The sequence below is a fragment of the Loigolactobacillus iwatensis genome (assembly GCF_003950295.1).
GTDB classification, from domain to species: domain Bacteria; phylum Bacillota; class Bacilli; order Lactobacillales; family Lactobacillaceae; genus Loigolactobacillus; species Loigolactobacillus iwatensis.
The window spans coordinates 1-56,928 of record NZ_RHNP01000001.1 but is presented as its reverse complement, the minus strand read 5'-3'; the positions used below and the strand labels follow the sequence as shown (position 1 = coordinate 56,928).

General features: G+C 39.8%; 60 protein-coding genes, 1 riboswitch and 2 other annotated features (1 of these 63 only partly in view). Of the genes, 44 read left to right on the top strand and 16 right to left on the bottom strand.

Going from position 1 to position 56,928, the window contains the following annotated elements; all coding sequences use genetic code 11:
• The 5 genes from nagE to EKM98_RS00265 all read left to right on the top strand — a co-directional run.
• Window positions 1-279: the end of an N-acetylglucosamine-specific PTS transporter subunit IIBC gene (gene nagE / locus EKM98_RS00280; protein ID WP_068279612.1), read on the top strand. It extends 1,704 nt beyond the left edge of the window; only the last 279 of its 1,983 coding nucleotides appear in the window; its start codon lies beyond the left edge, outside the window; the stop codon is at window positions 277-279.
• A 214-nt stretch (window positions 280-493) separates the two neighbouring features.
• Window positions 494-637: a hypothetical protein gene (locus EKM98_RS12030; RefSeq protein WP_156520008.1), complete on the top strand. Its 144-nt coding sequence runs from the start codon at window positions 494-496 to the stop codon at window positions 635-637.
• Window positions 638-640: 3 nt separating this feature from the next.
• Window positions 641-1,483 carry a BglG family transcription antiterminator LicT gene (gene licT, locus EKM98_RS00275; RefSeq protein WP_068226068.1) on the top strand — a complete coding sequence of 281 codons (843 nt, stop codon included), beginning with the start codon at window positions 641-643 and terminating at the stop codon, window positions 1,481-1,483.
• Window positions 1,484-1,597: 114 nt separating this feature from the next.
• Window positions 1,598-3,502, top strand: coding sequence for a beta-glucoside-specific PTS transporter subunit IIABC (locus tag EKM98_RS00270; RefSeq protein ID WP_125979644.1), 1,905 nt, complete (start codon window positions 1,598-1,600; stop codon window positions 3,500-3,502).
• Window positions 3,495-4,958 carry a glycoside hydrolase family 1 protein gene (locus EKM98_RS00265; RefSeq protein WP_068226070.1) on the top strand — a complete coding sequence of 488 codons (1,464 nt, stop codon included), beginning with the start codon at window positions 3,495-3,497 and terminating at the stop codon, window positions 4,956-4,958. The genes EKM98_RS00270 and EKM98_RS00265 overlap by 8 nt, the downstream gene beginning before the upstream one ends.
• A gap of 257 nt (window positions 4,959-5,215) precedes the next feature.
• Here EKM98_RS00265 and EKM98_RS00260 read toward each other — a convergent pair whose 3' ends face one another.
• The 3 genes from EKM98_RS00260 to EKM98_RS00250 form a co-directional block, all read right to left on the bottom strand.
• Window positions 5,216-5,470, bottom strand: coding sequence for a hypothetical protein (locus EKM98_RS00260; protein WP_068226071.1), 255 nt, complete (start codon window positions 5,468-5,470; stop codon window positions 5,216-5,218).
• Window positions 5,471-5,710: 240 nt separating this feature from the next.
• Complete coding sequence (locus EKM98_RS00255) at window positions 5,711-6,373, bottom strand: MerR family transcriptional regulator (protein WP_125979642.1); 663 nt, start codon at window positions 6,371-6,373, stop codon at window positions 5,711-5,713.
• Between the two features lie 100 nt (window positions 6,374-6,473).
• Window positions 6,474-6,710: a hypothetical protein gene (locus EKM98_RS00250; protein ID WP_068226073.1), complete on the bottom strand. Its 237-nt coding sequence runs from the start codon at window positions 6,708-6,710 to the stop codon at window positions 6,474-6,476.
• Between the two features lie 306 nt (window positions 6,711-7,016).
• On the opposite strand from EKM98_RS00250, the gene EKM98_RS00245 reads away from it, so the two are divergent.
• A complete protein-coding gene (locus tag EKM98_RS00245; RefSeq protein ID WP_125979641.1) occupies window positions 7,017-7,835 on the top strand; it encodes a Cof-type HAD-IIB family hydrolase in 819 nt (272 codons plus the stop codon).
• Window positions 7,836-8,268: 433 nt separating this feature from the next.
• Here the strand turns inward: EKM98_RS00245 and EKM98_RS00240 are convergent, their stop codons facing one another.
• Complete coding sequence (locus tag EKM98_RS00240) at window positions 8,269-8,646, bottom strand: DUF1634 domain-containing protein (protein WP_125979639.1); 378 nt, start codon at window positions 8,644-8,646, stop codon at window positions 8,269-8,271.
• 2 nt (window positions 8,647-8,648) lie between these two features.
• On the bottom strand, window positions 8,649-9,494 hold the full coding sequence (locus tag EKM98_RS00235; RefSeq protein WP_068226076.1) for a sulfite exporter TauE/SafE family protein: 846 nt from the start codon (window positions 9,492-9,494) through the stop codon (window positions 8,649-8,651).
• 508 nt (window positions 9,495-10,002) lie between these two features.
• On the opposite strand from EKM98_RS00235, the gene EKM98_RS12025 reads away from it, so the two are divergent.
• Together EKM98_RS12025 and EKM98_RS00230 are read left to right on the top strand one after the other, a co-directional pair.
• On the top strand, window positions 10,003-10,173 hold the full coding sequence (locus EKM98_RS12025) for a hypothetical protein (RefSeq protein ID WP_156520010.1): 171 nt from the start codon (window positions 10,003-10,005) through the stop codon (window positions 10,171-10,173).
• Window positions 10,174-10,315: 142 nt separating this feature from the next.
• Window positions 10,316-10,999: a class A sortase gene (locus tag EKM98_RS00230; protein ID WP_125979638.1), complete on the top strand. Its 684-nt coding sequence runs from the start codon at window positions 10,316-10,318 to the stop codon at window positions 10,997-10,999.
• A gap of 210 nt (window positions 11,000-11,209) precedes the next feature.
• On the opposite strand, the gene EKM98_RS00225 is transcribed toward EKM98_RS00230, so the two are convergent.
• Complete coding sequence (locus EKM98_RS00225) at window positions 11,210-12,280, bottom strand: hypothetical protein (protein ID WP_125979636.1); 1,071 nt, start codon at window positions 12,278-12,280, stop codon at window positions 11,210-11,212.
• A 158-nt stretch (window positions 12,281-12,438) separates the two neighbouring features.
• Between EKM98_RS00225 and EKM98_RS00220 the strand changes: the two genes are divergently transcribed.
• Window positions 12,439-12,957 carry an O-acetyl-ADP-ribose deacetylase gene (locus EKM98_RS00220; RefSeq protein ID WP_263853832.1) on the top strand — a complete coding sequence of 173 codons (519 nt, stop codon included), beginning with the start codon at window positions 12,439-12,441 and terminating at the stop codon, window positions 12,955-12,957.
• 88 nt (window positions 12,958-13,045) lie between these two features.
• Window positions 13,046-13,237 (top strand): LBP_cg2779 family protein, encoded by a 192-nt coding sequence (locus EKM98_RS00215; RefSeq protein WP_068226080.1) that lies wholly within the window; start codon window positions 13,046-13,048, stop codon window positions 13,235-13,237.
• A gap of 330 nt (window positions 13,238-13,567) precedes the next feature.
• On the opposite strand, the gene EKM98_RS12020 is transcribed toward EKM98_RS00215, so the two are convergent.
• Window positions 13,568-13,726 (bottom strand): hypothetical protein, encoded by a 159-nt coding sequence (locus EKM98_RS12020; protein WP_164512637.1) that lies wholly within the window; start codon window positions 13,724-13,726, stop codon window positions 13,568-13,570.
• A 91-nt stretch (window positions 13,727-13,817) separates the two neighbouring features.
• A riboswitch (SAM riboswitch) is annotated at window positions 13,818-13,921 on the bottom strand.
• A 96-nt stretch (window positions 13,922-14,017) separates the two neighbouring features.
• Between EKM98_RS12020 and EKM98_RS00210 the strand changes: the two genes are divergently transcribed.
• Together EKM98_RS00210 and metE are read left to right on the top strand one after the other, a co-directional pair.
• Entirely contained in the window at window positions 14,018-14,827 is an 810-nt protein-coding gene (locus tag EKM98_RS00210) for a Cof-type HAD-IIB family hydrolase (RefSeq protein ID WP_125979633.1), read from the top strand.
• 187 nt (window positions 14,828-15,014) lie between these two features.
• Window positions 15,015-15,263 (top strand) — a binding site (T-box leader).
• Window positions 15,264-15,312: 49 nt separating this feature from the next.
• The gene (metE, locus tag EKM98_RS00205) at window positions 15,313-17,604 is read left to right on the top strand and encodes a 5-methyltetrahydropteroyltriglutamate--homocysteine S-methyltransferase (RefSeq protein WP_100070534.1); all 2,292 of its coding nucleotides are present in this window, start codon (window positions 15,313-15,315) and stop codon (window positions 17,602-17,604) included.
• A gap of 97 nt (window positions 17,605-17,701) precedes the next feature.
• Here the strand turns inward: metE and EKM98_RS00200 are convergent, their stop codons facing one another.
• A complete protein-coding gene (locus tag EKM98_RS00200; RefSeq protein WP_125979631.1) occupies window positions 17,702-18,754 on the bottom strand; it encodes a D-alanine--D-alanine ligase family protein in 1,053 nt (350 codons plus the stop codon).
• 117 nt (window positions 18,755-18,871) lie between these two features.
• On the bottom strand, window positions 18,872-20,098 hold the full coding sequence (locus EKM98_RS00195) for an aminotransferase-like domain-containing protein (RefSeq protein WP_125979825.1): 1,227 nt from the start codon (window positions 20,096-20,098) through the stop codon (window positions 18,872-18,874).
• A gap of 1,194 nt (window positions 20,099-21,292) precedes the next feature.
• On the opposite strand from EKM98_RS00195, the gene EKM98_RS00190 reads away from it, so the two are divergent.
• From EKM98_RS00190 to hisC, 13 genes are all read left to right on the top strand, one after another.
• Entirely contained in the window at window positions 21,293-22,186 is an 894-nt protein-coding gene (locus EKM98_RS00190) for a LysR family transcriptional regulator (protein ID WP_100070532.1), read from the top strand.
• Window positions 22,187-22,288: 102 nt separating this feature from the next.
• Window positions 22,289-22,834: a signal peptidase I gene (lepB, locus tag EKM98_RS00185; RefSeq protein ID WP_125979629.1), complete on the top strand. Its 546-nt coding sequence runs from the start codon at window positions 22,289-22,291 to the stop codon at window positions 22,832-22,834.
• A 405-nt stretch (window positions 22,835-23,239) separates the two neighbouring features.
• Window positions 23,240-24,079, top strand: a complete 840-nt coding sequence (gene hisJ / locus EKM98_RS00180) for a histidinol-phosphatase HisJ (RefSeq protein WP_125979628.1) — start codon at window positions 23,240-23,242, stop codon at window positions 24,077-24,079.
• Between the two features lie 60 nt (window positions 24,080-24,139).
• Window positions 24,140-24,401: a binding site (T-box leader), on the top strand.
• A 56-nt stretch (window positions 24,402-24,457) separates the two neighbouring features.
• Window positions 24,458-25,606, top strand: a complete 1,149-nt coding sequence (locus EKM98_RS00175; protein ID WP_125979626.1) for an ATP phosphoribosyltransferase regulatory subunit — start codon at window positions 24,458-24,460, stop codon at window positions 25,604-25,606.
• Entirely contained in the window at window positions 25,603-26,226 is a 624-nt protein-coding gene (gene hisG, locus EKM98_RS00170) for an ATP phosphoribosyltransferase (protein ID WP_068226090.1), read from the top strand. Before EKM98_RS00175 ends, hisG begins: the two co-directional genes overlap by 4 nt.
• A gap of 13 nt (window positions 26,227-26,239) precedes the next feature.
• On the top strand, window positions 26,240-27,514 hold the full coding sequence (gene hisD, locus EKM98_RS00165; RefSeq protein ID WP_125979624.1) for a histidinol dehydrogenase: 1,275 nt from the start codon (window positions 26,240-26,242) through the stop codon (window positions 27,512-27,514).
• Between the two features lie 45 nt (window positions 27,515-27,559).
• Entirely contained in the window at window positions 27,560-28,144 is a 585-nt protein-coding gene (gene hisB / locus EKM98_RS00160; RefSeq protein WP_125979623.1) for an imidazoleglycerol-phosphate dehydratase HisB, read from the top strand.
• Window positions 28,145-28,771 (top strand): imidazole glycerol phosphate synthase subunit HisH, encoded by a 627-nt coding sequence (hisH, locus tag EKM98_RS00155; protein WP_125979621.1) that lies wholly within the window; start codon window positions 28,145-28,147, stop codon window positions 28,769-28,771.
• The gene (gene hisA / locus EKM98_RS00150) at window positions 28,749-29,465 is read left to right on the top strand and encodes a 1-(5-phosphoribosyl)-5-[(5-phosphoribosylamino)methylideneamino]imidazole-4-carboxamide isomerase (protein ID WP_125979619.1); all 717 of its coding nucleotides are present in this window, start codon (window positions 28,749-28,751) and stop codon (window positions 29,463-29,465) included. Before hisH ends, hisA begins: the two co-directional genes overlap by 23 nt.
• Window positions 29,465-30,223, top strand: coding sequence for an imidazole glycerol phosphate synthase subunit HisF (gene hisF, locus EKM98_RS00145; RefSeq protein ID WP_125979618.1), 759 nt, complete (start codon window positions 29,465-29,467; stop codon window positions 30,221-30,223). The genes hisA and hisF overlap by 1 nt, the downstream gene beginning before the upstream one ends.
• Window positions 30,220-30,540, top strand: a complete 321-nt coding sequence (gene hisI, locus EKM98_RS00140) for a phosphoribosyl-AMP cyclohydrolase (RefSeq protein ID WP_164512636.1) — start codon at window positions 30,220-30,222, stop codon at window positions 30,538-30,540. The genes hisF and hisI overlap by 4 nt, the downstream gene beginning before the upstream one ends.
• A gap of 18 nt (window positions 30,541-30,558) precedes the next feature.
• Entirely contained in the window at window positions 30,559-30,885 is a 327-nt protein-coding gene (hisE, locus tag EKM98_RS00135) for a phosphoribosyl-ATP diphosphatase (RefSeq protein WP_164512635.1), read from the top strand.
• A 55-nt stretch (window positions 30,886-30,940) separates the two neighbouring features.
• Window positions 30,941-32,017, top strand: a complete 1,077-nt coding sequence (gene hisC, locus EKM98_RS00130; protein WP_125979616.1) for a histidinol-phosphate transaminase — start codon at window positions 30,941-30,943, stop codon at window positions 32,015-32,017.
• A gap of 117 nt (window positions 32,018-32,134) precedes the next feature.
• Here hisC and EKM98_RS00125 read toward each other — a convergent pair whose 3' ends face one another.
• Entirely contained in the window at window positions 32,135-33,364 is a 1,230-nt protein-coding gene (locus tag EKM98_RS00125) for an MFS transporter (protein ID WP_125979614.1), read from the bottom strand.
• A gap of 142 nt (window positions 33,365-33,506) precedes the next feature.
• Here EKM98_RS00125 and EKM98_RS00120 point away from each other — a divergent pair, with 142 nt between their 5' ends.
• Window positions 33,507-33,875 (top strand): winged helix-turn-helix transcriptional regulator, encoded by a 369-nt coding sequence (locus EKM98_RS00120; protein ID WP_125979613.1) that lies wholly within the window; start codon window positions 33,507-33,509, stop codon window positions 33,873-33,875.
• 172 nt (window positions 33,876-34,047) lie between these two features.
• Here the strand turns inward: EKM98_RS00120 and EKM98_RS00115 are convergent, their stop codons facing one another.
• The gene (locus tag EKM98_RS00115; protein ID WP_125979611.1) at window positions 34,048-34,953 is read right to left on the bottom strand and encodes an isoaspartyl peptidase/L-asparaginase; all 906 of its coding nucleotides are present in this window, start codon (window positions 34,951-34,953) and stop codon (window positions 34,048-34,050) included.
• 231 nt (window positions 34,954-35,184) lie between these two features.
• On the bottom strand, window positions 35,185-35,352 hold the full coding sequence (locus EKM98_RS12015; RefSeq protein WP_164512634.1) for a hypothetical protein: 168 nt from the start codon (window positions 35,350-35,352) through the stop codon (window positions 35,185-35,187).
• 458 nt (window positions 35,353-35,810) lie between these two features.
• Between EKM98_RS12015 and EKM98_RS00110 the strand changes: the two genes are divergently transcribed.
• The gene (locus tag EKM98_RS00110) at window positions 35,811-36,497 is read left to right on the top strand and encodes a VIT1/CCC1 transporter family protein (RefSeq protein WP_125979609.1); all 687 of its coding nucleotides are present in this window, start codon (window positions 35,811-35,813) and stop codon (window positions 36,495-36,497) included.
• A 47-nt stretch (window positions 36,498-36,544) separates the two neighbouring features.
• Window positions 36,545-37,249 (top strand): VIT1/CCC1 transporter family protein, encoded by a 705-nt coding sequence (locus EKM98_RS00105; RefSeq protein ID WP_404802930.1) that lies wholly within the window; start codon window positions 36,545-36,547, stop codon window positions 37,247-37,249.
• Window positions 37,250-37,492: 243 nt separating this feature from the next.
• On the opposite strand, the gene EKM98_RS00100 is transcribed toward EKM98_RS00105, so the two are convergent.
• Entirely contained in the window at window positions 37,493-37,951 is a 459-nt protein-coding gene (locus EKM98_RS00100) for a Fur family transcriptional regulator (RefSeq protein ID WP_100070517.1), read from the bottom strand.
• A 327-nt stretch (window positions 37,952-38,278) separates the two neighbouring features.
• On the opposite strand from EKM98_RS00100, the gene EKM98_RS00095 reads away from it, so the two are divergent.
• Window positions 38,279-39,694: an MFS transporter gene (locus EKM98_RS00095; protein ID WP_125979606.1), complete on the top strand. Its 1,416-nt coding sequence runs from the start codon at window positions 38,279-38,281 to the stop codon at window positions 39,692-39,694.
• A gap of 170 nt (window positions 39,695-39,864) precedes the next feature.
• Here EKM98_RS00095 and EKM98_RS00090 read toward each other — a convergent pair whose 3' ends face one another.
• Window positions 39,865-40,806 carry an NADP-dependent oxidoreductase gene (locus tag EKM98_RS00090; RefSeq protein ID WP_125979604.1) on the bottom strand — a complete coding sequence of 314 codons (942 nt, stop codon included), beginning with the start codon at window positions 40,804-40,806 and terminating at the stop codon, window positions 39,865-39,867.
• A gap of 246 nt (window positions 40,807-41,052) precedes the next feature.
• Between EKM98_RS00090 and EKM98_RS00085 the strand changes: the two genes are divergently transcribed.
• Window positions 41,053-41,487, top strand: coding sequence for a hypothetical protein (locus tag EKM98_RS00085; protein WP_125979602.1), 435 nt, complete (start codon window positions 41,053-41,055; stop codon window positions 41,485-41,487).
• Between the two features lie 294 nt (window positions 41,488-41,781).
• Complete coding sequence (locus tag EKM98_RS00080; RefSeq protein ID WP_125979600.1) at window positions 41,782-42,615, top strand: stalk domain-containing protein; 834 nt, start codon at window positions 41,782-41,784, stop codon at window positions 42,613-42,615.
• A 181-nt stretch (window positions 42,616-42,796) separates the two neighbouring features.
• Here EKM98_RS00080 and EKM98_RS00075 read toward each other — a convergent pair whose 3' ends face one another.
• Window positions 42,797-43,708 (bottom strand): cation diffusion facilitator family transporter, encoded by a 912-nt coding sequence (locus EKM98_RS00075; RefSeq protein ID WP_125979598.1) that lies wholly within the window; start codon window positions 43,706-43,708, stop codon window positions 42,797-42,799.
• 702 nt (window positions 43,709-44,410) lie between these two features.
• Between EKM98_RS00075 and EKM98_RS00070 the strand changes: the two genes are divergently transcribed.
• The 13 genes from EKM98_RS00070 to EKM98_RS00010 all read left to right on the top strand — a co-directional run bounded on the left by EKM98_RS00070 (window position 44,411) and on the right by EKM98_RS00010 (window position 56,370).
• On the top strand, window positions 44,411-45,172 hold the full coding sequence (locus tag EKM98_RS00070; RefSeq protein WP_125979596.1) for a DUF475 domain-containing protein: 762 nt from the start codon (window positions 44,411-44,413) through the stop codon (window positions 45,170-45,172).
• 304 nt (window positions 45,173-45,476) lie between these two features.
• Window positions 45,477-48,182, top strand: a complete 2,706-nt coding sequence (locus EKM98_RS00065) for an HAD-IC family P-type ATPase (RefSeq protein ID WP_125979595.1) — start codon at window positions 45,477-45,479, stop codon at window positions 48,180-48,182.
• Window positions 48,183-48,591: 409 nt separating this feature from the next.
• Window positions 48,592-50,169: an Nramp family divalent metal transporter gene (locus EKM98_RS00060; protein WP_125979593.1), complete on the top strand. Its 1,578-nt coding sequence runs from the start codon at window positions 48,592-48,594 to the stop codon at window positions 50,167-50,169.
• Between the two features lie 191 nt (window positions 50,170-50,360).
• On the top strand, window positions 50,361-50,792 hold the full coding sequence (locus EKM98_RS00055; protein ID WP_125979591.1) for a universal stress protein: 432 nt from the start codon (window positions 50,361-50,363) through the stop codon (window positions 50,790-50,792).
• Window positions 50,793-51,134: 342 nt separating this feature from the next.
• Window positions 51,135-51,890, top strand: coding sequence for a nicotinamide riboside transporter PnuC (pnuC, locus tag EKM98_RS00050; RefSeq protein ID WP_068226111.1), 756 nt, complete (start codon window positions 51,135-51,137; stop codon window positions 51,888-51,890).
• A 300-nt stretch (window positions 51,891-52,190) separates the two neighbouring features.
• Window positions 52,191-53,273 (top strand): recombinase RecA, encoded by a 1,083-nt coding sequence (gene recA, locus EKM98_RS00045; RefSeq protein ID WP_125979589.1) that lies wholly within the window; start codon window positions 52,191-52,193, stop codon window positions 53,271-53,273.
• A gap of 358 nt (window positions 53,274-53,631) precedes the next feature.
• A complete protein-coding gene (locus EKM98_RS00040; protein ID WP_068226113.1) occupies window positions 53,632-53,865 on the top strand; it encodes a hypothetical protein in 234 nt (77 codons plus the stop codon).
• A 239-nt stretch (window positions 53,866-54,104) separates the two neighbouring features.
• Entirely contained in the window at window positions 54,105-54,359 is a 255-nt protein-coding gene (locus tag EKM98_RS00035) for a hypothetical protein (RefSeq protein ID WP_125979587.1), read from the top strand.
• 111 nt (window positions 54,360-54,470) lie between these two features.
• Window positions 54,471-54,728: a GlsB/YeaQ/YmgE family stress response membrane protein gene (locus EKM98_RS00030; RefSeq protein ID WP_125979585.1), complete on the top strand. Its 258-nt coding sequence runs from the start codon at window positions 54,471-54,473 to the stop codon at window positions 54,726-54,728.
• Between the two features lie 13 nt (window positions 54,729-54,741).
• A complete protein-coding gene (amaP, locus tag EKM98_RS00025) occupies window positions 54,742-55,287 on the top strand; it encodes an alkaline shock response membrane anchor protein AmaP (RefSeq protein ID WP_125979583.1) in 546 nt (181 codons plus the stop codon).
• A gap of 15 nt (window positions 55,288-55,302) precedes the next feature.
• Window positions 55,303-55,482, top strand: coding sequence for a DUF2273 domain-containing protein (locus tag EKM98_RS00020; protein WP_068226117.1), 180 nt, complete (start codon window positions 55,303-55,305; stop codon window positions 55,480-55,482).
• 22 nt (window positions 55,483-55,504) lie between these two features.
• Complete coding sequence (locus EKM98_RS00015; protein ID WP_125979580.1) at window positions 55,505-55,915, top strand: Asp23/Gls24 family envelope stress response protein; 411 nt, start codon at window positions 55,505-55,507, stop codon at window positions 55,913-55,915.
• A gap of 26 nt (window positions 55,916-55,941) precedes the next feature.
• Window positions 55,942-56,370 (top strand): Asp23/Gls24 family envelope stress response protein, encoded by a 429-nt coding sequence (locus tag EKM98_RS00010; protein ID WP_125979577.1) that lies wholly within the window; start codon window positions 55,942-55,944, stop codon window positions 56,368-56,370.
• Window positions 56,371-56,443: 73 nt separating this feature from the next.
• Here the strand turns inward: EKM98_RS00010 and EKM98_RS00005 are convergent, their stop codons facing one another.
• Complete coding sequence (locus EKM98_RS00005; RefSeq protein WP_225359743.1) at window positions 56,444-56,782, bottom strand: hypothetical protein; 339 nt, start codon at window positions 56,780-56,782, stop codon at window positions 56,444-56,446.
• Window positions 56,783-56,928 lie beyond the last annotated feature (146 nt).

Below are 56,928 nucleotides of genomic sequence, written 5' to 3'. Positions count from 1 at the left end.
TTCAAAACTGCTGCTGGGTTAGAAGTTTTACTTCATATGGGAATTAATACAGTTGAGTTAAAGGGAGCGCCATTTACGATTGCAGTGACTGAAGGGCAAAAAGTGAAACACGGTGATTTAGTTGCTACGGCCGATTTAGCGGCAATTAAGGCCGCCGAAAAGGAAACAACAATGATGGTTATTTTAACGAATATGCCACTGGTTGCTAGTGTTGACCTTAAACAAGAATCAGGTCAAATTGAGGCAGGTCAAGCTATTGCCGAAGTATCAACAAAATAAAGTAGCCATAAAAAATTGATTTAAAATTTAAGGGAATTAATTATTAGGTTTTTAGATGTTAGTGCGCCAAAAAGACAGACTAAAAACGAATAATTGGTTCTTTTTTTTGTAGGAAAGCACTTAATAAATAGGAAGAAAAGGCTTTTTTAGGATTTTAATTGTGATGAAAAAATTGGTCTAAACCATTGCAATCAATTTTAGGATGATTTAAACTGTGTTTACAGATAAAGGATTGTTACCGCAGATTATGTGGGCAAAACCTGATAAGCCAGTTGTTAGCCGTAATGAAAGCGGTTATCCAACTGATTTTATCAGGCTTTTATACTTTTTGGGTGAACAATCTATTCAGGGGGAGTGATTCATGAAGATTAAAAAAATTTTCAATAATAATGTATTACTCGCTGAACAGGATCATCATGAAGCTGTTTTGATCGGTAAAGGTTTAGCATTCCAGAAAAAAGCAGGTCAGGAAGTTGATGAAACTAAGGTTAGCAAAATCTATGCACCAACAGAAGAAAAATGGCTTGGTATTTTTCGAGATTTGATGCAGGATATTTCACCTGAATATTTTGAAGTTTCTTCGCAAATTATTGAATATGCAGAGCAACTATTGAATACGAAATTTAATGAATACCTGTTGATTGCACTTACCGATCACATTCATTTTGCGATTGTCCGGCAAAAAAAGAAAATTGTGATTCATAACGAAATGCTTTGGGAAATTCAACGGATATACCAGCAGGAATACTTGGTTGGACAACGGGCGCTGGAGATTATTCAGCAAACGTTTAATATTCAACTACCTGATGATGAAGCCGGGTTCATTGCCTTTAAATTTGTTGAGAACAGCATGGGCCGAGGCAATGAAGATGAGACGTTAGCGATGACCAAGTTGATTAACGATGTTTTAAATATTGTCAAATATCAACTAAAGATTGATTTTAAAACTGAGTCAATTAGTTATCAGCGGTTCTTGGTTCATTTGCGCTTTTTCGCGGAACGAATTACTAAAAAGGGGCCGGTAGTCGATAAGACGGATGATGACCATTTCTTATTTGACCATATTGCCCAGAAATATCCTGACGCATTCACTTGCGTTGAGAAGATTAAAGCATTTATTGAGCAGTCAATGAACGAAACGATTTCAATGAATGAACAAGTCTACCTCACAATGCACATTCAGCGTGTGGTGGATGAAGGATAATTTTATAAGTAACGGGATTGTAACTAATTCGATTAGGCAAAACCCAAATATGTAGTTGCTTGTGTCAGGGCAACTGGATATTTGGGTTTTTATTATTTTAGAGAGGTGATCATTTTGGATTATAAAGCATTAGCTGGTGAAATTTTAAAAGACGTCGGCGGGAAAGAAAATATTAATTCAGCGTGGCATTGTGCAACACGAATACGGTTTAAGCTTAACTCTGAAGATAAGGCACAAACTAAAAAGATTGAGGATTTAGATGGTGTTATTACCGTCGTTAAAAGTGCCGGCCAGTACCAAGTCGTTATTGGTAACTCGATTGCCAAAGTGTTTGACGAATTAGCGGATCAGGCCGGAATTGATAATCCAGATGACGCTACGGAGGCCCAAGCACCAGCACAAGACGACAAGTCTCAATCTAAAGGCAAAAACCTACTTAATCGTTTCATTGCGTTTATTTCAGGTATTTTTACACCATTCTTGGGTGCCTTAGCCGGTGCCGGGATCTTAAAAGGGTTGTTGGCCCTATGTGTTGCCTTTAATTGGTTAACCGTTTCTAGTGGGACGTACAAGATTCTTTACGCAGCCGGTGACTCAATTTTTTACTTCTTACCAATATTCTTGGCCTTCACGGCTGCCAAGCAATTAAAGGTTAACCAGTACGTCGCTGTTGCGTTGGCCACCTCGTTACTCTATCCAACATTGGTTACTGCTGCGACTAACGGTCAAACATTGCGGTTTCTGGGCATTCCAGTGGTTCCAACGACGTATACGTCAACCGTTATTCCAATATTGTTGGCCGTTTGGGCATTATCTTATTTAGAACCATTTTTGGATAAAATATTCCCGGATGCCATTCGGAATATTTTCACGCCATTAGTTTCACTAATCATCATGGTGCCTTTAACGTTAATCGTTGTTGGACCAGTTGGTGCGACAATTAGTAATTTATTAGCTAAGGGTGTCTTCGGTATTTATAATTTTGCACCTATTTTGGCTGGAATGATCATGGGTGCTTTCTGGCAAGTCTTCGTCATTTTCGGTGTTCACTGGACGTTTGTCCCGTTAATGATGAATAACATTTCCAAGATGGGCTATGATCCATTGCTGCCAATCTTGAGTGCGGCCGTACTTTCTCAGGCTGGCGCTGCACTTGGCGTTTTCTTGAAATCAAAAGATAAAAAAATGAAGTCATTGGCTGGTTCTGCCAGTGTTACCGGTATTTTTGGTATTACTGAACCAGCTATTTACGGGGTTACTTTAAAGCTGAAACGACCATTTGTTTGTGCCGTTATTGCTGGTGCCATCGGTGGTGGTATTATTGGTGGATTCCAAGTTCATGCTTCATCATTCACACTACCAAGTCTATTGTCATTACCAACGTACCTCGGCAAAGGTTTTATTGGTGAAATTACCGGCCTACTAGTTGCCTTTATTTTGGCCACTGTTTTAACGTACATCGTTGGCTTTACAGAAGATACGAGTACCGATTCTGAGTCAACTAAGGCCGATTTGCCAACTAGCAAGGGAACTGAAACCATCTTAGCACCTGTTGAAGGAACAATTATTCCTTTAACGAGTGTCAAGGATGAAGTATTTGCTTCCGAAGCAATGGGCAAAGGTTTAGCAATTGTACCAACGAATGGCTTAGTTAAATCACCCGTTAACGGGACTGTAACAGCCGTTTACCCAACAGGCCACGCGATTGGTGTCACTTCTAATGAAGGCGCCGAGATTTTGGTTCACATCGGGATTGATACAGTTAAACTTAATGGTAAATATTTTGAAACATTAGTTAAGCAAAATGATGTTATCAAGCAAGGACAATCATTGGTTAAATTTGACCGTGAAAAGATTGCGGATGCAGGTTACGATACAACTGTGATGGTCATTGTTACCAATACTAATGATTACGCAGACGTTAAACCAACTTCTGCTACTGAAGCGAAAAATAATTGGTTGTTAAATTTAAGTGCAAAAACAGAAAATGCAGATCAAGGAGTGGTACAAAATGTATAAGACGACGTTTCCTAAACAGTTTCCAGATGATTTCCTCTGGGGTGGTGCGACAGCCGCCAATCAAGTTGAAGGTGCTTGGAATGTGGACGGCAAAGGTTTAACAACCGCCGAAGTTGTTCGTAAGACAACTGACCGTAAACACATGTCAATGGACGATGTTGACAAGGAGTCGATTCAGGCTGCTTTAGCGGATAAGTCCGCTGCCGATTATCCAAAACGACGGGGTGTTGATTTTTACCATCACTATAAAGAAGATATCAAATTATTTGCTGAAATGGGTTTTAAGGTTTATCGTTTTTCCATTGCTTGGTCACGAATCTTTCCTAATGGTGACGATGCACAGCCAAACGAGGCTGGGTTGGCTTTCTACGAGAAGGTCATCGATGAATTGGCCAAATATGATATCAAACCATTAGTGACACTTTCACATTATGAGATGCCAATTGCTTTGACGTTAAGGCAAAATGGTTGGCTGAGTCGCGATACGATTAAGGCGTTTAATCATTTTACTGAAACCGTCTTTAAACGGTTTAAGGGCAAAGTACCATATTGGTTGACGTTTAACGAAATCAATACCGGAACGTGGGGCTTCCACGCAACTGGGGTGCTGGACAGTCATGAAACGCGAGCAAAGCAATTGCAGATGCGTTACCAGGCATTGCACCATCAGTTTGTTGCAAGTGCCATTGCAACAAAACAGTTACGTGAGATTGATCCCAAGGCTAAAATGGGTTGTATGCTAGCTCGAATGCAAACATATCCTGGAACACCCAACCCAGTGGATGTCCGCGCGGCACAACTTGAGGATGATAAAAACCTATTCTTTACGGATGTTCAAGCACGTGGTGAGTATCCAGAATATATGAACCGTTATTTTGCCGAAAATAAGATTGAAATTAAGATGGCAGCGGACGATGAAGCCATCTTAGCCAAATACCCAGTTGATTTCATTAGTTTTAGTTACTATATGACAACTGTCACTAAGGCGGATGAAGGCGAACAAGTAAACGGAAATATGGCAACTGGTGGCCGGAACCCATATTTACAAGAATCAGATTGGGGCTGGCAAATTGATCCAATTGGTTTACGCGTTACGCTAGATGAAATGTGGGATCGTTACCGAAAGCCACTGTTCGTAGTAGAAAATGGTCTCGGTGCTGTTGATCAATTAACGTCGGACGGTAAGGTGCATGATGATTACCGAATTGATTATTTACGTCAGCATATCCAGCAAATGAAGGAAGCCACTGAAGATGGTGTTCAGTTAATGGGTTACACAATGTGGGGACCAATTGATTTGATCAGCTTCTCAACCTCAGAAATGTCCAAGCGGTACGGCTTCATTTATGTTGATCAGGATGATCAAGGCAAAGGTAGCTTAGATCGAATTAAAAAGGATTCCTTCTACTGGTATAAAAAAGTTATTGCGTCAAACGGTGAGGACTTAACTGATTAAGTAATAACTGAAGGTACATGAAAAAACACTACTGAATTTAATTAAATTCAGTAGTGTTTTTTCATGTATTTGGTTTATTTTCGCTAATTGAGCACGTCTAAAACAATTCAGTAATAAAATACCGGCAAAAATTAGGTCAATCTAAACTGCGATTCGGACTTCAGTTTATTTTAGTCCGATCGACACCTTGTCTAATGAAGCAAGCAATGGTCCTCAGTGCAGAAATAGACGCTAAGCAATTTTCCAAATACTTTTAGTTAATTAAGGTAGTCAGGAAAATTATTCTGATCAATCGTATAGTCCCGCTCAACTGGATGGTGACCTAATTTATTAAGAAAACTTTCAATTAAGCCTTGAATAGATACCTGTCGATTAAGCAGTGCAATTGCCTCACTGGTAACAGTAAGCGACATCGTTAACTGACGATGTAATTGTGTAATATTGAAGCGCCGATCTTTGGTTGGGACTTTAATTTCGTTAATGGCAAAGAAGCCGTAATAGTAATTTAGCAAATCAAGCAGACCTCTCTAAATTAATTTAGTATTATTATATGATAAATATATACTAATGATACAAAAAGTGCAATAGTAATCTAATTAATTATTAGAGAACCTTCTTCAAGACACATTAAAAATGTATCTTGAAACTATTTGTTGTTGCTATTCGAAGAGGTATATGGAAAAGTAACTTCTCCGGATAATTTAATGTAAGCGTGTTTAAAAAGTCAGAACTTAACTATTTTTTTAATTCTACTAATCGCGAGAGAACAACCGTGACCAGAAGCCCTTTTTGGTTTCGGTTGATTGAGTTTGCATATCTGCCAGTGTTCGTGGCTTATTATTGGCCTCTGTGTTAGCTGGTGTGGTCGCTGCTGAGTTGGCAGTAGTAGTTGCTTCGCTACTAGTCGTCGACTTACGTACCTCAATTGCCTTCAGCAGGTGTTCGTACTTATCGTTTGTTTCATCTAACTGCTCTTGCAACTTTTTGAGTTGGCCAACAACTTCAGTGTTTTGGTCAGATAGTTGTTTTAATGTATAAAGTACCGGCGCTAAATTATCATTGTCAGTAGAGTTGTCGGGAGTTGCCGCTGAGGCCTCTGCCGGCAAAGTTGATTTTGCAGGAGTTGCAGTGCTACTAGTAGGTGCTTCAGAAATAATCTGTTGACCGAATACTTCACTAATAGCGTTTTTCAAAGTTTTATTGTGTTCTTTTTTTATGATATTTACTTGTGCCAAATCAGTGATATTTTGAGCACTATAGAGACGGCCGTTATTTTGATCACGATGGAAGTAATCAGTTCGATGTGTGACTTTTTCGACTAAACCTGAATAGGAACGCAGGGTTTGCGGACTGATGTCAAGTTGATCTGCAGTTTGACGTGGCGTCTGGTATTCTTGACCCGCAACATTTTTCATTATAATCACCTTTACTCCAGAAATTAGCGCGCTTAAAACGCCGCTTAACTTATTATAGCGCATCAAAAAGCGACTGTCAGGGCTTTTTTGATAAATAGTTTTATTTAGAGTGGGCCTGACGATAAAAACTAATAATAGCCATGACGACAACAAAGAAAAAGCTAAAGAAAACGGCAATTGCCTTAGCGAGGCCTGCTATACCAACAATTTCTAGCGCACAGTAAAGGGCAAAATAGGCAATAACATTAACGAGCAAACTGCCAAGACTATTAATTTTTAGTGTCGTGTAGATACTTACGGCTAAAAAACCAATAATGCAGAGACTAATCAACAACATAGCAAACACCTCAAATTGAAATTTTTATGGTAGAAATATTTTCAAAAGTAGCAAGTCGTTAGTGTACTTTTGACCATTATAAAACAATGATCACTTTCAGCTTAACAGGAATTTTCATTATTTGCGATAATTTTGTAAGTCAGGTAGCGTGTTGGGTTAGTCCGCTCGATATCGTTAGTAATCCTCAATTGCGGAGTAGAAGCTAAACGCTTTTTCCAACACGCTCTAGGAAGTTTAACTCGTTCAATGATTTCAGCAAGGTATGCTAAAATGAATGTAAGCGTGTAATTAATGGAGGAATCTTAAATGTATAAAATGATCGTCTGTGATATGGATGAAACTTTACTAGATAATCAGGCCAAAATTTCAAAGAAGAATGAGCAGGCTATTAAGGCCTTTACGGCACAGGGTGGCCACTTTGTGTTAAACACAGGTAGAAGTTTTTTATCTGTGCAAGATAATCTAAAGCAGCTAGGTTTAATCGATAAGCCGAATCAATACGTGATTGCCTATAATGGTGGTGCCATTGTTGAAAATCGCGCCAACCAGATTCTAACCGTTAATCAAATGCCTTTTGAAACTGTCAAACAGATTTTTGATTACGCCGTTAAACGGAACGTCACTGTTCATATTTACGCCGTTCAAGGTCTGTATATGTGGCGTCCAAGTGACCAAGAACTTCATTATATTAAGCAACGGGTTGCTGATTTCGACATTTTAACATCATCTAATATTGATGGCCTAAAGCAGCAGCCATTGGTTAAAATTTTGTATCAGGCCGATGATCCTGCATTTAGAAAAGAATTAAGCCAAGCGGTAGCTGCACTACTGCCAGATGAACTAACGATTACTTTTTCCTCTAATCGTTACGTTGAGTTTAACCCTGCCGGCATTGATAAGGGAACAGCAACTTTACAGTTAGCTAAGCAATTACGGGTAAAGCCAAGTGAAATTATGGCAATCGGGGATAATAGTAATGATTTGGCCATGTTAAACGCAGCTGGACTCGGCGTTAGTGTTCAAAATGGTACCGCGGCTGTAAAGCAGGCCGCTGGTTACGTCACACAGGCCACTAATAATGAAAGTGGTGTGGCCGAAGCGCTAGAAAAATTTGCATTAATCTAATAAGAGTGTCTCAAAAAGCGCCTAGGTTCCGAGCATTAGCCTAGCTTGCCGAATTATTCGCGCAGCGGATAATTTGGTGAGCGTAGCTAAGCACAGGAATCTGCTTTTTTAGACACGTTTCCAGCAAATTAGAGTGTCTCAAAAAGCGCCTAGGTTCCGAGCATTACTGACGATGTCGATCGGACTAGGATGAACCGAAGTCCGAGTCGCAGCCTAAGAAGGATTTTCTCAGGCAGGCTTAGGTTAAATCAATCAAGAAAATAGTAACAGAAATGATTCCTAAACACAGTCTGACTAGATGTCCAGGTGGAAGACTTTAAGGCGGACACTAAAAACACTCCCTGAAATTAATTAATGATCTAATTTCAAGGAGTAGTAATGGTGTTAAAAAATTTAACGTTCTATCTGTAGCCTATTTAGATTTTTGTTGAAATTATTTGCCTAAGTAACCAATAGCCATCCCGAAAATCAGGATAATTAAAACAATTGTTGTGATCACAACGTAAAGCAGGTCACGTTCTTTAAAAAAGGCGTAAATTGAAACGACAACTCGTAAAACGGGCGTTAGAATAAGTGCAAAAAGACCAAGCATAATGATGGCGTAGGGTTTAAACTGGGCGATTCCGCGAAAGATTGCGCCAAAATGGGTAGGAAAACTACCGGCCGGATAGCCTGATTTACCAGTGATTAAGAGGGCTAATAGACCCACACCAATAATAATAGCGGAGATGATCACGCCAATTTGTAAAATGACACCGATTAACTTTTCAACTTGATTCATTTCTTGTTGCATTTTCGTTGATTGTTTCATAGTTAAATTGTCACCCCGAATCCTTTGAGAACCATCTCAAGGCCCATATAACCAATGATCGGAATAAAGATAATTCGGATCCAGCGTGGCTTTAGGCGCTGCATAATACGCGTTCCGATTGTTGCGCCAAACAAAACACCAAGTGCTAACGGTGCGGCAATCTGCGGTTTGATTGAGCCATTAAAGAAATAAACGGTTGCGCTTGCTGCCGCTGTAACGCCCATCATTAGATTACTGGTAGCACTGGAAGGCTTTAGCGGCATTTTCATGAAAGTATCCATTGCCATCACTTTGAAGGCACCACTGCCGATTCCTAATAGGCCGCTGGCAAGTCCAGCACCAAACATGACGGTAAAGCCAGCGGGTACATTTTCAACTTGATAATCAACTTGCTTTTTTAGTGCTTTATCATAGTAGCTACTGTTGAGTCTCAATCGTTGCGCGATTTTGTCAGGTTCCACTTTATGGAGGACCTCGTTACCGGATTTTAATTTGCCGTACATGTTCCAAGCTGAAAATAAAAGGAGTAAGCCAAAAAGAATGAACAAAAAGCCGGTGTGAACAACTCCGACTAGAACTGCACCGATAATTGCCCCGACAGTCGTTGCGATTTCAAGAAACATAGCAACTCTTAAATTAAGCAGTTCATCTTTGACGTAGGCGATGGTTGCGCCTGAGCTAGTGGCAATGACGGAAATAATACTGGCACCGATGGCGTATTTAATATCGAGTCCAAAAGCCAACGTGAGAACAGGGGTGATGATAATACCGCCACCAATTCCTAGAATAGCACCAAGAATACCGGCGAGTACGCCGACACAAAGAATGATGACAACTGAGTGAATCATAAGGATTACCTTCTTTACAAAATAATTGCGAAAAATATTACCAAAGTAAGGGTACATCATAAAAATTAATTTTTTAGACATGTATCCGCTAAGAAGTGGTTGAAAAAGCGGTTAGATTCTACTCCGCAATTGCAGATTATTACGCTAGAACGTGCGCCAAAAGTCTGATTCACGGGCCTAACTACGGGAAGTTGCTTTTCAAACACGGTTCCACTAAATTAGCCAGAGAGAAACTAATAAAGATAATTTCCAAACACGGCCTAGATAGTTAAATATTTCTAAAAAAATAATTCTGAAACCATTATTACAATAGCATAGAGTTTTTAATATTAAAAATTCTAATCAACTATTTTGCTGTATTATGGTTAAGTAATAAGGTTAATCTAAAATGAAATAAGTGGCATGCAAACAAATTAATGAATCAACGTTAATCCAGTGGTATTTTGGAGTGGAATTTGAATGATCCTTCCACGATGCTCCGACCATTAAGAAAGAAGTGAGAATGTAAATGATGAAAATAATTAAGTTACCGTCACTTTGGCTACTAGCGGCCTGGCTATTTTTATTTTGTCAAAGTTTTTACGCTAATTATAGTTGGTATATCTCGTTAGTTTATGGCATTCTAGTTCTGGTTTGGATTTTTATTGTTATTAAGGATTATCGCAAACTTGGTAAATAGTTCGCAAAGAAAAGCTAAATCAAAATTTAACTAGTTGATGCAGCTTACCAAAGAAGGGGCTTCGGTAGTTTTGTTTGAGTATTAGACCGAATACTTACTTTGCGCTAAACTAAAAGGTAATTACAAAAAAGGAGTGCTTAATGTGTCTAAGCGCGTGCGCAATATATTAATAAATACTTTGATTGGCGTATTATTAGTCGTTGGTTTAGTTTTAATCTTTAATGAACCAATTAAGAATTGGGTCATTAAAGAGGTTGGCCAAAATAGAGTAGAGCAAGTAACAAAGACTAAAATCGCTAAAAATGAAAAGAAGAAAACAACCTTTAATTTTAAACAGGTAAAATCGTTGGGCGTTAATCAAGTGGCCCATGCAGCAGTTCACCAAAACGGGCTCTTAGTGATTGGCAAATTGAGTATTCCTAGCGTAGGAATGCATTTGCCGGTTGTGAAGGGACTGTCCAATGATGCACTAGCAACTGGTGGGGCAACGATGAAGTCTGGCCAGAAAATGGGTAAACGGAATTACGCGCTGGCTGGTCACTATATGTTGAATAACGGAACAAATCTTTTTTCACCACTTGATAATATCAAGTTGGGGGATGCCGTTTATTTGACGAACTTGGAGCACGTGTACCGTTATCGGGTAACAATGAAGAAGGTTGTTAATCCTTACGCCACTAGTTTGGTTAATGATGTGCCCGGTAAGAAGATCGTGACGTTAATTACCTGCGCTGATGGTGGGGTTAACCGCCTGGCTGTTCGGGGGAAATTAGTTCAAGTAACCAAGGCCAATAAACAAACGCTGGCCATTTTCAATAAAAAATAACTTAAAATATTTTTAATAAATCTAGTTTAGTAGCGTTTAAAAAGCAAGCAAATTATGTTTTTTAAGCCTAATTATTTACAACCGATTTTGAAGTTACAGCTTAGTAGAAAAAAGAAAATGAAGTGAGACAAAAGTCGGTTTTGGGTTTACGTTCTAAAGTAATGATCTGAAATAGTAAGGGGCCAGGACTTTTGTCCAGGCCCCATTTTTTTACACCGTGATTTGAAAATTCTCTGGTTGGACACTGGCCGACGTTAGTAAGTTGCTTGGAATACCTAATTGTCTGGCCGTAGCGACTTTAGCAAGTAATTCAAAGTAGACTTGCTGTTTTGCTTCGGCCGCAGTGAGCGCAAAATCAGTAAATTGACGACCAGAAAAATAATATTGATATTGGAAGCCACTTGTTTTTGGAGAAATGAAGCCACTTTTTAGCCAATTATTAAAATCGGCCTGGTATTCGGGGGTTACGGTTTGTAAGTGGATAGCAAACGATAACTTATTCGAACTAACAGAAATAGCCGAGTTCTGTTTTTGCGGCAATTGAAGCTCGATCTGGTTGAGATCCTGCCGGAAAAGTTGGACATCAGTGCTGTTAAACAAATGACGGTCGGAAAAAATAACTGGAAAATGCAATAAAAATTGACCAATTAAGTTAGACTCACGGAAAAATTGAACCGATTTTTTGGCGGCCAGTAGTTTGTAGGTCAATTGTTGTTGCTTGATAAAAGCTAAAAAATCTTGGTAAGTTTGCAGTAATTGTCTGGCGTAACGATAAGCCGGTTCGTCGATTTGGTAATTAGTGATGTTGGCAAGTATTTCGGGTACACCAAATAATTTAGCGCAAAGTGTGCGGTGGTTACCATTGCCAGTCAGAATGTATTGTTTGGTGTGGTTTGCTTGAAAACAACTCATTTCGGCTAGGCCTTCACCGTTGTGGGCCGTTTCGTTAGAGGCGTAAAAGTTGACGGTACCTGCATATTGGCGGGCGTCAAGTACATCAAAATTTTTGCGCAGCTTGTTTTCGTGGAGTACGGCAATTTGATTTGCTAGGCACAAGTGGTCCCAGAATGACAGGCCATTGATTCCACGATTGATGGCGACCACTTTTGAAAGTGGCACCAATGTCGTGCTCTCTTTTTTTGTAGGATGGTAGTAATGGTATAAAAAAGTCTCAAGGTTGTTTTGTTTAGAATTTTTGGCCGCAGTGACCGCCGCCATGCTCACACCCCGTTGGAGTAAGAAATCACGTAAATGGGTGCTGCTATCTAAAGGATATTTCACTGATTAATTGCCTCTATATCTATAAAATAAAAAATTATTTGGATTTTAAATGCTGTGCCAAATTTATTTCAGTTTAACCTTCTGAAGTAAAATTTGAACAAAAGGCGGTACTCGAACTGACTTTGGACTAGAATGAACGTGAAGGGATGGCGGTACTCATGGAAATTCAACTGGGTGATATTACGAAATCAAGGGTCGACGCAATCGTTAACGCTGCTAATACTAGTTTACTTGGTGGTGGCGGTGTTGATGGTGCAATTCACCGTGCTGCCGGGCCGAAGTTATTGGCCGCTTGTCGCAAGTTTAACGGCTGCCCAACTGGTGAAGCCCGAATTACACCTGGTTTTTTATTACCGGCCAAGTTTGTAATTCACACACCGGGACCGATTTGGCACGGTGGGCAGCAGCATGAGGCACAGTTACTTCGAAATAGTTACCAAAATAGTTTGGCGTTGGCCGAAAAATATGCCTGTCAAACGGTTGCCTTTCCATCAATCAGTACGGGAGTTTACGCCTATCCGCTAGCCGATGCGGCCAATATTGCCGTAGCAACCATCCAAGACTTTTTAAAGCGCTCAAAACAGATTCAACAAGTAACGATGATCTGCTTTGACGAAGTAACAATGCGTGCTTATCAGAGGGCCCTAGCCGATTACTTAAAAAATACCGGTAAATGAGTGATTGTGGTAGACTGATAATTAAGTAGAAGACAATTAATAGTTGAATAGCCGGTGTTTTTAAGTACGAAAGGAAGAGTGTTTTAGAATGAGTGAGCATAAATTAAGTGACTTTGCAGAACAGATTATCCAATATCAAAAGAAACATGATTTAACTGATAATGAAATGGCGTTTTCCAGCCACGTTTCGGTTGAGCGGATTCATGATATTAAATCTAATGAAGTCGAACCAAATGCGGACGAAATTCAGCGCTTGAAAGAATTCATGGGTGGAAATTAAAAACTAGTCTTACCGCAGAATACCTTAATAAGAATCCATGAAGAACGGGGCTTTTGTTTTGAAACTACTTTTGTGAGTGTTTCAAAACTAAAGCAGATCCTTCAAGACGCAAAAATTTAGGTGCCTTTAAAACTACTTTTTAAATAAAAAAAACAGCCACCAAAGTAGTTGGGGTGACTGTTTTGGCACTCATAAAGAGTGCGGACGTGTTAAACACGTTTCGGACTCGAAGTCCGATAAGGTCTGGCACCTTATATGAGTACTATAGCACGTTTATTTCTGTTTGGATAGTGTAGCGAAGCAGGGCCTAAACGTCGTTCGATATAAACGCTAGGCTTTAATTGATTTATCCGGTTTATTAGTATTTGTGTGGCGGGCCAAAGCATCCTTCATTGCTCGGCGAATGAGGTTGGCAGTGACATTGGCTGATGGTTGTTCATCTGTTCTAACGGTGATAACTTTTCGAAAATTTTCTTCTGATAAGCGCATGATCTATTCCATCCTTTCTAAAATTGATTTAGAAAATAAAAACGCCCCTTAGCTTGTTAGCCGAAGAAGCGTTTGGAATCTCACGTTTAGCTCCTTATCTCTTCAGCTTGTTGCTGCTGGAATTAGCACCTTGCTCATACAAGTAGGTTGCTGTGTTCTCACCGGGCCAGTTCCCTAAAACACTCTGGATAAGACGTCTTTATTTTTCTACCTTCAGAATAGCAAGTCGGCAGTTGAAATGCAAGCGTTTTTTTATCTGCACGTATAATGTAATTGGCGGAGGAATATTAAATGATTAAAATGATTGCTTTGGATCTGGATGGTACATTGTTAACGTCGCAGCGGACAATTAGTTCACGAACACAGCAAGTACTTTATCAATTGCGGCAACACGGAATATATATTGTGTTATGCACTGGCAGGGCAATTAATGCAATTGTGCCCTATTTAAATGACCTGAATTTATTTCAAGCGGATGATTTCTCAATTAATTTTAATGGTGCAGTTGTTAGCAACAATGTGACCCAAGCGGCCTTAGTACAGCGTGCGCTTAGTAAAGATGATCTGCGACCATTATATCGGTTGGCACAAAAAATTCAGGCGCCACTAGATGTACTTGATTTTAAGCGCGTTTATTCACTGAGTGATTTACCTCAATCGACTTATCAAGCGGCGTTAGGTCAATTACTAGAGTTTGTGCCAACAACTTTTGCAACATTATCGGCGGGCCCCTTTGCTAAAGTCGTTTCGAAAAGTAACGCGAAAATGACGGACCAATTAGCCTTACAAATTCCGGAAGTGTTTCAGCACAAGTTTCACATTGTGCGCTCGCTGCCCAATGAACTTGAATTTCTTAAGCCTGGCGTTGATAAGGCAACAGGCCTAAGCCAATTACTGACCCACCTTAACTTGTCACCGGCTAATTTGATGGCTTTTGGTAATGAGCAAAATGATATTGGCATGTTGCAGCTGGCCCAGGTGGGAGTTGTTATGGCAAACGCACCCGCAGCCATTAAAACCTATGGAACGGCACTGACAACCAGCAATGATGAAGATGGCGTGGCGGACTTTTTAACGCATTACTTCACTTTCTTAACGTAAAAGATTATTATTTGTGGTTTTTAGCAATAACTAATTATTATTGTGGCGTAGAATCTGGGCATCATTCAAAACATTTCTTAAGTTAAATTACCATGAGATAAATGATTTAAACCTGTAAATAATAAAATGTGGTTGACAGCGATAAATGATGATGTTATTCTTTATACATTAATTATGAAAATTAAATGAGAACATGAAGACGAGAAGAGTAGTTGATGAGAACGAGACAAGCGAGTCCTAATTGGTGGAAGAGGACCTTGATCAAGTCGATGAAGATGATCTCTGAATGGTGTCGTTGAGCAATAGCTAGGCGACAACGGTTGTGCCCGTTAACAGCACGACAGTCTAGGTATCATACTGTACTGTCAGAGTCTATTTTTGCGAAAGAATAGAAAAGTAAGGTGGCACCACGAAATTTAACAGTTTCGTCCTTTGGTTAGGACGGAACTGTTTTTTTATTGGTTAAAAATGAGGAGGAAGTTAATATGGTAAAGAGTAGTAATGCTGGTTATCCACGAATTGGTGAAAAGCGCGAATGGAAGTTCTTACTGGAACATTTATGGGCAAACAAAATTGATGAAACAGAATTTTTAGAAGGCACTAAAGCACTTCGGTTAGCTAATTTAAAAAAGCAGCAGACTGCCGGTGTCGATTTAATTCCAGTTGCCGATTATTCTAATTATGATCACGTTTTGGATACAGCAGCGGCCTTTGGTGTCGTTCCACAGCGTTTCGGTACCTTTACAAGCAAATTGAGTTTAAGTGATTACTATAATATTGCCCGGGGAACTAAAGATGCTGTAGCCGCCGAAATGACTAAATGGTTCAATACAAACTACCATTACATCGTTCCTGAACTAGATCATGTTCATTTTCAATTACTAGATAATCGATGGTTGACTTATTACAAGGAAGCTAAGGCTGAATTAGGAATTGACGGTAAGCCAGTCATTTTGGGCCCAGTTAGCTTCTTGAAGTTAAGTAAAGTTAATGATGAATATGTTCGTGGTGAATTACTTGACCAGTTGTTGGCTGAACTTTTGCCACTATACGTTCAGATTTTCAAAGAATTAGCTACTGCCGGTGTTAAATGGGTTCAATTAGATGAACCAACCTTAGCCACTTTAGCGGATAAAAAAGAAATTCAACTTTATAAAAAAGTTTTAGAAACACTGCATGAAGCAGCCCCAGAAGTTAAAATTTTAGTTCAAACTTACTTTGCGGCCGTTGACTATTATCAAGATATTGTCAACTTACCAGCTGCTGGTTTTGGACTTGATTTTGTTCACGATCATGGTGAAAATCTCAAGGCCCTTCAAACAAATGGCTTCCCTGAAGGCAAGGTTTTGGCCGCTGGTATCGTGGATGGCCGAAATATTTGGCGTAGTGATTTAGCTAAGAAGCAAGAATTAGTCGCCAAGATTGAGCAAGCTGTTAAATCGGATCAGCTTTGGTTGCAGGCTTCTAATTCATTACTTCATGTGCCAATCACCGTTAAAAATGAGGCCAAACTTGATCCAGTAATTAAGGGCGGCTTGGCATTTGCTGATGAAAAAATAGCTGAAATTGTAACCTTGACCAAGGGTGCGAATGGTGTCGATATTACGGCCGAATTAGCGGACAGTAAAAATGCATTGGATCGATTGAATCAATCGGAACACCGGAATAACGCTAAAGTTAAGGAAGCCGTTCAAACTATTCTAGCTTCTAAAACGGAGCGTCATTCAGCCTACCCACAGCGGGTTAAGGCTCAAAGCGTTTTGAACTTACCGGTTTTACCAACAACAACAATTGGTAGTTTTCCCCAATCACCTGAAGTACGGTCCCACCGAAAAGCTTGGCGTAAGGGTGATTTATCCAATGAAGCCTACCAAGAATTTCTGGATAAAGAAACTAAGCGTTGGATTAAAATTCAAGAAGATTTAGATATCGATGTTTTGGTTCACGGTGAATTTGAACGAACTGACATGGTTGAATATTTCGGCCAGAAATTAAAAGGTTTCACCACAACCCAAAATGGTTGGGTTCAAAGCTATGGTTCACGTTGTGTTAAGCCACCATTAGTTTTCGGTGACGTTCAGTGGACGGAACCAATCACGGTTCGTGACACCGTTTTTGCACAAAAACAGACCGATCGTCTAGTTAAGGGCATGTTAACTTCCGCTGTTACTATTATTAACTGGAGTTTTGTTCGTGATGATTTACCAAAGAACTTAGTTGCTGATCAGATTGGTTTGGCTCTGCGTCATGAAGTTAAGGCCTTGGAAGATGCCGGCATTAAGATTATTCAAGTTGATGAACCAGCTTTGCGTGAAGGATTACCGTTAAAGCCACGCTACCGTCAAGAGTATTTGGATAATGCAGTTAAAGCCTTCAAGATTACCACAACTGGCGTTAAAGATGAGACACAGATTCATACGCATATGTGCTATTCTGATTTTGAGGATATCTTACCAGCAATCAGTGCCTTGGATGCTGATGTCATCTCAATTGAATCGTCACGCTCTAAAGGCGAAAGTATCAAGGCCTTTGAACAAACTAAATACGATAAGCAAATTGGATTAGGTGTTTACGATATTCATAGTCCAAGAATTCCTTCAGTTGAAGAAATTGAACAGAATATTAATCGTGCGTTAAAAGTTATTGATGTTCATCAATTCTGGATTAATCCAGATTGCGGCTTAAAGACACGTAAAGAGGCTGAAACAATTCCTGCTTTGAAGAACATGGTCCAGGCGCGCAATAATGTCCGTGCTAAATTAGGCGTAAAAGAATAGTCGAAAATTGAAAATTTAAATCAGAAGTGTGGCAAAATGAATTTTGTCACAGCAAAAAGGACACCGTCTGGGGAGAGGGTGTCCTTTTTTGTCTGCTTTAAATTTCTTTTTGTTGGTAGGTGACAACCTTACCATTAACAATCTGATCACATAATTCTGGGTAAGAAATACCATCAGCGACTGCTTCTTGAGGTAGCAAGGAAAGTGGCGTCATACCAGGCAACGTGTTGGCCTCGATGACAAAGATACCATCAGCGTTAACGAAGAAATCAATCCGACCGTAATTTGCCATTTCCAGCACTTTAAAAGTCTTTAAAGCAATTGATTTCATCTCTTCATGAACGTCGTCGGGTAAATCTGGCGGAGTCACAAAGGTTGTCTTGTTATCTTGAAATTTATGTTCAAAGTCATACCAACCATCATTAACCTTGATTTCAATTCCAGGTAAGGCAATACCATTGACGATTCCCAGTGAAAACTCACGGCCACTGATGAATTCTTCAACTAAGGCCTCGTTATCGAAACGAAATGCATCGGCAAGCGCTGCGTTAAGTTCATTAGCATCATGAGCGAAATGCATACCGATTGAGGAACCACCAGAAGTCGGTTTAACAACGACGGGAAAGCCAAAATCCATTGGTGGGACCTCGGCGTCATTTTTCGAAACAGCAACGTAACGCGCTGTTTTAATCTTGTTTTGGAACAATAGTTCTTTGGATATTTTTTTATTCATTACCATGGCAGAAGATAACGGATCGCTACCAGTGTAACGGACGTCAAAAGTATCAAGAACAGCTTGAACTTTACCATTTTCACCGTCTTCACCATGAAGACCTAGAAAAACGATATCTGCGGCCTGACAAATTTTTAAAACGTTTGGTCCAAATAATCCCCGGGTCCCATCCGTTCGTAATTTGTTGATTGCCGCGTTGGTTAAAATCTCGTCACTGATCACTTTGGGTTGTGGAGCGGGTTTACGGTCAAAGACCTCGTCAATGTTTGTCACATCTTGGAGCTGATCCCCCAAAAATAGATCGATTAAAACTGCTTGATGTCCTTTTTCGCGTAAAGCGTTGGTAATTTTTATGCCGGAAGATAACGATACATTTCGCTCTGGGCTCCGGCCACCTGCTAATACAACAATCTTCATAATTTAAATACCCCCGAATGTTTTTAGAAACCTAAGCTTACCACAAAAAGATAATCAGGGAAACAAAAAAGCGCGATTTAATCAACGTTGGAAGCGCAATCAGTTGGCCCTTTAAAATCAATTCGTTGAAATTGATTCCAGCTGAATGTCCGTATTCCAATTTGTTTGTGCGAGGTGCTGTTTAAGCTGACCACCTAATTTCTGGATGCCTAATTGAATTGTCTTTTCGGTTAAATTAGTGTAATTTAGGCGGGCGGCGTTTTTAGTATTGCTAACTGGGAAAAGGTGTTCACTGGGAACGTAAGCAATATTTTCGGTAAGCATCGTTTGTTTTAAAAATTGGGTCATATCCAAGTTACCAACGTTTTGGATAAAGATGAAAAAACCACCTGCGGGATTAACAACGTGAATTTCTTCTGGAAAATAGGTTTTAATTGCGTTCATCATAGCGTCTTTTTTAGTTGCGTAGGCCGTATTCATTGCCTGAATGTGTTGATCTAGATTGTTGTCGGTTAGATAGCGATCAACTGCGCGCATCGTTAAGTTGGACGATTGCACGTCACTAGCTAATTTTAGGTCCGTAATGGGCTTTAATAACTCTTCGTCGGCGATTAGCCAACCGAGGCGCAAACTTGGTGATAAAATTTTCGAACAACTGCCTAACATAATAACGCGGCCTTCAGTATCAAAAGATTTGATTGCGGGCAGAGCTTCACCACTGAAACGTAAATCACGGTAGGGTGTGTCCTCTAGGATTATAACGTCGTATTGATTGGCCAGGCGAACCAATGCCTTGCGTTTTTCTAGTGACATTGTGACGCCAGTTGGATTTTGAAAATCAGGGATTGTGTAAATAAATTTAACTGAATGGGTCATGAGGATTTTTTGTAGTTCGTTAACATCTAAACCGTCGTCTTCCATTGGTGCCTCGTAGTACGTTGGCTCGTAAGCATCAAAGGCGGATAATGCGCCTAAATAAGTTGGTCCTTCAACAACCATCCCATCCCCAGGATTTAACAATAATTTAGCCGTTAAATCGATTCCTTGTTGGGCACCTTGAGTTAAAAGTACATTGGCAGCGGTAGCCTGAACGCCGGCTTGTTCAGCCCGCTTAGCGAATTTTTCACGTAAACTTTCTAAACCTGAAGTTGAGGTGTATTGGAAGAGAGCAGCATCCCCCGTGGCCAAAGTATCAGAAAAGGCGGCCTGTAATTCGGCCTTGGGAAATAGTTGATCGTTGGGGTAACCACCAGCGAATGAAATTAGGTCCGGGTTACTAGCATACGCAAAAAGATCAGTTAAACCATTGTCAGTTGTTTTGATACGGCGCGCAAGTTGTGTCATCATTAATTTCCCCATTTCTTAATAAAAATTGGCTATTACAGTTTAGTTTTGTTATTAACCATGATAAAATGAAATTTATAATAAGTAAAACTCAACCTTTTCATATTTAAGTGAAATTAATTCAACTCGAAACTAAGCATAAAAGTTGTGTTAGCTTAGGCAGTGTTTAAAAATTATTTTTTAATGGTATTTTCTGACTGCTTTAGTGGAAACGTGTTTGAAAGGATAGATTCCTGTGGCTACCATGTTTCAACTTGGCGCTCTTTGTAAATAACTAACTGTAATTGCGAAGTAGTAGTTGAATCGATAATGGATGAAACATCAAGATTATTAGCGATTCGGGCTTCAGGCCATCCTAGTCCGATCGATATCGTCAGTGAAGTTAGTAATAATTTTCAATTACGAAGTAGAATTTAAACGCTTTTCCAAACATCCCCTAGTACAGGAAGGTCAAATGAATCAAACATGTTTAGCACTTCTTTCTAATTAAGCATACATATATATAAAACCCTCAGGAACCCAAAAAGTGACACTAAAAAAGCAATAATTTTTGTGGTTACTCCAAAAGTTGATCAGGGCGGGGATAATCACTGCTTTTTTATTTTACTTTTTTTGCTACATTTATTTTTTGAAATTAGTTAATGGCGGCGAGTACGAACTCGAGTACGAACTCGGGTACGAACTCGAGTACGACCCCGGGTACAACCTCGAGTCATACCTCGAAGGAGTACTCGCCGATTTCGCGGTTATTTTAATTAGCAATATTTTGTGGCGTTTGGTGATCACTTTTTTGTGATCAATTTGGTGGAAACATGTTTGAAAAAAGCAGGTTCCTACGGTTCGGACTTCGGTTCATCCTAGCCCGATCGACATTGTCAGCGAAGTTAGTACTAATCCTCAATTGCGAAGTAGAATCCAAACGCTTTTCCAAATACTTTAGTGGAACGGTATATCATATTTAAACTAAATTAGACGTAGGCAGAGCTAGTTAGCTCGCCAAACCGCCACGCGTTCCGTCCTCGCGCACCGGAATGGAATCCAACCAGCTCTGTCTTGTTTCAGCTAAACTTCTAAATTCTAAAAATTAGTTAAAAACTTTAGCTGTGATGGCTACAACACGCTAGGCAGTGTTTGACTATTATTCAGAAGGTCACCTTTTCAAACGTAACTCGAGTTATCAATGGAGGTCAGTTGATGTCATCATTTTCTTACGAAGTTTTTCACGCTGTTGTTGAACATAAAACGTTTTATCAGGCGGCCGTAGCGCTAAATGTTACGCCTAGTGCGGTTAGTCATTCAATTAATCAATTGGAAACTGAACTGGGTTTTCCACTGTTTATTCGTAATCGAACCGGGGCAGAATTAACAAGCGATGGTGCGCGTATTTTGCCAATTGTTCAGGAAATTCTAAATACTGAGGAACGTTTACGGCAAGAGGCGGCCAATATTCAGGGATTAAATTCCGGATCGTTGCGTATTGGTGCGTTTAGTAGTGTCTGTATCAATTGGTTGCCAACAATAATTCGTAAATTCAAGAAAAAATACCCCAAGATTGATATTGCGATTGTTCAAAGTAATTTTAATGATATTGTCAATCAAATTAAGATTGGGACAATTGATATTGGTTTTTCGGCGTTACCAATTGATGAGCAGCTGTTAGTGACGCCGCTTGTCAGTGAACAGATATTTTGTATTACGCCCAAAGATTTTATACCCAAGCACAAAACTTACGTTACTGAGGCGGATGTGGCCAACCAGAATTTTATTTTGCAACAAATTGATTACGATAAGGATACTAAGCGTGCGCTAGATCGTTACAATGTGCGGCCTAACTCAATTCGTTATAGTATTGATGATCAATCAATTTTGGCGATGGTAGAATCTGGCCTAGGAATGGGTATTTTACCTGAGCTGGCGCTGCAGAAATTATCCGGGGACGTTAATATTTATCCGTTTGATGAAGATTTTCACCGAACAATTGCGTTAGTGACGAATAAAGTACAGGCAACCGCACCATCAACGGCTAAAATCACAACCGCGATTGAAATGTACATCAAAGATCGTTACCAAGATAGTCTGTTGGCCTGACAGAATAATTTAAGCAAAGAAGCGCTTGTCAAAGTTGCGGTAGCGTCTTAAAATAAAAGAGAGATCAAATAAACTTGACCATTAGAAAGTGTGGCAGAATAAATGAGTGAAACAGCGAAATCATGGCTATGGTTTGTTATTGACCTAGTAATCGTCGGTGTAGTCGTTGTGTTATTAGATACTTTTTTGATTGCAAACCATAATGTTGTTGGGCCTTCAATGGAACCCAACTTTATGAATAATGATCGTGTTCTTGTTTGGCGTCACTCGAAGCTAGAGCAGGGGGACGTTGTCATTTTGCACGCACCTGATGGTTCGATGTATATCAAACGAATTATTGGTATGCCAGGCGACACTGTTCGGTCTAAGAATGACACAATGTACGTTAATGGGAAGAAATTATCCGAACCTTATTTAGCAAATTATAAAGAACAACAGGCCGCCAATAATGATGGCTTATTCACGGATAATTTTTCGTTGAACAGCCTGTTTCACAGAAAGACAGTCCCCAAGGGTGAATATTTTGTCATGGGCGATAATCGGCCAATTTCTAAAGATAGTCGCATGATTGGCTTTATTCCACGAGGAAAAATTCAGGGGAAAGTTGTTTGGCGTTACTGGCCACTAAACAAGATGTCAGTGTATTAGTGAAAGTAATGACTAGGCACTTCTAGATTAGTAGCAGGCACTAACAAAAAGGTTTCGATGGGTAGTACACAATCCATTTGTTAATAACAAATTATTAAGCTGATTAGTTTAGGTTAAGCGACCTAGATTGATTGGCTTTTTTGGTCGCGTTTGGAAGATGATTTTACTAATGCCTTTCTGACTAATTTGGTGTAAACGTGTTTGAAAAAGCAGATTCCTGCGGTTAGCTACAACAGACAAATCATCTGTTGCACAGATAATTTGTCCGTCTAGGCTAATCCTCAGAATCTGGTCGCTTTTTCAAACACTCTCTAGATTGATTGGCTTTTTTGTTTACGCAGTTTGAACAATTAGTTGCCGATTAGTGGGTAGTATGCTACGGTGTGGGAAAATGAGGTGAGTTTAATGTTAAAAAAAGATGGGCATAGTCATACGGAATTTTGTCCCCATGGGAGCGGGGATGATGTTGAACTGATGATTCAAAAGGCAATTAAGTTTGGGTTTGAAGAGTATAGTATTACTGAGCACGCACCACTGCCACCAAATTTTCGGCAAGATTACGAAGGTAGTGCGGATGGCATTGATGAAGCGGCCTTAGCGTTGTCTGATTTACCGGCTTATTTTAAAAAATGTCAACAAATGCAGGCCAAGTATCGTGATCAGATTCGGATTAATATTGGCTTTGAGCTTGATTTTCTACCCAGTCAGTTAACCTGGACGCGGGAATTCTGGCGTGAGTATGGTCCTAAAACAACGGATAATGTGTTATCAATTCATTTTTTGAAGGGTAAGAATAATCATTACTGGTGCGTTGATAATACGCCTGCTGAATTTAAAACTGGCTTGTTGGAAAATGCCGTTGATGATGCACAAAGACTTTATGGTCAATACATAGATGCACTAATTACGGCCGTCGGTACTGATTTAGGTGTTAACGCACCACATCGTTTAGGCCACTTAACTTTAATTAAAAAATTTCAGGATTATTTTGCCTTACCAAGTCGATTTGATCAAAATAATATGAGAAAGATCTACCAATTATTCTCATTATTGCGCCAACGCCACTTTGAAATTGATTTGAATACTGCTGGTCTATTCAAACCGTACTGTAATGAAATTTATCCCTACCCAGAATTAGCTCGTTTAGCTGATACAGAGGGAATTCCATTAGTTTATGGCTCTGATGCGCACAGTGTTTCTGCAGTTGGTCGAGCCTATCATGAAGTGGAACAATTTTTGAATTAGGTGTTGACATCCGCTAAAAAATGGTTATGATGAGAATAACATTAAAAATAAATTAACTATTATGAAGTCGTGATTAGAACAAGTAATTAATTAACTGTCTAAAGAGAAGCTTACGGGGCTGAGAAGAGCTGGCAATAATTAATGAACACACATCTATGAACTTATTGATTGAATGAAGTAAATCAATACGCAGCATCTGCGTTATCAAGGTTGCTGACAACTGTTCTCCTTTTTTAGGATGACTAGTGGTCAGTCAACGTGAGGTTTGCATCGTGAGGTGTAGACAAATTGAGGTGGTACCGCGATTATATTCGTCCTCGAGAGCTCTAATGAGTTCTCGGGGACTTTTTTTATCTAAAAATTAAGGGAGTGTTAGTGATGTTAAACCGCAACTTACCAGTTGGTACACGGGATGAATTCGGTGCTACGGCCCAAATAAAAGAACGAATGATTAATCAAATTCAACGCTATTTCCGTGAACGTGGCTACGCTAAAATTACGACGCCGTTATTGGAATACAAGGCAGTTTTTTCCGAATTAGATTTAAAAACTTACCAGCCTTACCAGTTATTAGACGAACAGGGCGAAACGTTGGTTTTACGGCCTGATTTAACTTTACCGGTGGCCCGGGTAATGAGCACAACGGGTATTAAGACGCCGGTTAAGTGGTATTACAGCGGGGACGTTTTTCGAGTAAAGAAAAAGTTATCTGGTAGTTATAATCAAATTGCGCAAGCCGGTATTGAGTTAATCGGCTATAAGTCACTTAAGGCCGAATGGGAATGTCTTGTAGCCGCGGTTGAACTCGCACAAGCCTTACAAATTACTGATTTGAAAGTTGAATTAGGAAATGCAAAATTTGTCCCGTTAGTTTTAGCAGCCTTACCACTAAACGAAATTGAACGGCGCAACTTACAAACGGCGCTCTACGCTAAGGATTTAAGCCGTTATACAACGTTAATTAAACCACTTGCGACAAGTGATTTTTATCCGTTTCTGAAAGTTTGGCCATGGTTATTTGGTGATTTTGCGACAGTTTGGCAGCAATTACAACTGTTGCCTAAAATTAAGGCCGTTACAGCCATTTGCGAAGAATTAAAAGAAACACAAATTTTCTTGCAACAACGTTTTCCCCAGCAACAATTGACGTTGGATTTAAGTATTGCGTCGCCACAGACTTACTATACAGGTATGATTTTTCGTGGTTATTGCCAAAGTGCGGCGGATTATTTATTTAGCGGTGGCCGTTATGATCAGCTATTATCTAGTTTCCAAAAAACACTGCAGCCGGCCGTTGGTTTGGCCTTTTCAATTGATGATTTGGTCGCGCGAACAATTACAGGTAAACCAGTAGAAACGACGCTAATTTATTTTAAAACGAGTGATTGGCGCCAGGCTGAGGCGTTAGTTCGTAAGATTCCTAACAGCAGCCTTTGCCTAGCGGACAATTTAAAGGAAGCGCGGCGCCTGGCCGAAACGGCGGGCAGTCGCTTAGTTGATGTAACGGGAAAGGTGGTGCAAGCATGAGTGCTTTAAAAATTGCCTTAACTAAGGGACGTACGGAGCAACAGGTTATACCATTACTAGAGGCTAGTGGCGTCGATTGCACAGCAATTCGGCATAAGGAACGGCGCTTGATTTTTAACGACTTGCCCGACATTCACTTTATTTTGGTAAAAGGGCCCGATGTTTTGACCTACCTGAATCGCGGCGCCGTTGATATTGGCATTGTCGGTAGTGATATTTTATCTGAACAAAATAATCAACAGTACGATATGTTGGATTTGGGGGTTGGTAAGTGCCAATTTGTCCTGGCCTCAACACCCGAATTTGATCCGAATCAGATTAAGCGCAAGATCATTGCGACTAAGTACCCCAACATTACGCAACGTTATTTCCAAAAAATTGGTGAAGATGTTGAAATTATTAAAATTGAAGGTTCCGTTGAACTGGCCCCATTAGTTGGCCTGGCGGATGCCATTGTGGATATTGTTGAAACGGGAACTACTTTACGTGAAAATAATCTGCAAGTCTACGCGCGCTTACAAAAAGTGTCAACGCAACTAGTTGTTAATCAACTAGCGCTGAAACAACATCAAACCGCAATTGCAACGCTAATTCAGCGCCTAAGCACCGCTAAACAATAGGAGGAAAAAACATATGCAAATTTTAAAACAACCATTAGATGAATTATTAAACCAAGTTGCTAAACGTAATCGTCAACAAGCCAATCGATCAGACGTTGAGGCCAGTGTTGCCGGAATTTTAGCAGATGTTCGGCAAGATGGTGATGCAGCCTTACGAAAATACGAAAAACAATTTGATCAAGTTGATTTAACTGATTTTAAAGTGCCGCAAAGTGTGATTGATGACGCCTATGATAATTGTGATTCTAAATTATTAGCCGCCTTAAAATTAGCGCAACGCAATATTACCGCGTATCACAAAAAAGAAATAACTTACGGATTTGTTGACGCTGAACAAAAAGGGGTTGTTCGTGGTCAAAAGGTGTTGCCTTTAGCCGCAGTCGGGCTATACGTTCCCGGCGGTACAGCCGCCTATCCATCCACGATTCTTATGAGTGCAATTCCAGCTAAATTGGCCGGAGTTAAACAGATTGTGATGGTCACTCCCCCTCAGCCTGAGGGGATTAATCCAGCAGTTTTGGCAGCGGCTAAATTAGCCGGTGTTAGTGCGATTTACCAAGTTGGTGGTGCGCAGGCAATTGGTGCCTTGGCTTACGGCACGCAGAGCATTCCAAAAGTCGATAAGATTATGGGCCCAGGTAATGTTTTTGTTGCAACTGCTAAAAAACAAGTTTTCGGTCAAGTCAGTATTGATATGATTGCTGGACCATCCGAAATTGGAATTATTGCCGATGAAACTGCTAAAGCGCAACAAGTTGCGGCCGATCTATTATCACAGGCCGAACACGATAAGTTGGCCCGACCAATGTTAGTGACAACTAGTGCGACTTTTGCAGAGGCGGTTAGTCAAGCTGTTGATGAACAATTAATAACGTTACCTCGGCGTGAGATTGCAACTGCTTCAGTTAATGACCAAGGTTTTATCGCTGTTGTGGCCAACACTGATGATGCATTTACGCTGATGAATACCGTTGCACCTGAACATTTAGAAGTTCAGCTGGCCAATCCGATGACGTACCTGAATCAGATTAAAAATGCAGGCTCCGTTTTTCTTGGAACAACAGCGTCTGAACCTTTAGGCGATTACGTTGCCGGACCTAACCATATTTTACCAACTAGTGGCACCGCGCGCTTTTTCTCACCCCTAGGCGTTTATGATTTTGTTAAACGAACGCAATTTATTCAATATACACCAGAGGCATTGGCAAAAGAGGCCGATTCAATCACAACCTTGGCCAGAGTTGAGGGCCTGGAGGGACATGCCCGGGCGATTGAAAGTCGCTTTTAAAAGCGATAATTATAAATAGACCTTAAAAATAGAGGAGGAAGACTCATGCGTCAAGCCACAATCGAACGACAAACTAAAGAAACCCAAATCACGGTTTCACTGAATTTAGAAGATGCTAGCAAAATTGAAATTGATACTGGAATTGGCTTCTTTGATCATATGTTAGAGGCGTTTGCTAAACATGGCCGTTTTGGCCTTATTGTTAAGGCAAATGGTGATCTACAAGTTGATCCCCACCACACAACCGAAGATGTGGGAATTGCATTAGGGCAGTGTTTTAAACAGGCCTTAGGTGATAAGGCCGGAATTGAACGCTTTGGAACGGCCTTTGTACCGTTAGATGAAACTTTGGCACGCGTTGTTATTGACCTATCAGGACGTTCTTACTTAGTTTTTAATGCTGACTTCGATAATCCTAAGTTAGGTGGTTATGATACTGAAGTTACTGAGGATTTCTTCCAGGCCTTTGCTTTTAACGCTGAATTAAATTGTCATGCCGCAATTTTATACGGTCGCAATACGCACCATAAAGTTGAAACCCTATTTAAGGCGTTAGGTCGGGCAATGCGCGCGGCCGTCACTTTAAATCCGGAAGTGAAAGGTGTGCCATCCACTAAAGGAGTGATTTAAATGATTGTGATTGTGGATTATGACACTGGTAACACTCGTAATTTGAAAAAGGCGCTAGATTATTTAAACGTTCCTAATCAATTGTCTGCTGATCCAGCAACAATCTTGGCGGCAGATGGCATTATTTTACCAGGTGTGGGTGCCTTTCAAAAAGCGATGCTGGCCTTGCAGGAACGGCAGTTGATTTCTGTACTTCAAACGGCCGCGGCCAAGGGACAACCAATGTTGGGAATTTGTTTGGGCATGCAGCTTTTATTTGAAACCGGCTACGAATTTGGTGAGGCAAAGGGGCTTGGCATCTTACCAGGTGAAATTGTGCCGCTACCAAAAAAGAAGGGTTACAAAGTACCCCATATGGGCTGGAACACTAATTTGGCTACACAAAGTAATCGTTTCGGTAAAATCTTTGACCAGCAGGCCACCTATTTTGTTCATTCATACTACGCTCAAACTTCTGCGCGTAATATCGTGGCCCAGGCCGATTATAGTGTTGAGATTCCGAGCATCGTTCAGCAAAATAATGTGATCGGGATGCAATTTCACCCTGAAAAAAGTGGTGCAATCGGTCTTAAAGGACTGAACGCCTTTAAGGAGATGGCTTTAGATGAACGTCTTTCCCGCAATTGATTTACAAGCAGGTCACAGTGTCCGTCTTTATCAAGGCCAATTTGACCAGCAAACGTTAATTAACGCCAATCCAGTTGCGCAGGCCAAACAGATTGAAGCGGCCAATTTAACTAACCTACATTTAGTCGACCTCGATGGTGCTAAGGATGGTTTGCCAGTTAATCAAGCTGTCATTCAAAAGATTCGCAAGCAAACGAGGCTCTTTATCGAAGTTGGCGGTGGAATTCGTAATTTGCAGCAAATTGAACGTTACTTAGATTTGGGGATTGATCGCGTTATTATTGGTTCCGCGGCCTTAAATAATCCAGAGTTAGTTGCCCAGGCAGTTAGAAAATTTGGCGCTGCTAAAATTGTTGTTGGCCTAGATGGCAAAAATGGTCAAGTTGCGACGGATGGCTGGTTGAAGCAAAGTAAGACTAGCATCAGTGCAGCATTAGCGGCAATGTTGGCGGTTGGGGTACAAACTTTTATTGTTACGGATATTCAGCGCGATGGCACCATGAGTGGGCCTAACGTTGGTTTGCTTGCCCAATTACAGCAACAGTATCCTGCGGCCGTCATTGTTGCCTCAGGAGGAATTCGTGATTTGGCCGATTTGAAACAGTTGGCAAAAAATAAAGTTCAATCCGGTATTATTGGTAAGGCGTTGTATGAAGGCACGGTGACATTGGCCGAACTTGCGGAGGTGGAGTGATGTTAACTAAACGAATTGTTCCCTGCCTCGATGTTGATAATGGTCGGGTAAAAAAAGGCGTCAATTTTGTTCATTTAACAGATGTAGGTGATCCCGCTGATATCGCTGCGGCATACGAAAAACAAGGGGCGGATGAGCTTGTTTTTCTGGATATTACGGCAACTAATGAAGACCGTGGTGCTATGGTGACGACGATTGAAAAGGTCGCTAGTCAGGTTTTTATGCCACTAACTGTTGGCGGCGGTATTCATAGTGTGGCCGATATGCAGGCTTTACTAAAGGCTGGTGCGGATAAAGTATCACTAAATACCGCGGCCGTTACCAATCCCGAATTAATAACGGCCGGCGCAGAAAAATTTGGCAGCCAGTGTATCGTCGTTGCGATTGATGTCCGTTTTGATGAAAAGGCGCAGCGTTATCGTGTATACACAAATGGTGGTCAGAAAGTAACTGATTTAGATGCGATTGAGTGGGCCAAGGAAGTTGTTAACCGTGGTGCCGGGGAACTTTTAGTAACCAGCATGGATCAGGATGGGACAAAAGCCGGCTATGATCTTGCGTTATATCAGGCATTAACTAAAGCCGTGGCGGTGCCAATTATTGCTTCTGGTGGTTGCGGAAAATTGAGTGATTTTAGTGATTTATTTCAGCAAACTAAAGTAGACGCTGCACTAGCGGCCTCAGTTTTTCATTATGGTGAACTGACAATTCCGGAGGTTAAACAGGATTTGCGGCAGAAGGGAGTTAATGTCCGATGATTCAACCGGATTTTAGTAAAAATAGTGCTGGTCTGATTACGGCAGTAGTCATTGACGCTGCAAGCAAAGATGTTTTAATGGTGGCTTATATGAACGAAACAAGCTTCCAGAAGACATTGGCCAGTGGTGAAACGTGGTTTTGGTCCCGCAGCCGCAAGCAACTCTGGCACAAAGGTGAAACCAGTGGTAATACGCAGCAGATAGTTAACGTTAAAATTGATTGTGATGCCGATACGTTATTAATTAGTGTTAATCCGGCCGGGCCTGCTTGTCATACAGGCCACCGAAGCTGTTTTTACCGTGAATTAACTGATTAATTAAAAAGAGGAGAGATTATGATGGAACAAGATATTGCTGAACTTTATAAATTAATTTTGGAACGTAAAAATAATCCTAAAGAAGGTTCATACACCGATTACCTATTTACAAAAGGGTTAGATAAAATCTTGAAAAAAGTTGGTGAGGAATCAACTGAAGTAATTGTTGCTGCTAAAAATCCAAGTGATTCTGAATTCATTTATGAAGTTAGCGACCTACTTTACCATGTGTTAGTTTTAATGGCCGATCGTGGCATTAGCCTTGATCAAATAAAGCAAGAACTGGCAAAACGGGAAGGCTTGATGAGTAAAACCAAGGATCGCCGGGAAATTAACGACCTCTAAATTAAAAGCTAAGCGCCGTTTCAAGCGCGCTTGATCACTAGAAAGGGCTGACATAATGTTAAAAAAGGCAGTGAAAAAATTACAACCGTATATTCCTGAAGAGCCACTTTCTGTTTTGGAAAAGAAGGTTGGGGTTGCAAATATTGTACGTCTGTCCGCCAACGAAAATCCATTTGGTACTTCACCTAAAGTAAAAGAAGCAGTCGTTAACTGGCAATTTAATGATGCACGGTATTATCCGGATGGTGATGCGCGGGATTTGCGGCAGGCAGTTGCTGACTATTTGCAGGTACAGCCGGAGCAACTATTGTTTGGTTGTGGTTTAGACGAAATTATTGAATTAATTTCCCGCAGCTTTTTAGAAGTTAACGATGAAGTCTTAGAACCATGGCCAACTTTTTCGGAATATAAATTACATGCTGAAATCGAAGGTGCTACGGTGGTTGATGTGCCAATATTGACTAACGGCAAATTTGATCTTGAGGCGTTAGCCAAAGGAATTACGGCCAAAACAAAGTTAATCTGGCTTTGTAATCCCAACAATCCAACTGGAACCTATTTGTCGGTGGCTGCATTACGTCAGTTCTTGCAACAGGTACCGTCTAATGTGTTGGTTTTGATTGATGAAGCGTACATTGATTTCGTGACCTCAACTAAACAACCATCGGCGCTACCTTTATTAAAAGAGTTTTCCAACTTATTATTACTTAGAACTTTTTCTAAAGTCTATGGATTGGCCAATTTTCGTGTCGGTTACGCGGTTGTACCGCAAACTTTGATTGCTAGCATGCAAGCCGTTCGTTTACCCTATAATTTGAATTCCTTAAGTCAGTTAGCGGCACAGGCTGCCTTGGCAGATCAGGCTTTTATTCAACAAACGGTTGTACGAGTTGAACAGGCCCGTCAAGCTTGGACTGAATTTTTAATGCAACAAGGATTGAGATTTTATCCAAGTCAAACCAATTTTATTTTCTTTGCGGCGCCTAATGCACTAAAATTAAAGGACTATTTACTGCACCATGGCTTTTTAGTTCGGGGAGGACTTCGACCTGATTGGCTACGGGTAACCTTTGGTACGGTGGCACAAAATAAACAATTACAGCATCTAATTAGTGCTTTTTATGCCGGTTAGATGGGAAATTTATTACGTTTTATTACGCATGGTACAACTAAAGTGGCCCGTAGTTATTAGATTTACGTCTAACAATTACGGGCCACTTTAGTTGTACCATCTTTTTAGCCGGCGTTTTTAATTATCATTTACTGAGCAAGTATTCTGTGAATTAATGGCCGGGCGCTTCTTTTCTTGATGTGCCATCTTGATCAGGTAGCCGGTTAACAAAATGGCAAGAATCACCATGATAATCCCAAATAATGGTGTAAAGGCGATTCCGAGGTGAGCCGTAACTTGGCTGCCGGTAAAGGAACCAATTGTAATACCCACGTTGAAAGCTGAGATATTAAGTGCTGAAGCTAGCGTTGTATCTTTTGGGGTATACTTTTCCGCGAGTTGAACAATGTAAAGTTGTAAACCAGGGACGTTCATAAAGGCAAAAAGGCCCATTAAAAGAATGGCAAATAATCCAAGGTACTGATTATGCAACGTTAGAAACAGGAGAAATAGACTTAGTGCTAAACCGATAAACATATTTAGTAATGCATTTAATGGATTTAGATTGGCAAAACGACCACCAAGCGTATTACCAATGGCCACCATCAAACCGTAAACAATTAAAATAACGACAACAGCATTAGCGGAAAAATGAAGCAGATTTTCTAAAATTGGCGTCAAATAAGTGTAGGCGGTAAAAGTGCCACCGTAACCTAACGCCGTAATTAATAGTGCAATGACAAGCGGTGGATTTTTAAAAATACGAACGAATCCTTTAAGATCAGTTTTTCCGGGAATCGGAAGTTTGTCTGGTACTAAAAAATAATTCGCAATTAAACCGATTAGGCCAATGAACGCGATAAAAATAAATGACCAGTGCCACGAAAAGTGTTGGCCAATAAAAGTGCCAAGGGGAACGCCAGTAACTGTCGCTACAGTTAGGCCGGTAAACATGACTGAAATGGCACTTGCTCGTTTAGCAGGTTGAACAACATCGGCGGCAATAATTGATGCGACTGACATGAAAATACCGTGAGCAAGGGCGGCGATAATTCGGCCCAGCAACAGTACGCTATAAAAAGGTGCAAAGGCGGCCAAAAGATTACCGATAATAAAAGTAACCATAATCGCTAACATGAGTGTTTTACGTTGCCAACTTCCAGTAAGAATTGTCAAAACGGGGGCGCCAACAGTAATACCAAGTGCATACATCGAAACGGTTAGGCCAGCCTGACTAAGCGTGATACCAAAGCTTTTGACTAGCAAGGGCATTAGGCCAACGCTAATAAATTCGGTTGAACCAATTGCGAAGGCGCTGATTGCGAGAGCCAATAGCGTAAGTGCAGGTGAAATTGTTTGTTTTTGCATTATTTTTACTCCTTTAGTTGTTATTTACTGCAGTAATTAGTATTATACGTGTACAGATCAGTTAAACAATTACGTACTTTAAAGTGTTGTAGGTACTAAAAAGAAATAATTGGTTATATCAGTAATAGGGGAGTTAAATCTAATGAAATGTCAAACCTACAATATTGGTGTCGAAGCAACAATGGAAATAATTGGTGGTAAGTGGAAACCGATTATACTTTGCCATCTAAGACACCAAGTAATGCGAACGGGTGAATTACGGCGAGTTATTCCGAATATTACCCAAAAAATGCTAACGCAACAATTACGTGAATTAGAGGCCGATAACATCATTAACCGTCACGTTTATAATCAAGTACCGCCCAAGGTTGAGTACTCACTAACTGATTACGGGAAAAGTTTGAGCCACGTTTTAAATCAAATGTGTACTTGGGGTGAAACGCACATTGATTTGTTAAAGGCGGCGGGGGAAGACGTTAAACTATTGAATCGTGATGATGTAGCGCAATAATGTTCGGAAATAGAAAAAGACCAGGACATTTGTCCTGGTCTTTTTCTATTTCTATGCGTATTGGCGCTTATTTAATTTGTGCTTTGAAATTATTTAATGAATATTCTTTAATTGATTCAACGTAAACGTAGCTAAAAAAATAAATTTATGCACCTTTTGCGACACGCTTTAATTAAATGCCAGCTTCTTCAATCGTAGTTGTGTTACCAGCAGCGCGTTTTGCTAGAAAAGTTGTTGGTTTTAGGCTGTCAGTTGCAACAACAAACGTAAAATCAACGTTGGTAGCCACGCCCCACTCGCCATTTTTATCCATTGCCACGACGGAAACAGCGCCAATATGGCCACTCCGGTGGTATAGATCATCAATAAACGGATAAACAGCCTTATCGCAAGCTGCTTGCGGGGTTAATCCATCAGCAATCAGTTGAGTAATCTTGAAGGGTAACATGCCTTTCATAAGATCCTCGCCTAATCCCGTTGTGGTAACACCAGCAATATGATTATCACAGTAAAAGCCTGCACCAGGTAACGGTGCGTCACCAAGACGACCTTTTGCCTTCATGAAAATACCTGAAGTTGAAGAGCCTGTATGCAAACGACCGCGGTAATCAAGACTGACAACGCCGACTGAATCATGCGTGTTAATAACGTCATGGCGTGTTGCGTTTTTACGGACTTGTTTACCCCAGTAAGTTTGGGTTTCCGGCGTTAACATTGTTTTTACGGCAAAACCATGTCGTTGGGCGTAATTATTAGCGCCACCGCCAGACAAAAAATTATTTAACTGTTCGTGTGATAGGCTACGCGCGACGGCAATTGGGTGCGCAATATCTGTCATACTAGCAACTGAACCGATGCTTAAAGTATCACCATTCATGAAAGAAGCGTCAAGCTCGACAGTTCCCTCAGCATTTGGTAAACCACCATAGCCAACGGTATTGAATTGTGGATTATCCTCCACGTCTTCAATCGCGCTTTGAACGGCATCACCGCTGGGTCGTCCGTTAGCAAGCAATTCTGCTGCTTTAGTGACACCAGCCAAACTCATTTTCCATGTTGAAATTATACCCCAGGTCATCGCGATCGACTCCTCTTATTAGACTTACGTCTAGTATAAACAAATTTTAGCAAAATAGTAAAAAAATAGACGCTAAAGCAAAAAAAATGAACTAAAGTGTAGCTTTGTAGTTGGTTATAATCAATAAAATTTTATTGATTATAACTCAGTGACAAAACTAACACACTTAGCCCATCCTTTAGTGACAAAATAAACCGCAGTTGTTCTAAAATAATAAATTTAAATGGCGAGTTATGCGGCTGTAATGAGGTTTGGCAAGCGTTCTTGCCGTTCACCTGATCGTAAAGCTAAAATATAGCCGTTTTTCACCTTTAGAGTGTAGCGCACACCTAAGGCTAACGAGATTTGCTTACCACGATAGTCATAGATGAGGAGGCTTTTAAAGATTTCACCTGTCATCAAATCCCCTCTGTATGTGTAAATAGTTATTCGACACCCTTATAATAGTAGGATTTCATAAAAAACGATAGCGCCAAATATGCAAGTTAGTAATTGAACGGCCTAAAATCGTTGAGATCACTGGTGTAACGGGACTAGATTAAGTTTTTATTACGTGAAAAAGACATTTGTATTATTAGAATCTTGTACAAAAAACAACGCAAAGTAAGGTTGGCTTAAAAACGTTGATTCTTATGGCTATATAAATGTCCTAGGCTTAGATTACTCTAAACAAGGTTGTTTTTTAATTTAATTGGGTCAGTACAATTAATAATGATTATCAATTAGTTTATTAATAATAACAATGTGGAAATGGATTGCTAAAATAGCTTTACATTCATAAAAAAATAAATTATAATTTAACCGATAACAGATGATAATTATTATAAATAAGCAGCTAATGAGTTAGAGGTGTAATTATGGAACAGACGAAGAAACGATCCTTAGCAGAAAAAATTAATGTTATGCGTGCAAGTGTTATGGGGGCCAATGACGGGATTGTTTCTGTCGCTGGAATTGTTCTTGGTGTTGCTGGAGCAACTAATAATAGTTACGCAATCTTCCTGGCCGGAATTGCCGGAATGTTGGCCGGTACAATTTCAATGGCAATGGGTGAGTGGGTTTCTGTAAACACACAACGTGATTCTGAAAAGCGAGCAATCGAGCGTGAATCCGCTGCCTTAGATAATGACTACGCCGGTGAAGTGACTTATATTAAAAACAAGTATATGGCTACAGGTATTTCTGAAAATTTAGCACAAAAGGCAACCGATGAAATGATGAAAGGCGATCGTCTTTATACAGCAGTTCGCGAGCGTTATGGCTTTAATCCTAAAGAAAAAACTAGTGCGTTTGCAGCGGCAATTGCATCAATGATCGCCTTCCCAACGGGCTCAATTTTGCCGTTAGTTTCTATAACGTTGTTCCCAGCAGAAATTAGAATTATCGCAACTGTTATTGCGGTAGTTGTTGCGTTGGCCGTTACTGGTTATACGGCCGCAGCACTAGGTAATGCAAATCGATTCCAGGCTGTCGTTCGAAATGCCATTTCTGGACTTTTGACAATGCTCATCACGTATTTAATCGGTCATCTTTTTGCCCGTTAGTCATTTGGGTTAGTCAGTAATGTATATCAAGGGAGATTAAAACAATGATGAAAACTTTAAATCAACCAACTAAAATAAAAAAACAAAAGATGACGATGAGCGAACGATCAAATACATTACGCGCTGGTGTTTTAGGCTCTAATGACGGGATCCTGACGGTTGTTGGTGTCCTTTTTAGTGTGGCTGCAGCAACGACTAATCAGTTCACCATCTTTATTGCTGGTTTATCTGATCTTTTAGCTTGCGCATTTTCAATGGCCTCTGGTGAATATGCGTCAGTTAGTTCGCAACGAGACACCGAAAAGGCAGTTGTTGCACAAGAAAAAGAATTGATTCAAACTAACTATGCTGATGAACTAGAGACCGTTGCGGCGTACTATCAGGATCGTGGCGTAACCCACGAAACGGCCCTTGATATTGCCCGTGAATTAATGCAAAAAGATGCTTTGGGAACCGTCATCCAAATTAAGTATAATTTAAAACTTGGTCACTATATGAGCCCTTGGAGTGCCGCCTTTTCGTCATTAGTAGCTGCGGCCTCTGGTGGAATCTTTCCTTTATTTGCGATGACCTTTTTACCGTTAAGTTTAAAATGGCCAGGTACTATTACGGCGGTGTTATTATCGGTTGCGTTAACAGGTTATTTAAGTGCTAAGTTTGGTGATGGTTCCGCTAAAACGGCGATTATACGCAATATAATCGTGGGTATTATTACGATGTTTATTCATTATTACGTTGGTCAGTTATTGTAATTTAAGTGGGTTTAATTTTGGTAAGAGAATGGAACCTAGCTAAATCTGTTCACGTGTAATTCAGTGGCCAAGCGGCATTATTTTTAATAGCAATATAATTCAATTTAAATATGAGCGCTACATTTCACTAGCGTAATGCCCGAAAACAGTAAGAAGAGGCCAGAACTTTTGGCGCAACTTCCTACTACTTTTACGCGAAGAAGCCCCGAAGATTTTTGTTTAGAAAATCTTCGGGGCTTCTTTTTAATTACGGTTGATTCGTAATTTCTTCTGACAAGTTGGACATAAGCCATAAACTTCCATGTGATTTCCAGAAATCATATAACCAGTTAATTCGGCCGTTTTGCTTTCCAATTTGCGCTCATCTTTGTTAAAACCATCGTAGGTTACATCGGTAATACGCCCGCAATTAGTACAAATTGCGTGGTAGTGAGGATCACCAAAATAATCATAGTGTGTACTGCCATCTCCGTTTTGAAGTTCCACAACAAGTCCAAGATCAACGAAGGTGTTTAAAGTATTATAAACGGTGGCAGCACCAAGATTTGGCAATTTTTTATTCAATGCAGTACGGATTGTTTCAACTGATGGGTGATTATGATGGCTGGCGAGGTATGCAAGGATAATATGACGTTGCGGCGTTACCCGTAGTCGGTGTTCCTTCAGTACCTGCAGTGTTTGGTCCATAACATCATTAGCCACAAGCTGTCATCCTTCCTATTTGTAAGTTCATTATCATAACTTTATTAAACCACTTTTTAAGAATGATTCCAAGTTGAAACTAGCAACTTAATTATAAAAATAATTAAGCCTAAGTAAAACAAGTATTAACCCTGGCTAGATTTGAAAATCACTTTTGTTAGTATTAGTTCGAACAAAGTGAAAATGAGTTTAAAAATTTGAGGCCTTTACTTTTATTAAAATGAAAACTATAATTTATTGAGTATTTAGTAATAATTGTTCTAAATTACATATTGAAAAAATTTATCAATTTAATACGTGATAAGTGAGTTAAGGGGGATCTACATAATGGCAGGCAACACAATTTCTGCAGGGAAAAAAGGGTATAACCGATTTTGGTTTATCTTAACGTTATTAGCAGGAACGTTTACAATGTCAATCAGTCAGTCAGCACTATCGACGGCCTATCCGACTTTGATGAGGTATTTTAATATTCCGGCGTCAACGGTTCAGTGGTTGACAACAGGCTTCATGTTAGTTATGAGTGTCATGATGCCAGTTAGTCCATGGTTGTTAAATAATGTACCATTTAAGTGGCTTTATCTGGGAGTATTAGCTATTTTTGACCTAGGTACGTTAATTATCCTACTGGCACCTAATTTTGCGGTCATGATGACGGGTCGTGTTATGGAAGCAATTGCAGTTGGTGTTTTGTTTCCATCTTACCAAACAGTTATGTTATCGATTACACCGGAAAGTAAACGTGGGACAACAATGGGGCTGGCAGGCCTTGTTATGGGTTCTGCACTGGCAGTTGGTCCGATTATCTCAGGAATTGTTTTACGCTTAACGACTTGGCAAGGACTATTTGTTGTCTTTATGGTTATTATCACCGCCGTTTTTATTTTGGGGATATTCCAAATTAAGAGTGTTATGACGTTGAAGCCTTCAAGCATTGATTTTCTCTCAATTATTTGTTCGATTGGTTTTATCGGTATTTTGTATGTGATTAATCAAATCGGTAAACCTGGTGTTAACTGGGGAATTTATACTGTGATTTTAATTATTAGTCTGTTGATGGTTGTTGGGTTTGTTTACCGACAGCTGCACTTAACCGAACCATTACTAGAGCTACGGGTGATGAAGTCCTTTAATTACGATTTATCCGTTCTTTTAACGGCAATTTCGTATATTGCGTTGATTGTGGTGACAATTATTTTTCCACTTTACTATCAGAATGTACTCCACGTTACGCCTTTTGTTTCCGGGATGGCTTTAGTTCCAGCCGCGGTGGTACTGAGTATTTTAAATCCAATGACTGGTCGGTTGGCCGATCGGTTTGGGTTTCGCAAGGTCATGATTAGTGGGATGATTTTAATTTGTCTTGGCTGGTTAGGGTTAGTTATTTTTGCGGGGCATCTGAACATTTGGTTAATGATGGTCTTAGCTGCTGTCATTGAAGGTGGAAATGCCTTTGTTATGATGCCAGCTGTAACCTTAGGGGCTAATTCTTTACCAGATGACTTGATTGCCCACGGTACTGCCGTTATCACTACTGTTCGCCAAATATTGGGGTCAACCGGGGTTGCGGTTGCTACTTTAATTTTAGCTAACGTTACGGCCAGTCATTTAAATCAGGGAAGTATTAGGTCCGTTGCCGCACTTGCCGGTTACCATAGCGTTTTTGTAACTTTCTTGATCATTGAATTAATCGGGCTTGGACTGGCTTTCTTACTTCGTGGCAAAACGAAGCAAACTGCTTAAGTTATTTTGTAATATATAGTCGTTTTTGATTAAACACTGGTAAATGTAAAAATAGTTCTGCTTAAAATGTTGAAGGATGCCACAAAGGCCGCCAACATTTCTAAGCAGAACTATTTTTAATCTGGAACGTGCGCCAAAACCGACTTTTGTCCCACTCCTAAACTAGCACGTTAATCATTATGCATCTGAATAACAATTTTTCCTTGAACGTGCCCTGTTTCGCTTAAACGGTGGGCAACATTTAAACCAATTTCAGAAAATGGGAGTGTACGGGCGATTGGAACCTGTAATTTATTGGCCGCCAATAATTCGGCCAGTTGTTGTAAGTCAGTCCCCTTAGGCTCTAGCCAAAAATGATGGCCAACTAATTTAAGCTTTGTCATTAACTCATTATCAATATTTTCAACGATCGAGGCAACGTGACCACCAGTTTTTAAAACTTTGTAGCTATCAGTTAAGGCATCCCCGCCCACTAAATCTAAAACGGCGTCAAAGTCCTTTAGTGTTTCGCTGGGCCTCGTTTCGTGATAATCGATGACTGTCTCTGCACCTAATGATTTAACAAAGTCACTATGGTTAGGGCTAGCAGTGGTTGTAACGTGCGCACCGACCAGGTTTGCTAACTGAATGGCAAAACAACCTACGCCTCCGGAACCGCCAGTGATTAAGATATTTGCGCCGGATTGCAATTTGAGAACGTTATGAATTGTTTGCCAGGCGGTTAGACCAGCAAGCGGGACAGCCGCTGCCTGACTAAAGCTGATATTAGCTGGTTTTTTGGCCAGCTTATCTTGGTTAATTGCAGTGTATTCAGCGTAAGTACCTTCACGACTTAAATCAGGACGCGCAAAAACAGCATCACCAACATTGAAGTCGTGCACATTTTCGCCAATGGCCTCAATTGTCCCGGCGGCATCCCAGCCCAAGGTAATTGGAAAATGAAACGGAAAGGCATCTTTTAGCAGGCCAGTTCGCATTTTCCAATCAATCGGGTTAACTGAAGTGGCGTGTAGTTTAACTAAGACCTGGTCAGCAGTGATTTCAGGCATCGAAATTTCTGCCGCCGTGAGCTGCTTTGCGTCACCGTAATGATTTATGACAATTGCTTCCATCTGCTTTGCTCCTTACCCTTATTTTACTTTTTGCTTTATTATACCACGTTGAATACCACTAATTTTTGACCAATAAAAGGGTGAAATTTGACCAAATTATGAACTTTATCATTGAAAAAACCTACTTATATGAGATTAATGTGACAATTGTTGCAAGTCAGTTAAATCGTGCGCGTTTCTATTGTTGTTTGGATAAATAAATGCTAAATTATTCTTATCGAAACAATAAGAAATAAGGAATGAACAATGACTAAAATTGATATTCAAAAAAAATACTTACAGTGTGTAGCGTACATGATAGCAAAGGTTAAAACATTTGATGAAGGCTTTCAGGAATATGAACGCAAACACGAAATTATCGTTAATGACCCAGAAATAACAACCACCGACTTGAAACTTTCACAACAAAATTTTGCCCGTAGTTTAGAAAATTACAAACGTTTTGTGGCTCGTTTTTCGGCCTTAGATTGTCCGGAACAATACGGCGCCCAACATCGCGCAATGGCAATGAATTTTGAAGCCTATACCCAGGCTATGGCACTGATTGTTGCGGCATTAGAACCCGAAAAACGCTCCTTAAACGTATTACGTTATCAGGAAGGTTGCCAGAAACGTGAAGCGGCCTTTGAACAAATGACTCAACTATTACAAAATAATTATCAACAAGCAGGAGTTGTTTAATATTTATCCAGAAACAGAATTTATTATTACGAGCAGTGGTTGAATGAGGATCCCGGGCATAAGTTAGTCCGATCAATCTGGCCGCTGCTTTTTATTTTGGTGAAAAATAATTCAGTAAATTAACCCAAAAGAGAATTACTTTCGCTTATAATAAAGTTGTTGGACTGGTTAGTATTTTTGCAAACTATTTTTGCAAACTATTTTGCAATAAAAATGGCTTAAATGTAGTCAAAAAGGTGGAACTCAGGCTTTTTAAATATCAGTCCAAAATGTAAATAAATAAAGGTGAATTAAATGATGAATTCAATTGAAGACCGTATCAGTAGTTATTTACAGTGGAACAGACCGGTAACCGTTGTTGTGGACGATCACCGTTTGCCAGTGATTGGGTTAATGGTTAACTCGCAAATATATATTCCGTTAAAAGCTTATTTTCAAGCACTGAATCAAAAATTAGTTGCCCAGGGTTTTAATGTCAGTGGGGATTACTTAGGTGATCAATTTGAATTTACGTTAGGAACCAAAACACTTCGGATTAATGGGATTAGTTTTCCGTTAGATCAGGCACCTTTTGGCAGCAATCAAGAGATTTACGTTAGTGCGGCCTTTGTCGCAGTTTTAACGCGCCACACTTATGAATGGGCTGCAAGTGACCGTTTAATTTTATTTTTACCACTGGATGACGCTAATTTTGAAGTTTCAATTGCAGAATTTCCACCGTTTAGTGTTTTACCAAAACAATTTCTGCATAAGGATCTTGGTGGGGATGGTCACATTCCAACTCTTTTTTGGGCTAACGCACCCAAAGAAACTAAATCTTTTGCCGTGATGTTAGGGGATGAGCACCCGATCGCGGCCGGTTATAGTTACTGGAATATTTTAGGCTTGCCAGCGAGTGCTACTGGTGTGGCCGCTAAAGATGATCTAAGTCGCGTGACACAGCGTAGCTACCGGGGAGTAGCACCAATGCAAAGTTCAGGTTATCATGAATACTTATTTTACATTTTTGCTTTAGATGAAGCCAAGGTTGCTACAACGGGCGCGTTAAACACGATTGATGATGCCAAACGGGTTTTTCACGGCCATATTCTTGACGTTGGAATTTACCCAACTTTTGCAATGCTTTAAGAGTCAACTTTTTTAGTTATCAAAAAAAGCGGCCGGTGACAAAGGTTATTTTGTCGCCGGTCGCTTTCTATCTCCGAGCATTGCGCTAGCGTGTCGCCAAAAGTCTGAATTTACGTTGCACAGTAAACTCAAAATCGACCTTTGCGTCACTCACTATTTGTGCTCTTCTAAATGTTTGCTCTTACTTATTTTCTTTATGTTTGGGGTAATCATTTTTATCGAAAAATAGTGGTTGGTCCAAACCACGTTTGAATTCAGGTTGGATGGTTACGTGGCTAATGTGGTATTTTTCTTCTAGTAGTTTTTCAATGACACAGTCAGTGTGCTCGACGCTTTCTAAATCAACATCACGCATATTGACGTGGGCCTCAAAAATGACGGTATGTTCATCAACTGACCAAACATGCAGGTGGTGGATGCTGACAACATTGGGTAATTGCAGAATATCCTGGGCCATTTCTTTGTAGTCTAACTGTGGCGCCGCCTGCATCAAAATTGAAACGGTAGTGGTAACCACGTGCCAAGCCTCACGAATAATGTAAAGTGAGACCAACAATGTGATCAAAGGATCAACCCACGTGATTGCCCATGTACGAATGATGATGGCACCAATGACAACACCTACAGAAGATAGCGTGTCGGCAAGCAAATGCAAGTAAGTTGCCTTGATGTTTAAATTATGCTTAGCACCACGATTTAATAATAAGGTTGAGCAAAGATTTGCTACGACACTAAAAAGCGCAACGTAAAACATAATTGTACCGTTAATTTTTTGTGGTGAACGTAATCTACTTGCGGCCTCAGCGATGAGTCCAACTGAAATCAGCAAAAGGATTGCCGCATTAATAAATGCAGAAAGAATTTCGGCACGTTTATAACCGTAAGTATTGACCTTAGTTTGCCGACGTAGTCCAATTCTATGAGCAATGTAAGATAAAACAATAGATAGTGCGTCACTCAGATTGTGGACGGCATCAGATAATAGTGACAAACTGCCTGAGAGTAAGCCACCGATAAATTCGATCAGTGTGATACCGGCGTTTAGAAGGGTGACCTCAAAAAAACGTTTACCAGATAAACTTGCTTCGTGCATAGACAGGACCTACTTTCTATCACTGGTTCCAAATGTTAATCGAATAATTGATGGATTAAAAATTTCGCAATTATTACGTTAGCTAGTATTTATTTAGATGATGAAAATTAATCTTTTATAATTTGAAAATATACATGTACATATATTCATATAACAAGTTAATCATAGTTGCAAATGAAGGTGTGGTCAAGCTAGAGGAGTGTGGCGCTTATATTTAAATTAAATTATATTCTATCGCTATTAAAAATAATGTTTATGCCGTTTGACCACTGAATTACACGTGGGCAGATTTGGTTAGGTTCCATTCCGGCGCTGGCGTATGGAACGCGTGACGCGTTGACAAGCTAATTTTCTTTCCGTTTAAACCCATCGGAAAAGAAAATGGATCTTGTCAATCACGCAAGGTACTAAATGACCACAATTCGGTCATCCAGTACCTTCGACACAGCTGATACGCCAGCGCCTCCATTCCACCTTGTTGGCAGTGGCTGATCCCTGATTATTGATTAATTTAATCGTTTAGTTAGTACAATTGAGGACTATTACAGGCCGCGCTAATAATCTTGCTATCACGAGCAATGGCTATTTTTATGGTAATTAGTATTTTTATCGGCCAATCATTTTTAGTAAATTGGCGGGTATGGTTGCAAGAACGTGTTACAATGTTTATTACTAGAAATGATTAAAAGGAGCGGTGTTGGTTTGGTGCACATAATTGAGCAACTGTATGGCCCATTTTTTGATTTATCTAATTGGATTAAAGTTGTCGATTCCGGCAGCGATTGGGCAATTATTTTTTCGCTAATTCTTATTGAGTGTTTACTCTCGGTGGATAATGCAGTTGTATTGGCGGCACAAACACAGTCTTTACCGACTTTGCGCCAGCAAAAGAAGGCACTGATATACGGGCTGTGGGGATCTTACCTCATGCGCTTTATCATGATCGGTTTAGGAACTTTTTTGATTCATATTTGGGCCGTAAAGGTAATTGGGGCACTGTATTTGTTGTATTTAGTTGGCCATTTTTTCTATCAGCGACACCAAAAAAAGCACACAACAACGCAAAAGCCTAAGCAGGGTAGTTCAGTACTCTGGGTGGTTGTTTTACAAGTTGTTATGATGGATGCCATTTTTTCTGTTGATTCTGTGTTGGCCGCACTAGCCATCTCGTCAAATCCAATTATTGTCTTAATCGGTGGTTTAGTTGGTATTTTGGTGATGCGAGGTGTTGCCGAATTGATTTTATCTTTTATGAAACGAATTCCAGAATTAGAACCAATGGCCTACTATTTAATTGCGTTTATCGCGATCAAACTGTTCTTATCAATTCCGCAAATTGGCATTGAAATTCCGTCGTGGTTATTCGTTATTATTTTAGTAATAGCCGTTGTAGCCACGCTGTTAGCCCATCAGGTCAACAGTCACCGTAAGCAACGTTCTCGCTCAGAGGCGAAGAAAAGTTAGCTATGGAATTAATTCAAGTAAACCTATTTTGCTAATCAACTTAGTGTTGGATTAAAGGGTTTATTCTAAAGCTCAACAATCTATTCAGAAAAACTCGTTTACCGCTAAACCGTGATTAATGAGTTTATTTTTTTGAACTATTTTTCGGAATAATTGCTTTAAAACTGCAATTTATAAGAAAAATCTGTATACTATGCTTACAAAAGTTTTTTAGATTGGAGATGATTGAAATGCACGGTATTAAGTTTGCTAAAAAATTAAACAGTCAAGAACACTGAAATCGAAAGGGAGTTTATAAACTATAATGAGTGACTATTCAGGAAAAAATACCAAACCTAGTCCCAGGTCGTTGCCGGTCTGGCAACAAACAACGAGCCAATTAAAGGCAACGTATAAAACCGATGTCGAGGTCGGTTTAACGAGTGAAGAAGCAAAGCAACGTTTTGAAAAAAATGGACCAAATGAATTATTGGCTAAAAAGCAGTCTAATTTCATTCGCTTCATTAAGCAGTTTAATAATAGTATTATTTATATTTTGGCTGTGGCAGCAATCGTTACTTTATTGATGCACCACTACTCTGATTCAATTGTTATCGGATTAGTGATCATTGCTAATGCCTTGATTGGCTATTTTCAAGAAGTTCAGGCGGATAACGCGCTAACCAAGATTCGAGAAATGCTACTATCAGAGAATTACGTTTTTCGTGATGGTGAAAAGCACCAATTGCCGGCTCGAGAATTAGTTGTTGGTGATTTGGTTAATCTTGAGGCCGGGGACGCGGTTCCTGCTGATTTACGGTTAATTTCGGCGGATAACTTCAAGGTACAAGAATCAATTTTAACTGGTGAAACTGGTTCAGTTAATAAAATTGAGGAGCCAATTGAAAAGGCCGACTTAGCGTTGGCCGATCGGCAAAATATGGCTTTTGCTTCAACCGCTGTAACCTCTGGATCGGCGTTAGGAATTGTCATCGCAACTGCGACGGATTCTGAAATTGGTCACATTCAACAAAGCGTTGTAAATGTTAAAGAAAAGCCAACACCATTAATGCAAAATTTGAATTCACTAGGAATTGGGCTTTCAATCGGCATTGTGGTGGCGGCAATTTTGCTGTTTGCCTTAGGTATGTGGACCCACGTTTATAGCTTACCGGCACTGTTGATTGCGGTCATTACAATGGTTGTTGGCTCTATGCCAGAGGGACTCCCAGCCAGCACCTCAGTTGTTTTGTCAATAGGTGTTAAAAAGATGACAACCCAGCATGCCATCGTTAAAACTTTACCGGCCGTAGAGACTTTAGGCGCGGTTGATATTGTTAATACCGATAAGACGGGGACATTAACTAAAAATGAAATGACAGTAACCCAAGTTATTACTGGCGATCATCACTATGACGTTACTGGAGTTGGTTTTACCCAAGGAGACCAGTTAGATTTAACCGGCGAGTTACAATACCATGGTAAACCATTTGCTTATCAAGATGATCCTGGACTTAACTGGTTAGTTAATATTTCCGGACAAACCACGGATGCCGCGTTGATTGAGGAAAATGGTCAATGGCAGCTCAATGGTGAACCAACGGATGGTGCGTTGACTGTACTCTACCAAAAATTGACTGGGCACACACCTGAAGTGGATGAGATTGATTCACTACCGTTTGATTCGGCGTTTCGTTTTAGTGCTCGGTTGGTTCGCTTTAATGGCGAGCACATTTTGATGGTTAAGGGGTCACCGGCGACGCTTGGCAAAATGGCGGCCGCTGGGAATCCTGATTTTGATGATAGTCACTGGGAACGTAATTTAACACGTTTGGCCAATGATGGTCTGCGGGTTGTGGCCTTGGGTTACCAGCGTGTGCCTGAAGCAATGACGACCATCACGCGTGAACAAATTGGGGCCGGCCTACAGTTGGTTGGTATGGTGGGTATTATGGATCCACCACGAGAGGAAACCGTTTCGTCGATTAAAGAATTGCGTCAGGCTGGTGTAAAAGTTAAGATGATCACCGGTGATCATCCGGATACTGCGGGAGCCATTGCCAAGCGTTTGGGCCTAGATGATCAAATTAGCGCGATCACAGGTCCCGAAATCAATGAGATGAATGACGAGCAGTTAAAGAACTGCATTGATGATTACAACGTTTTCGCCCGGACAACGCCGGCCGATAAATTACGAATTGTTAATGCTCAGCAGGCAAATGGGCACGTTGTATCAATGACGGGTGATGGCGTTAATGATGCTGCGGCCTTGAAGCAAGCCAATATTGGTGTGTCAATGGGAATTAAAGGAACCGAAGTTGCCAAAGAGGCGGCCAATATGGTTCTGGCCAATGATGATTTTGCAACAATTGTTAAGGCTGTTCGTGAGGGCCGCCACGTTTTTGATAATATTAGAAAGACCATTCGTTTCTTATTACCAACAAGTTTTGCGGAAGGCTTAATTGTCATGATCAGTATTTTAATGGGCCAAGAGTTGCCGTTATTCCCAACACAGTTACTTTGGATTAACATGGTATCGGCCCTAACGATTCAATTTGCCTTTATTTTTGAACCGCCAGAAGATGGCATTATGACCCGGGGACCACGTAATGTAAAAGCTGGTTTACTAAATCGGCTGGATATTATCGAAATTGCCTATGTCTCAGTGCTAATCGCCGGTTTAGGGATAATTGCTTTTGATTTTGCGACTCGTGCTGGAATGTCCGTTGCGTTAGGTAGTACCATGACCCTGAATATTGTGATTTTTGGGAAGATTTTCTACTTATTTAACCTGCGTAACGCACACCCAGTGATTTCGAAACACTTTTTTGAAAATAAGATGGCCTTTATTATCGTTGGCATTTTATTATTACTTCAAGTTGGGATTATTTATTTGCCATTTATGCAATCAATTTTCCACACTGCGTCAATTAATTTCTTTTATGGCTGGGTAATTCCGGCAATCGCAGGGGTTATTGTCTTAGTTATTACGGAAATTGGTAAGTTGTGGCGGATAAAGCATGCTGCATAATGACTAATAGTCGGTAAAATAGGTACTGACAAAATTTTGAACAGATTGGCTCGCTACACATAAATAACGATATGATAAGTGTTTAAAGAAAGTTCAATTATTGATTAGAGATTAGAATAATTACCCTTTCTGCTGAATAGGTGTAGGTAAATGATTAATACTAAGTTAGAAAAAGCGATTAAAGACAAAATAATTTTGCCTTTAATCGCTTTTTTTCGCCAATTTTCTTTTTATTGGGTCACTGGTAAAGCATGTATTAATATAATTAAATTTTAAAATTAAGTTTATTATTTTTAATTATCATAATGTGTATTTTAATAATAAATTAGATATACCAAACTTTTTATTGATAAATTATAACTAAAGCGTATAATTGATTTTGGTTAGGAATAGAAAAAGGAGATGCTTTATGGGTAAGGAGAAAAATCAGCAGAAAAAGAAGCAAGGATTAATTCATTACGCTAACGGACCATCGCTGGAGGAAATTAATGGGTCAGTGGAGGTACCTAAAGGAAAGGGATTTTTAAAGACACTTTTCATGTACTCTGGGCCTGGTGCACTAGTTGCTGTTGGTTATATGGATCCAGGTAACTGGTCAACTTCAATTACGGGTGGTCAAAATTTTCAATATTTATTAATGTCTGTTATTTTAATGTCAAGTTTAATTGCGATGTTGTTGCAATATATGGCAGCTAAACTTGGAATTGTAAGTCAGATGGATTTGGCCCAGGCAATTCGAGCTCGAACGAGTAAATCATTGGGAATTGTTTTATGGCTTCTAACTGAATTGGCGATTATGGCGACTGATATTGCTGAAGTTATCGGTGCTGCTATAGCCTTATACTTGTTATTTCATATTCCATTAATTGTTGCCGTTTTTATTACCGTTTTTGATGTTTTATTATTGCTATTATTGACGAAAATTGGTTTTAGAAAGATTGAGGCAATTGTGGTTGCCTTAATTCTAGTTATTTTATTTGTATTTATTTATCAAGTAGCACTATCTGACCCTGACTGGGCTGACGTTATAAAAGGATTTGTGCCAACAGCCGATACATTTTCAAGTTCACATAGTATTGGTGGTCAGACACCATTATCTGGGGCATTAGGGATCATTGGTGCTACGGTCATGCCACATAATCTGTATCTACACTCGGCAATTTCACAAACACGTAAGATTGATCATAATGATGAAGAGGATGTAGCACGTACCGTTCGCTTCACAACCTGGGATTCTAATATTCAACTAACGGCTGCCTTTTTCGTTAATGCGTTACTTTTAATTATGGGCGTTGCCGTATTTAAAACAGGTGCCGTTAAGGATCCATCCTTTTTTGGCCTATTTCAGGCTTTGTCGGATACATCAACGTTAAGTAACGGGCTCTTAATTCATGTTGCTCGTTCAGGTATTTTGTCTGTTCTGTTTGCAGTAGCGCTTTTGGCCTCAGGACAGAATTCAACTATTACGGGAACGTTGACGGGACAGGTTATTATGGAAGGCTTTATTCATATGAAGATGCCGCTTTGGTTACGGCGTTTAATAACGCGACTGATCTCTGTTATTCCAGTTTTAATCTGTGTTATGATGACTAGCGGAAAAAGTGCGATAGATGAGCATAGAGCGTTGAATACATTGATGAATAATTCTCAAGTCTTTCTGGCTTTTGCTCTGCCATTCTCAATGTTGCCATTATTAATGATGACTGATAGTGCCACAGAAATGGGTAATCGTTTTAAAAATACGCTTTGGGTTAAAATACTTGGTTGGATTTCTGTTGTTGGCCTAACTTATTTAAATTTAATTGGTCTTCCAAGTCAGATTAGGGCGTTCTTTGGCGATCAGGCTTCTAAAACCGAGTTGGTTTTTGCTAATAATATAGCTTATATTTTAATTATTGCAGTCTTTGCTTTACTTATTTGGACAGTTTGTGATCTATATCGTGGTAATAAACGCTATGTTGCCAGACTTAAGAGTGAAGTAAACTAAGGAGTGTTTGGAAAAGCGTCCAGGCTATGAGCATTAGTCTAGATTGATAAATAATTCACGTAGTGGATTATTTGGCGATCGTAACTAAGCGCAGGGACCTGCTTTTTCAAACACGTTTACACCAAATTGGTCAGGAGAATACTAATAGAAGTATTTTCCAAACATGGCCTAGGGAATGGAGTGAGTAAGTTATGGAAGACGAATCAAAAATAATTTTGGTTGGCGTGGATGATTCACCGGATGCTCAAATTGCTTTTCGCTATGCTATGAAGCAAGCAAAAAATGAAATGGCCGAATTAGACATAGTTTCAATCCTTGAAACCGATAATATTAACGTCTATGAGGCTTTAAGCAAAGATTTTATACATGGTAAACGGCAGGCTTTAGAAGAACATTTGCAGGACTACCGAAACATGGCAAAAAAAGTTGGAATCAAGAAAGTTCAAACAATCGTGGCCGAGGGAAATCCTGGTGAGACAATTGTTAATGATATTATTCCAAAGATTAAACCTGATCTACTAATTATTGGTTCACTAGGTAAGAAAGGTGTTCGTAAATATTTTGGGTCACAGGCTGCTTATATGGCAAAGTACGCACCGATTTCTGTTATGATCGTGCGTTAGGCCAATAATTTTCAGGCCGAATAAAATCAAAATGCAGGTTAAATATTATGACTTAAATTTAAATAGTTTAACTAATAAAGAGTTATCGGAATCAAATCGGCTTTTACGTAAGTGTTTCAGAGTGGGTATCTTTACAATACTTTTCTTGACCAAATTAATAGTAGTTGGTTTTTAATTATTAATTGAAACTGCTCTTAGCAAATTTATTTAAAAAGTGACTGGCGCAAATCAAAAATAGTGCTACAATATATAGTGCTGATAAATATTAGCTCACAATATATTGTGTTATTAATGGCTGGCCAGCTATTTCATTAAATTATCAATGAGCAGGGAGAGACTATTGTGAGTAACTATATTAAGTTTTTAAGGCACCAATTAAAAGGGTGGCCACAACAAAATTACTATTTGTTTTTCTTTAGTGTTGGTTGTCAGGTTATGACGTTGGTCAATCAAAGAATTACTTGGTTGACGTTGGTTACCTTTATCGGAACGACACTTGGTGTTTTATGTATTTTAGCAATTAATGCGGCTAAATCAGTTAATGGTTGGTTAGGCATTTTATCGGCCATTTGTTTTATTATTACCGGATATGCGGCCGGCAACTACCTTAGCATTGGTGAACAGTTGGCGTATATGATTACGTTGGATATTCCTGTACTCTTAAGCGTTAATTGGAACGTTAATATGGTCTCAAAGATTAGAAAATTTAATGGATCAACTTGGGCGATTGCTATTATTTCAACGATTATTGTTTATTTTGTTTCTGGTTTTGTCATTGGTCGGTTTACAAATGACCCCCGACCTTGGATTGATGCCATCAGTTTCTCCATCAGCTTAACGGCCGGCGTAATCTGCTTCTTACGTTACAATAACCAATACATTTGGTGGCTGGCATCTGGTTTAGCACAGATGGTCTTATGGTTTGTTTCATTCAAGCAAGGATCAGCAACTCTCGCTATGTTTGTAAACAGTTCAATTTATTTAATTAATGATATTTTAGCATTTACGATTTCACCATGGTACAACAAAAAAGAACGTGCTCGTTTAGTAAAGCAGGAAGCTGCCTACGCTAAAACAAGTAGCACGGTAAATAATTAAAAATTTTAAATCGGCGCTGGTTAGTAAATTGAAAATCCTTTAGGGATAATTAAATTTGCTAATCAGTGTTTTTTTGTCTAAATAGATTTAGTTACGTCCTTGTCCAAATGATGATATAGTAGTTTTAGATTGTAGATCTATGGCTAGATTGGCCGATTAAAACAATTCAAATTTTATCTTTAAATTTCTCAATAAATTTAGGCCGAAATTCGGCAGTATTAAATTGCATTTTACGACTAAAGGCGTTAAACTGAATTTAATGACAAACGTGTGTTCGGCAAAAAAGAAAGCGTGAGCTAAATGGCAACAAAGAGTATTGCTAATCATGATGGCACGACTGCCAAGAACGAAACAGAACGACAGGCTGCATTAGACCACGCCTTAAAGAAGATTCGTCAAAGCTTTGGGCAAGGCGCTGTAATGCGCATGGGTGAGAATACAAGTACCCGGATCGAAACAAACTCGACTGGTATTTTATCATTAGATGTTGCTTTGGGTGTTGGTGGATTTCCTAAGGGGCGGATTATTGAAATCTATGGTCCTGAATCAAGTGGGAAGACAACGTTAGCATTAGCGGCAACTGCATCGGTTCAACGTAACGGGGGAACCGTTGCTTATATTGATGCCGAAAATGCAATGGACCCTAAGTACGCACAGCAATTAGGTGTTAACATCGATCAGTTGCTGTTATCACAACCAGACTCCGGTGAAGAAGGGCTAGCTATTGCTGACGCACTGGTGGCAAGTAGTGCAGTTGATCTAGTTGTTGTTGATTCGGTTGCGGCATTAACACCACAAGCCGAAATCAATGGTGAAATGGGTGACGCCCACGTTGGTCTACAAGCACGAATGATGTCCCAAGCACTCCGCAAGTTATCTGGTGAGATTAACCGAACTAAAACAACGGTTATTTTCATTAATCAATTACGGGAAAAGATTGGGGTTATGTTTGGTAATCCTGAAACAACCCCTGGTGGCCGTGCGTTGAAGTTTTACGCAACCATTCGTCTGGACGTAAGACGTGGTGAGAAGATTAAGAACGGAACTGAAATAATTGGTAACCAAATTAAGATTAAGGTCGCTAAGAATAAAGTAGCGGCGCCTTTTAAGGTTGCCGAAATTCAAAACTATTATGGCAAGGGCTTTTCCGCCGTTGGGGACGTGCTTGGTCTAGCAGTTGAAAATGATATCGCTAAGAAGTCAGGCGCTTGGTATAGTTATAAGGGTGAACGAATTGGGCAAGGACTGCCTAATTCAACGGCCTATTTAACTGATCACCCTGATTTATTAGATGAGATGTCAAAAGAAGTGCGGGCAAAGTTACTACCTGAAGTGGACGAAAAGGCTACCGATAAGCCAAAGCAGAAAACGCCAGAAGAGTAATTTTGTAATGAAAAAATACGTAGAAAGTGATTTTCTAGGATCGATAACTAACCGGCCTAAAGAATACTTTTTGCGTTTTTTATTTTTTAAAAATAAATTAGTTAATTCAGCGTATCTTATTAATAAGATACGTTGTTTGTCGAGGCCGGGACAAAAGTTCTGGCCGCTGACTATTCCCGGGCATTACTCTAGAACGTAAACCTAAAACCGACTTTGTTCCACTCTGCTCTATCATCATTTACTTGACGCTGTTTGAATCAAGCAAATGATGATAAGGTTGCAGATTAGTTACGGATACTACATTGCTCTAAAGTAGATGCTAAGAAGGGGCCCATGTTTTTTGAAAGGAGAACTAGATGTGGAAGCTACGGTTGATTTAACGATTGGAGATGAGTTCATTTTAATGAATTTATCTGAAACACAAATTATTTTGTTGCAAAATGGCATTGTTAAGGTTAACCGATTGTACTCAAGTCAGTTATTAGCATTAACGACTTTTCAAAAGATTAGCTATCAATTATTTAATGACGCCAAGAATTTTTTACAGGGAGGGACATTCAAACAAAGCTATACAACTTTGTTTGATGAATGACAGTAATTTACTGAAGAAAATATGCCTAAGATGCTGGTTCTTAAACAACTTCAAAGATTGGCGAAAGCGGCCGCCTATACTTCAGCTATGGTTCAGAAAAATAAAAAGAAGGTTACGACAGAAATTACCTAGTCGTAGCCTTCTTTTTAATTCGATAAAGAAAGACAGCATATTTCTATAATTAAATAGACTAACCGATTAAGATAGGTTTAATCATAATTATACGAGGAGGCTAATCTATGTTTGAAAATCAGTACCAGAATTTTCATTTTTGTGGCAATAAATTAGTTCAGCAACTTAGTTCAGAACAGGATGAAGTTATTTATGAAGTTAGCTGCAGCAGTATGCAGTACTTAATTCATTTAGTTGGCCGGGTTTGCTTTTTACCACTTGGTGCGCGAATTGAAATCTTGAATCAGGTGATTACTTCGCAAACCGATAAATCGGCCAAAGAACTTTACATTACTGATCAGACATTAACTCAGTATCTTTAAAGAAGCCCATTTAATGCCCAATCAGCATATTAATTGCTTGGTAGAGGCAAAATCATTTAAGCTTAGATTGTAGCAAAGAAGAATAGACTTTTAAAAGAAAGGGTGATTAGAATGCTTCATATGATCTGGGTTCTTATTATAGGTGCTGTTATTGGTGTAATAGCAGGTGCTATTACAAGTCGTGATATGCCACTAGGCTGGATTGGAAACATTATCGCCGGTTTAGTTGGTTCCTGGTTAGGTGAAAGTCTACTAGGTAGCTGGGGCCCGCACATTGCCGACATGGCGATTTTCCCTTCGATTCTTGGAGCAATTGTGCTTGTCTTAATTGTTTCGTTCTTGTTCGGTCTACGAAAGAAGAAAACTTAAGGGAGGTGCTACTATGCGCGGTAGAACAAAGGGCGTACTCCTTTTACTCAGTCTACTCGGCATTTTGCAAACAGTTTGGTTTACAGCACTGATCTATCCATTACCTTATCTGTCCAATGAAATTATTCAGTGGCAAAACACGTATGATTGGGTACGCTGGATTGGTCTAATTCTTGGTATTATCAGTGGCTTAATATTTTTAGGCCTACTGTTAATTGCGTTGTTTCGCCGACAAACAACTAATCAGCTGACCTACCAAACTGATCGGGGGCAACTTAATATCAATCAAAAATCCGTTGAAAAATCCGTTCAGTATGCAGTTGCTAGTAAACATAATGCAAGAAATGTTAGTGCAACTGTTCGGCTAAATAAGCGTAAGAAGACCGCCACTGCCCTAGTTGAGGCCGTAACTAGTGACACTAAAAATTTAGTTCACGAAAGCCAGCAAATTGAGCAAACGGTAAGTAAGACTTTGAGCGCTAGTTTAGGTGTCCCGGTGAAAAAGGTAACGGTTAATTTGAAACCGGCTGAACGTGGACGCGGCGTCCGCGTTGTCTAGTGATGAGGTGATATTATGACGAACGGTACAATCGGCGCAATCATTGGCGTTATTGTTGGATTAATTTGGATTATGTTGGGCTTTATTGATTTAATCATTATTGCGTTACTAGCGTTGGTCGGTTTTCTGATTGGTAAGTACGTTAAAGGTGGGCAAACAATCAGAGTTTGGCTTAACCAATTACTAGATCGTTAGATAGATGAAAGGAGCTGTGGCAATGGATACAACAACGTCAGTTAAGAATCGTAAATTAACGTTTGACGATAGTGTTATTAAAAAAATTGCTGGCTCAGTGGCCAGTGATATTGAAGGAATCCTATCAATGAACGGTGGATTTCTGAGTGATATTGCGGATCGTTTCCGCAGTGATACTAACCCGACGAAAGGTATTGGCGCCGAGGTTGGTGAACGTCAAGTTGCATTAGACATGGAAGCAACTTTGGAATATGGTGCTGATGCGCAACAAATTTTTGACCAACTCTGCGATCAAATTCACACATCGTTGAAACAAATGACTGGGCTGGAATTAGTTGAGCTTAATCTAAACGTGATTGACATTATGTCTAAACGCGAGTGGGCCAATCACACTAAAGAAGGCAAAGAAGAGACTAAAGATCGAGTTAACTAATTTTGAAAAACGAGAGGATGATTTTAATGGCACAAGTAATTAAAGATTCGCCAAAGGTGGACCAAGTTGAAAGTCAGTTAGTTTATACTGAATCCGTTCTTGCCAAAATTGTTGGCAAAACAATTAATGATGTCCCGGGCATTTTATCAGTCCAAGGCAACGTCATTGATGATATTGCGGATCGATTCCGCAGCGACGAAGACCCAACAAAAGGCGTTAAAATAGATTTGGATAATGATAATCATACCGCTACAGTTGACCTTGAAACAACGTTGGAGTATGGCAAAAATGCGCCAAGAGTTTTCGATGAGGCTATTCACAAAATTCAAGAAGCAATCAGTAATATGACTGACGTAACCATAACGGAAATTAAAATGACCGTGAAGGATATGCTTACTAAAGAGGAATGGCGTGAATCGCAGAATCAGACTCAAAAAGATAAAGATAATCAATAGTAAAAAAAAGCGAGTGCTATAACTGGCCGAAATTGGCGATTATAGCACTCGTTTTATGTATTAAAATAGCTGCCTAGACGTTGATTGGTAAATTATGGTCCCGTAAGACAGCGTTTGTTGCTTCTTTGAAAGCCTGCTTATTTTGCGGGTCCTCTGGTTGATCATGTAACTTATTTTCGGCAATGGCCCAACGAACAACATTATCAGTAACGAAGAGCTCATCGTTATCAACAATCAGTTGGTATTTAGTTGCTAGCATTTGTTCCAAGTCTTTGAAGCGGCGGCGATTAGAAACTTCGCGAAAACTTTCACCGGTTGCTTTATTGGTTGCCCGAAAGATGAGTAATGGCGACTCACGGGCACCTTCTTTGAGCATGTTACGTAATTTTTCAAACTCTGTTTTCTTTGCCAAGCGATAACCTTCTTTCTTTTTAATCTCTCTGATTTGATTTTACGCAGGATGGTTAATTGGTGCAAGCTGGGGAGTGTACAATATTTTGTGTAAATAGTAATTGAAAAGGGAAGACCTTCCCCGTATGATTAAATCGCCAAACATAA

What these genes read in the sequence shown, in the direction of transcription:
- licT (WP_068226068.1), top strand. Translation starts at nt 641, where the DNA reads ATGAAGATTAAAAAAATTTTCAATAATAATGTATTACTCGCTGAACAG.
- EKM98_RS00265 (WP_068226070.1), top strand. Translation starts at nt 3,495, where the DNA reads ATGTATAAGACGACGTTTCCTAAACAGTTTCCAGATGATTTCCTCTGG.
- EKM98_RS00255 (WP_125979642.1), bottom strand. Translation starts at nt 6,373, where the DNA reads ATGAAAAATGTTGCGGGTCAAGAATACCAGACGCCACGTCAAACTGCA.
- EKM98_RS00250 (WP_068226073.1), bottom strand. Translation starts at nt 6,710, where the DNA reads ATGTTGTTGATTAGTCTCTGCATTATTGGTTTTTTAGCCGTAAGTATC.
- EKM98_RS00245 (WP_125979641.1), top strand. Translation starts at nt 7,017, where the DNA reads ATGTATAAAATGATCGTCTGTGATATGGATGAAACTTTACTAGATAAT.
- EKM98_RS00240 (WP_125979639.1), bottom strand. Translation starts at nt 8,646, where the DNA reads ATGAAACAATCAACGAAAATGCAACAAGAAATGAATCAAGTTGAAAAG.
- EKM98_RS00235 (WP_068226076.1), bottom strand. Translation starts at nt 9,494, where the DNA reads ATGATTCACTCAGTTGTCATCATTCTTTGTGTCGGCGTACTCGCCGGT.
- EKM98_RS12025 (WP_156520010.1), top strand. Translation starts at nt 10,003, where the DNA reads ATGATGAAAATAATTAAGTTACCGTCACTTTGGCTACTAGCGGCCTGG.
- EKM98_RS00220 (WP_263853832.1), top strand. Translation starts at nt 12,439, where the DNA reads ATGGAAATTCAACTGGGTGATATTACGAAATCAAGGGTCGACGCAATC.
- EKM98_RS00215 (WP_068226080.1), top strand. Translation starts at nt 13,046, where the DNA reads ATGAGTGAGCATAAATTAAGTGACTTTGCAGAACAGATTATCCAATAT.
- EKM98_RS12020 (WP_164512637.1), bottom strand. Translation starts at nt 13,726, where the DNA reads ATGCGCTTATCAGAAGAAAATTTTCGAAAAGTTATCACCGTTAGAACA.
- EKM98_RS00210 (WP_125979633.1), top strand. Translation starts at nt 14,018, where the DNA reads ATGATTAAAATGATTGCTTTGGATCTGGATGGTACATTGTTAACGTCG.
- metE (WP_100070534.1), top strand. Translation starts at nt 15,313, where the DNA reads ATGGTAAAGAGTAGTAATGCTGGTTATCCACGAATTGGTGAAAAGCGC.
- EKM98_RS00200 (WP_125979631.1), bottom strand. Translation starts at nt 18,754, where the DNA reads ATGAAGATTGTTGTATTAGCAGGTGGCCGGAGCCCAGAGCGAAATGTA.
- EKM98_RS00195 (WP_125979825.1), bottom strand. Translation starts at nt 20,098, where the DNA reads ATGACACAACTTGCGCGCCGTATCAAAACAACTGACAATGGTTTAACT.
- EKM98_RS00190 (WP_100070532.1), top strand. Translation starts at nt 21,293, where the DNA reads ATGTCATCATTTTCTTACGAAGTTTTTCACGCTGTTGTTGAACATAAA.
- lepB (WP_125979629.1), top strand. Translation starts at nt 22,289, where the DNA reads ATGAGTGAAACAGCGAAATCATGGCTATGGTTTGTTATTGACCTAGTA.
- hisJ (WP_125979628.1), top strand. Translation starts at nt 23,240, where the DNA reads ATGTTAAAAAAAGATGGGCATAGTCATACGGAATTTTGTCCCCATGGG.
- EKM98_RS00175 (WP_125979626.1), top strand. Translation starts at nt 24,458, where the DNA reads ATGTTAAACCGCAACTTACCAGTTGGTACACGGGATGAATTCGGTGCT.
- hisG (WP_068226090.1), top strand. Translation starts at nt 25,603, where the DNA reads ATGAGTGCTTTAAAAATTGCCTTAACTAAGGGACGTACGGAGCAACAG.
- hisD (WP_125979624.1), top strand. Translation starts at nt 26,240, where the DNA reads ATGCAAATTTTAAAACAACCATTAGATGAATTATTAAACCAAGTTGCT.
- hisB (WP_125979623.1), top strand. Translation starts at nt 27,560, where the DNA reads ATGCGTCAAGCCACAATCGAACGACAAACTAAAGAAACCCAAATCACG.
- hisH (WP_125979621.1), top strand. Translation starts at nt 28,145, where the DNA reads ATGATTGTGATTGTGGATTATGACACTGGTAACACTCGTAATTTGAAA.
- hisA (WP_125979619.1), top strand. Translation starts at nt 28,749, where the DNA reads ATGAACGTCTTTCCCGCAATTGATTTACAAGCAGGTCACAGTGTCCGT.
- hisF (WP_125979618.1), top strand. Translation starts at nt 29,465, where the DNA reads ATGTTAACTAAACGAATTGTTCCCTGCCTCGATGTTGATAATGGTCGG.
- hisI (WP_164512636.1), top strand. Translation starts at nt 30,220, where the DNA reads ATGATTCAACCGGATTTTAGTAAAAATAGTGCTGGTCTGATTACGGCA.
- hisE (WP_164512635.1), top strand. Translation starts at nt 30,559, where the DNA reads ATGATGGAACAAGATATTGCTGAACTTTATAAATTAATTTTGGAACGT.
- hisC (WP_125979616.1), top strand. Translation starts at nt 30,941, where the DNA reads ATGTTAAAAAAGGCAGTGAAAAAATTACAACCGTATATTCCTGAAGAG.
- EKM98_RS00125 (WP_125979614.1), bottom strand. Translation starts at nt 33,364, where the DNA reads ATGCAAAAACAAACAATTTCACCTGCACTTACGCTATTGGCTCTCGCA.
- EKM98_RS00120 (WP_125979613.1), top strand. Translation starts at nt 33,507, where the DNA reads ATGAAATGTCAAACCTACAATATTGGTGTCGAAGCAACAATGGAAATA.
- EKM98_RS00115 (WP_125979611.1), bottom strand. Translation starts at nt 34,953, where the DNA reads ATGACCTGGGGTATAATTTCAACATGGAAAATGAGTTTGGCTGGTGTC.
- EKM98_RS12015 (WP_164512634.1), bottom strand. Translation starts at nt 35,352, where the DNA reads ATGACAGGTGAAATCTTTAAAAGCCTCCTCATCTATGACTATCGTGGT.
- EKM98_RS00110 (WP_125979609.1), top strand. Translation starts at nt 35,811, where the DNA reads ATGGAACAGACGAAGAAACGATCCTTAGCAGAAAAAATTAATGTTATG.
- EKM98_RS00105 (WP_404802930.1), top strand. Translation starts at nt 36,545, where the DNA reads ATGAAAACTTTAAATCAACCAACTAAAATAAAAAAACAAAAGATGACG.
- EKM98_RS00095 (WP_125979606.1), top strand. Translation starts at nt 38,279, where the DNA reads ATGGCAGGCAACACAATTTCTGCAGGGAAAAAAGGGTATAACCGATTT.
- EKM98_RS00090 (WP_125979604.1), bottom strand. Translation starts at nt 40,806, where the DNA reads ATGGAAGCAATTGTCATAAATCATTACGGTGACGCAAAGCAGCTCACG.
- EKM98_RS00085 (WP_125979602.1), top strand. Translation starts at nt 41,053, where the DNA reads ATGACTAAAATTGATATTCAAAAAAAATACTTACAGTGTGTAGCGTAC.
- EKM98_RS00080 (WP_125979600.1), top strand. Translation starts at nt 41,782, where the DNA reads ATGATGAATTCAATTGAAGACCGTATCAGTAGTTATTTACAGTGGAAC.
- EKM98_RS00075 (WP_125979598.1), bottom strand. Translation starts at nt 43,708, where the DNA reads ATGCACGAAGCAAGTTTATCTGGTAAACGTTTTTTTGAGGTCACCCTT.
- EKM98_RS00065 (WP_125979595.1), top strand. Translation starts at nt 45,477, where the DNA reads ATGAGTGACTATTCAGGAAAAAATACCAAACCTAGTCCCAGGTCGTTG.
- EKM98_RS00060 (WP_125979593.1), top strand. Translation starts at nt 48,592, where the DNA reads ATGGGTAAGGAGAAAAATCAGCAGAAAAAGAAGCAAGGATTAATTCAT.
- EKM98_RS00055 (WP_125979591.1), top strand. Translation starts at nt 50,361, where the DNA reads ATGGAAGACGAATCAAAAATAATTTTGGTTGGCGTGGATGATTCACCG.
- recA (WP_125979589.1), top strand. Translation starts at nt 52,191, where the DNA reads ATGGCAACAAAGAGTATTGCTAATCATGATGGCACGACTGCCAAGAAC.
- EKM98_RS00035 (WP_125979587.1), top strand. Translation starts at nt 54,105, where the DNA reads ATGTTTGAAAATCAGTACCAGAATTTTCATTTTTGTGGCAATAAATTA.
- EKM98_RS00030 (WP_125979585.1), top strand. Translation starts at nt 54,471, where the DNA reads ATGCTTCATATGATCTGGGTTCTTATTATAGGTGCTGTTATTGGTGTA.
- amaP (WP_125979583.1), top strand. Translation starts at nt 54,742, where the DNA reads ATGCGCGGTAGAACAAAGGGCGTACTCCTTTTACTCAGTCTACTCGGC.
- EKM98_RS00020 (WP_068226117.1), top strand. Translation starts at nt 55,303, where the DNA reads ATGACGAACGGTACAATCGGCGCAATCATTGGCGTTATTGTTGGATTA.
- EKM98_RS00015 (WP_125979580.1), top strand. Translation starts at nt 55,505, where the DNA reads ATGGATACAACAACGTCAGTTAAGAATCGTAAATTAACGTTTGACGAT.
- EKM98_RS00010 (WP_125979577.1), top strand. Translation starts at nt 55,942, where the DNA reads ATGGCACAAGTAATTAAAGATTCGCCAAAGGTGGACCAAGTTGAAAGT.